Here is a 56,091-nt window from a genome sequence, read left to right as displayed (position 1 = left end):
GTGACGCCACACCGAGGAGAGACCGATGAACGCTCGAACCCGCACGTCCTACGCCGTCGCCGGTATCGCCACGCTGGCCATGCTCGGCCTCTCGGCCTGCAGCATGGACTCGTCGGGCGGAGACACCGGGTCCGAAGACACCTCCGCGTCCGAGGAGGCGACCGACTCGATGACCGAGGAGTCGCCCGCCGAGGACGACGCCATGGCCGACCCGGCCGCGAACCTCGTGGGCCCCGGCTGTGCCGACTACGCCGAGCAGGTGCCGGACGGCCCCGGCTCGGTCACCGGCATGTCCACCGACCCGGTGGCCGTGGCGGCCTCCAACAACCCGCTGCTGACGACCCTCGTCTCGGCCGTGAGCGGTGAGGTCAACCCCGACGTCGACCTCGTCGACACCCTCAACGGTGACGAGTTCACCGTGTTCGCCCCGGTCGACGACGCCTTCAAGGCGATCGACGCCGAGACCATGGACACGCTGTCCACCGACGGCGACCTGCTGACCTCGATCCTCACGTACCACGTGGTGCCCGGCCAGCTCACGCCCGACCAGGTGGTCGGCGAGCAGACCACCGTGCAGGGCGACACCCTCGAGGTGACCGGCAGCGGCGACGACCTCAAGGTCAACGACGCGAACGTGATCTGCGGTGGCGTCATGACCCAGAACGCGACCGTCTACCTCATCGACTCGGTGCTGATGCCGCCGATGTGATCCACCCGCGGTCACGAGAGAGGGCGCCCGTCCGGCTGGACGTGCGCCCTCTCTCGTTCGCGCTCGCTGGTCCGGACGGGCGCTGGTCCGGACGATCCGGGTCAGGCCCCCAGCACGACGATCGGCGCGGTCGTGGGCTCCTCGGAACCCGACTCCGGCTCCACCGATACGGCCATGCCCACGCCGTGCTGCCCCTGGACGAGCGACGTCGCCTGGCCGTCGTGCGGGGCGAGCAGACCCGCCGAGGAGACGCTGCCGTCGTCCTCCACGACCCAGAGCTGGTACGCCTGGTCCTGGTCGAGCTCCGGCAGGCCCTCCGCGTGGAAGAACATGTCGTCGCCGGAGACCAGCACGGACGCCTCGCCACCACCCTCGACGGCCCCGCGCAGGATCGCGCTGTCGGGGTCGGCCAGCATCTCCGAGACCACCTGGCCCTGCTCGCGCAGGCGGTCGCGCTCGGCGGTCACCTGCACGGCGATCGTGGTCGGCACGGCGATGGCGGCCGCCGCGGCGACCGCGGCCACCGCGGTGCCCCAGCGCCGGCGACGGCGGCGGGCGGCGAGGTCGACGACGTCGCCGGACCCCGCCGCTGGTGCGGTCGAGGCAGCCGGGGCAGCCGGAGCAGCCGGAGCAGCCGCCGTCAGGTCCCGGACCTGCGGCGTGCCCTGCACCTGCGCGAGCACCCCGGCCCGCAGCGCGGCGGGTGGTTCGGCCTCGACCACGAACGCGGCGACGACGTCGCGGTACTCGTCGAGCGCGCGACGTGCGTCGGCGTCCGACGCGAGCAGCCGCTCGACCGCCTCGCGGTCGGCGTCGTCGAGCGCGTCGAGGGCGTATCCGGGCAGCAGGTCCCAGACGTCGCCGGAGACGGCGCGCGGGCCGGTCGTCTCGTCAGCCACGACGCACCTCCAGGCAGTCCCGGAGCCGGTTGAGGCCGTCGCGGATCCGGCTCTTGACGGTCGGCAGGGCCTTGTCGAGCCGCTCGGCGACCTCGCGATAGGTCAGGCCGCCGTAGTACGCGACCACCACCGCCTCGCGCTGGGTCGGGGTGAGCCCCTCGATGCAGCGGCGCACCGCGGAACCCTCGAGGCGCCGTTCGACGTCCTCGACCACCACGTCGCGCTCGGACTCGTTGGTCCGCAGGTCCGTGTCCCGCTGGTCACGGTCCCGGTGCGCCTGCTCCGACCGCACGCGGTCGACCGCACGCCGGCGCGCCAGCGTGGCGACCCAGGTGCGGGCGGAGCCGCGCGCGGCGTCGAACCGCGAAGCCGTCTGCCACACCTCCACCATCACCTCCTGGGTCACCTCTGCCGCATGGTCGGGGTCGCGCAGGACGCCGAGCGACGCGCCGTAGGCTACCGGCCCCAGCGCGTCGTACACGGGCGTGAACGACGCCGGATCGCCCCCGGCGCACGCCGTGAGCAGTGCGTCGACGGTGTCCCGTGACGAGGTCCGGACAGGTGGTGAGGCCACCGAACCAGTCTGCCCCACAACGGCCTCCGATCGTGTCTGCACCGGTGGTTCGGCGCGGAGGCCCTCCCGGATGGGATGACGCGGGGGTGACCCGCGTCACCAGTCGTGGACGGACCCGTCCTGGAGCCGGTTGACCGGCAGGTACCCGGGCTCGTACGGGTGCGCGGCGGCGAGCTCCTCGTCCAGCTCGACGCCGATGCCGGGGGCCTCGCCCGGGTGCAGGTGGCCGTCCTCGAACGTGTACGCGTGCCGGAAGACCTCGTTGGTGAGGTCCGTGTGCCCGGAGTACTCCTGGATGCCGAAGTTGTGGATCGCCAGGTCGAGATGCAGCGCGGCGGCCATGCCCACCGGCGAGATGTCCTCGGGCCCGTGGATCGCGCTCTTGATCCCGCGCTGGCCCGCGTAGTCGAACAGCTTCTTCATCGGGCTGACGCCGCCGAAGTGCGTGACGGCGGAGCGCACGTAGTCGATCAGCCGGTCGTCGATCAGGGTCTGGTAGTCGAAGACGGTGTTGAACACCTCGCCGATCGCCAGGGGCGTGGTCGTGTGCTGCCGCACCAGGCGCAGCGCCTCCTGGTCCTCGGCGGGGGTGCAGTCCTCCAGCCAGAACAGGTCGTACGGCTCCAGGTCCTTGCCGAGCCGGGCCGCCTCGATCGGGGACAGCCGGTGGTGCGCGTCGTGCAGCAGCGGCAGGTCCGGGCCGAACTCGTTGCGCACGGCCTCGAAGACCCTCGGGATGTACCGCAGGTAGGCGGCCGTGTCCCAGTCCTCGACGGCCGGCCGGGCGAGGACGTCGGGCGCGGAGCCGTCGTCCGACGTCGTCGTATGGACGCCGTAGACCGACTTCAGGCCCGGCACGCCGCTCTGGATGCGGATGCTCTGGTAGCCGCGCTCCTGGAGCGCCCGCACCGAGTCGAAGATCTCGGGCAGGCTGGAACCGTTCGCGTGCCCGTAGGCGCGGATCCGGTCGCGGCTGGCGCCGCCGAGCAGCTGGTACAGCGGCAGGCCGGCGACCTTCGCCTTGATGTCCCACAGGGCGACGTCGACGGCGGCGATCGCCGCCATGGTCACCGGGCCGCGGCGCCAGTAGGCGCCCCGGTAGAGGTACTGCCACGTGTCCTCGATCCGGTGCGGGTCGCGCCCGATCAGCAGCGGCACAACGTGGTCGCGCAGGTAGCTGACGACGGCCAGCTCGCGGCCGTTCAGGGTGGCGTCGCCCAGGCCGGTCACCCCGTCGTCCGTGGTGATCTGGAGCGTGACGAAGTTGCGGCCGGGCGACGTGACGACGACCTTCGCGTCGACGATCTTCATGCGGAAACCTTCTGTCGGTGGTGGGGGAAGCAGGAGTGCGGGCGTCAGCCCTTGGTGGCGCCGGCGGTGAGGCCCGCCACCAGGAAACGCTGCCCGAAGATCGCGGCCAGGAGGACGGGCACGGTCATGAGGGTCGCAGCCGCCATGAGCCCGCCCCAGTCGGTGCTGGCGTAGGACATGAAGTTGAACAGCAGCACGGGCATCGTCATCGTGCGCTCGTCCGCGAGGATCAGCGCGAAGATGAAGTTGTTCCAGCTGAAGATGAACGCCAGCACCGCGGCGGACGCCGTGCCGGGCGCCGCGAGCGGCAGCGCGATCCGCAGGAACGCCCCGAAGGCGGACAGGCCGTCGGTGCGCGCGGCGTCCTCCAGCTCGACCGGCAGGCCCTCGAAGAAGCCGATCATGATCCACAGGATCAGCGGCACGGAGACGAACATGTGACTCAGGATCAGCACCAGGTGGCTGCCCACCAGGCCGAGCTGCGCGAACATGTAGTACCAGGGCACGAGCAGCGAGATGGCCGGGATGATGCGGGCCACGAGGACCGTCGAGCCGGTGCGGCGCATCCGGAACCGGCCCACCGCCCAGGCGGCGGGCACGGCGATGACCACGCTCAGCGCCGTCGAGACGACGCCGATGACCAGCGAGTTGAGCAGCGAGTGCGCGAGCTGTCCGTCGGCCAGGACGTTCCGGAAGTTGTCCCAGGTGGGCGAGAAGACCAGGCCGACCGTCGGGTCGGTGACCTGCACGTTGGTCTTGAAGGCGGCGGCGATCATCCAGATGATCGGCAGCGCGATCACCGCGCACACGACGGTGATCAGCACGCCGCGCAGGACGCGGAAGGTGGTGGTGGCGCTCACGAGGCGCTCCTCTCGGTGCGGCGCCGCAGCACGACCACGATCGCGACGATGAACAGCGTGAACAGGACCAGCACCGCGGAGGCGAGGCCGTACTCCTGGTAGTCGAAGGTCAGGCCGTACGCGTAGACGTTCAGCGTCTCGGCCTCGAAGTCCGAGCCGCCGCCCGGCCCCTTGGTCGCGTAGATCAGGTCGAACGTCTTCAGGGCGTCGACGCCGCGCAGCACCAGGGCCGTCAGGATGGTGGTGCGGAGCATCGGCAGGATGATGTGCACGAACCGCTGCCAGGCGTTGGCGCCGTCCACCCGGGCGGCCTCCTCCGGCTCCTCGGGCAGCGTGGTCAGGCCGGCCAGCAGCAGCACGGTCATCATCGGGGTCCACTGCCACACGTCGATGAGCATCAGGGTGGGCAGGGACTGCGACACCGAGCCGAGGAACTCCTGCGGCGGGATGCCCACGAAGCCGAGCAGGTGGTTGGCGATGCCGTTGGTCGGGTCGAGGATGAGCATCCACAGGATGCCGATCGCGACCGGGGTGGCCAGCAGCGGCACCATGAGGATGGTGCGCACGATCTCCATGCCGCGGAACGCCTTGCGCATGAGCATCGCCAGGGCCAGGCCGAGCACGGTCTCCAGCACCACGGCGCCGAGGGTGAACGTGACGGTGCGGCCGACGGCGGGCCAGAACCGGCGCGTGTCGGTGAGGGCGTCGGCGAAGCTCTGCAGGCCCACGTAGGAGCTGCCCGCGTTCACGGCGCCGAACGCGTCGGTGAGGCTGAGGTTGATCGTGAAGACCAGCGGGAACGCGATCATCAGACCCACGAAGCCCAGGGCGGGCGCGAGCAGCGCCCACTTGAGGCGGCGGTTCGCCTGCTCGAAGGTCACGAACGGCTTGCCCGACGGCGGCACGGGGCGCGTGCTCCTCCCGGGGCCGGCAGCGGGGCGGGTGGTGGTCGTCGTCATCAGAACTCCTGCTGACGGTTGTCACGGACGAGGAAGTCGTTGAACTCGGCGTCGGCGTCAGCGGCCACGGACGCGACGTCCTCGCCGACGATGCCGGAGACCAGCGGGCGGCCGACGATGTCGCGGGCGCGGCCCACCTGCATCACCTCGGGGCGGTCGTGCCCCACGCCGTTGGCGGCGTTGATCCGCATGGCCTCGGCGAGGTCGGCAGGGAAGGACGCGAGCGTCGCCGGGTCGTCCCAGACGGACTGGCGCGCGCCCGGGATGCCCTCGGACTGCAGCCGGGCCACCATCTCGGGGCTGGAGGCCCAGCGGAGGAACTCCCACGAGTCGTCCCGCAGCAGGGAGAACTCGTTGATCGCCAGGCTCCACGACGGGATGTTGTGCGGCACGGAACCTGCCTGACCTGCGGGGAAGGGCGCGAAGCCCACGGTGTCGGTGACGGTGGAGATCGAGGTGTCGAGGAAGTTGCTGTAGATCGCGTCGGCGTCGACGTACATCGCGGCCTTGCCCTGCGCGAAGATCGGCATCGCCTGTTCGAGGCTCATGTTGGTGGCCCCGGGCGGTCCGGCGTCGTGCAGCAGCCGCCCGTAGAACTCGTAGGCGGCGACCGCCTCGGGCGTACCGATGCCCGACCGGCCGTCGACCGTGAAGTCGCCGCCGAACGAGTAGAGGAAGCTCGACCACTGGGTGACGGCGCCGGCCCGCTGGCCACGGCCGACGAACCCGAAGAAGCCCTCGTCGCGCCGCTGGGTCTCCAGGGCGATGTCGAGCATGTCGTCGAGGGTCTCCGGCGCCCCGCCGAACTCCTCGAGCAGATCCTTGCGGTAGTACAGCGCGGGACGCTCGGTCACGACGGGGACGCTGACCGCGGCGCCCGCCGTGATCGACCGCTCGCGCGGGGCGTCCTGGAAGTCGGTCCAGCGGTAGTCGGCGTCGCCCTCGACCCGGTCGGTGAGGTCGGCGATCCAGCCGTTGCGCGCGAACATCATCTGGTCCTGCAGCGGCCGGATCGTCATGACGTCGATGTCCGTGGCCGACGCGTTGAGCTTGACGTTGAAGCTGGAGGTGAGCTGGTCGGCGGTGAGCATCCGCAGGGACACCCGGCGGCCGATCCGCTCCTCGAACTCGGGGAGGTAGCGGCTGATCGCCTGCGTCCAGACGTGGTTGATCGCGAGCACCCGCAGCGGGGCGTCCGGGCTCGCCGTCCGCGGGCTGCCCGAGCAGGCGGCCAGCACGGACGCCGCGGCGAGCACGCCGAACGACCGCCGGCTCAGCTCAAGTGCGCGCCCAGGCCTGATGGCTTGTGTCATGAGATTCCGTCACACCTCCATGTGTGCCCGGCCCGGTGAGTGCTGGGTATTTGCGCTGACAGGGGCTGAAACAGCGCAGATATCCAGCACTCAACGAGGGAAGGAGCGTCAGTGGTCCAACTGGTAGGACCAGTTGGACCGTAGCACGGCGCCTTGGGCGGTTTCAAAGGCGCTGGTGGGGTTCGGCGGCCGGTGCGGACCGAGGCCGGGTGGCGCGGTCTCAGGTGATCGACGTCGCCTTGTCGACCGACCGCGGCGGGTCCGCGTCGACCGCCGTCAAGCTGCCGTCGTCGTACTCGAGAAGCGTGACGGCGCCGAGCACGCTCTGGCCGTCCCGGATGATCCGCACCAGGTGGCGGGCGTTCGCGCGGCACGAGCTCACGGCGTCGTCGCCCCCGAAGGTGGCGTCGATGGCGCGGGGAGACACCAGGCGTCCGCCGAGCTCGTGGTCGTCCAGCCGACCGGCCCACCACCGCGCACGCGCACGTTCGTGCGCCGTCGCCCTGTCCGTCTCGACCGACACCACGAGCAGGTCCCGGCAGTCCGCCTTGGCGAGCGACAGGAGCAGGCGCTCGCCGTAGGCGGGCGTGGACATCGTCCCCTCGACCACGATGTCCAGACCCACTTCCAGGGCGCTCCGGCGCACGGAGTTGCACATCTCCGTCGACATCGTCTGCAGCAGGGGTGAAAGGTCAAGGGGCATGATGGGCCGACCGTCCGCCAACGTCTGCGAAAGGACCTCACCGTAGACCCCTTCGAGCAAGCACCACCGGGCGAGGAACTCCTTGGCGACGTCGGCATCGATCACCAACCGTGACGGGAGATCCTCCACCGCGGCCGCGAGCGTCGAGCTCTTGCCGGCGCCAGGCGGGCCGGCCGTGACGACGACGCACGTCCCGCCTCGCGACACCGCTCCGGCGTAGACGTCCAGGTACCAGTCCCGGGCGTCGCGAACGAGGCGGCGGCGGTCCCCCCTGGTCAGAACGTCGTCCAGTGCGCTCTCGCCCGAGATGGCCGCCAGCGCTGCTCCATGGACCTCGTCGCGGAGCTCACTCACGCGCGTCGAGGATCTGGTCCGCCTCGGATTCGGTGAGGAACCCGCCGTCGAGCAGGGCCTCGATGTCCTCCTCGGAAGAACCGGGGAGAACTCCGTCAACCGGGTCGACGGCGCGGGGCACCCAGCTCTCGACCCTGCGAAGCTGCTGAAGCATCTGCTCGGTGGAGAGCCTGCCCGCGTACCGCTCCAGCACGATCTCCTCGACCGACTCGCCGACCCCCAGCAGCTTCGCCCTGGCGACCAGGCGATGGACGCTGGCCTGGGAGAGGTGCACGGCGCGCGCGATGTCCCGCTGGGGCATCCCGCCCTCGGCCGCCAGGTAGATGCGCCGGGTCCGCTCGATCTCCGCCAGGCGCGCCTGCACGTACGCCATCTTCAGGTCCGACTCGCCCACGGCGGCGACGCGCTTCGACATGATGACCTCCCACCGACCAGGCTAGGTCGTGATTCACTTTGAATCAAGCCACGCGGGACCAGCCTTGCCTAGCGGTCCAGGAGGGTCTCGATGTGGCGGGACGCCATCAGGTCGAGGCCCACGTCGAGGTCCGGGCCGTAGGTGCGCAGGCCGAGCGCGAGGTGCTCGCGCATCCGCTCCCGGGCGAGCGCCACGTCGCGCGCCTGGATCGCCTCGACGATCTCGGGGTGGTGCGGCACGCCCGGCTCCCCGATCCGCGGGTCGGAGTTGGAGCGCAGCATCATCTCGAACATCATGCCGCCGATCGACGACAGCATGATGCGCAGCACCGGGTTGCCGCAGGCGGCGGCGATGGTGTCGTGGAACCGGAGGTCCTCGCGCGCCTTGTCGACGACGTCGCCGGCCGACTCGACCCGGTCGAGCGCCTGCACGATGGCGTCGACCTGCTCGTCCGTGGCCCGCTCCGTCGCCAGCCCGGCGATCTCGACCTCGAGCGGGATCCGGGCCTCGATGAGCTGCCGGACCGTCGGGCGCTCGGTGCGGTAGAGAGCGTCGTAGCCCCGCGCGTGCGCTGACGACTGCTCGGTGACGAACGACCCGCGGCCCGGCGCGACCTCGATCAGGTCGGTCGCCTCCAGGCGGCGCAGCACCTCGCGGATCACGTTCCGGCTCGCCCCGAACTGCACCGCGAGCTCGCGCTCGGACGGCAGCTTGGAGCCGACGGCCCACTCCCCCGTGCGGATCTGCTGCTCGAGCTGGCGCGCGATGTGCTCGGTGAGCAGACCCCTGCGGCCGGTCGTTCCCGCGTCACGGGGATCCGGCGGCGGCACGAGGGGGGATGTCATGCGTCGAGGATAAGCACCGGCGGGGCCAGGTCAGCACTGCTCGTAGGCGTACGCCTCGTCGTCCGGGCCCACCAGGTCGCGGTCGCGCAGGATCGCCAGCGGGGCGCGGTCCGGGTCGGCGCAGACGGCGTCGAACCCGTCCGGGAGGTTGTCGGTGTACTCGATCTGCAGCACGTTCTGGCCGTAGACGCCGGTGTAGGCCCCGCACTCGCCGTACGCCGCGCACTCCTCGGTGACGGCGAAGTCGAACCCGAGGTCGCGCCCCACCGCCGTCGCCTCCGCGGCGTTCTTCTGCCCGACGGCGAGGCCCGCCTCGTGCGCGAGGTCGAGGTACGCGCCGGCCAGGGTCAGGGCGGCGTCCTTCTCGATCCGTCCGGTGTCCGGGTCCGTGAACCGCGTCCAGGTGTCGAGGTTGTCGATCTCGACGCCGGCGAAGCCCGCGTCGGCGCACCCCGTGATGACGGGGCCGAGCACGTCGAGGATGCGGGCGCGCTTCTCGTCGGTCGACGGGTCCAGGACGTACTCGTCGGGCCAGTCCGGGTCCACGACCAGCTCACCCGCCCCGTCGTGGAGCAGCAGGTCCTCGTTGTCGCCCAGCCAGAGGTCCGCCTGGTCGGGCTGGGTCTGGAAGCCGTTGACGTAGCAGATGCCGTAGGCACCGTCCGCGGGTTCGGCGGTGGCGTCCCGCACGACGACGTCGAGGCCGCCGTCCGGCTCGTAGGCGGTGCCGAGCTGGTAGTCGAACCGGCCCGACGTCGGCGGGAGGGTCGGCGCGGCGTCGCCGGGTCCGGCTTCCGTGTCGGCGCCGGCTCGGGCGTCGTCCGAGGCCGGAGCGCTGCCGGAGCCTTCCTCCGGAGCGGCCGTCGGGCTGCCGCAGGCCGTGAGCACGAGGGCGACGAGGACGGCGACGATCAGCTGCGGCATCCGCCGATCGTAACGAGCGCCGCCGTCGGTGCAGGGTCGGCCGGAGCGCCACGTCGTCGTCCGCCCCTCCCCTTTGAGGCCCGGGTTTCTTCGCTTTGCGAGGCCGCAAAGCGAAGAAACCCGGGCCTCAAAGGGGAGTTCTGGAGCCCACCTCAGCCCACCTCAGCCCAGGCCAGGCCAGGCCCGTCCACGTCAGCCCATCTCAGCCCGCGGCGATCGCCTCCGCGATCGGTGTGCCGCCGTTGCCGAACGCGATGGTGCGCCCCACGGTGCCGTCGTCGAGCAGGACGGCGGCGATCACCCCGGCGACGTCGGCGCGCGCGACGCGGCCGTCACCCGGCTCGGCCACCTCGATGAGCCCCGTCGGCTCCTCCAGCGTGAGCGGTCCGGGCTGGAGGATCGTGTAGTCCAGTCCGGTGCCGCGCAGGTGCTCGTCGGCCTCCGCCTTCGACTCCGCGTAGGCGAAGAACGAGTTGTCCTCGGGCACGCCGTGGTCGGGACCGGCACCCAGGTAGGACACCATCACGTAGCGCGCGACGCCCGCCGCCTTCGCGGCGTCCATCGACCGGATCGCGGCGTCGCGGTCGACGGCGTAGGTGCGCGCCGGGTTCCCGCCACCGGCACCCGCCGACCAGACGACGGCGTCCTGCCCGCGCACCAGGTCCGTGAGGCCCTCGGTGTCGAGCTGCTCGACGTCGGCGACGAGCGGCGTCGCCCCCGTGGCCGCGACCTCCTCCTGATGGTCCGGGTTGCGGAAGACACTGGTGACCTCGTCACCCCGCTCGACGAGCAGGGGCGCGAGCCGCAGCGCGATCTTTCCGTGGCCGCCGATGATGAGAACGCGGGACATGGTGCTTCCTTCCGTCAGGGTCCGCTCCAGGCTATGCCGGAACCCTCACGACAGGTGCGGCCGCAGCGCCCCGAAGGCGAAGTCCATGAGCGAACGCCCGAGCCGGGCGTCCCGGGCCTGGGCGCTGGGCTCGACCAGCTCGCCGTCGTCGAAGTAGTCGCCCGCGCGGACGGGCCCGGTGACCGCGGCCAGGACGTTGTCGGCCCCGTGCCGCACCGACACCCCGCCGACACTGAACATCGCGTGCAGCAGCGGCGTGCTGATCACGCCGGGGCTCAGGCTCACGGGGGTGACGCCGCGGCCGGCCAGCCGGTCCGCGAGCCACCGGGTGTACAGGATGATCGCGAGCTTGGAGCGGGCGTAGGCCCGGACGGCGTCGTAGCCGCGCTCCAGCTCGATGTCGGCCAGGTCGAGCTCGGTCATCTCGTGCGTGGCCGACGCGAGGTTGACCACGCGGGCGTCGTCCGCGAGCGCCGGCAGCAGCCGCTCGGTGAGGAGCACCATCGCGAGGAAGTTCACCTGGAGGGTGCGTTCGTGCTCGTCCTTCGTGACGTGGCGGGTGGTCGCGCCGGGGACGCCGGCGTTGTTGACGACGGCGTCGATCGGCCCCGCGGCCAGGGCGGCCATGGTGTCGGCGGCGGCGGCGACGTCCGCGAGCGACTCGAAGTCGCACTGGACGTAGCGGACCTCCGCGGCCCCCTCGGTGAGCACGTGGAGCGCCGGGCGCACCATGGTCTCCGGCTCGGGGCCCTGGACGATCACCTGCCGGACGCGGCCGACGAGCTCACGGGCGGTCTGGAGCCCGATGCCGCCGGTCGCACCGGTGACGATCACTGTCGATTTCTCGGAGATCATGCCGCTCCTCATGGCTCACCTGCGACGAGCGTAAGCAGGCGAACGCCCGGTGGTAACCCCCGTTTAGCCGGTTTCACCCGGTGCGTCCGGACGTTGCCGGGATGCACCACCTCACGTGGCGGCCGGGTCACGCGCCCTGGCGTTCGGCCTGCCTCCGGAGCAGCTCCTCGACGGCGGACGGCAGGGTCGTCTCGAAGTCGATCAGCTTCGCCCAGGTCGGGGTCACCACGACCCGGACCATGCCGTCGTAGAGCGCGCGCACGCCGACCTCCCACTCGGCGCGCTGCTCCGGCGTCATCTCGTAGCTGGTGTTCGCCTCCAGGTACTCGTCCGGGATGCCGTCGACGACGTCCAGCTCGGCCCGGCCGCGGACCAGCAGGATCGTGGGCGGGTGCACCTCGGTGTCGATCGTCAGGGCGACCGCCGGGTTCGCCCGCAGGTGCGCGAGCTTGGGCGCGTTCGTCGGGGTGCACATGACGATCTCGGTGCCGTTCCAGGAGAACCCGATCGGCACGGTGCGGGGCGTGCCGTCCGTGGCGACGTAGGCCAGGCGCGTGATGTCACGGGCCAGCAGCTCCTGACTGAGCGGCCGGTTCAGGATCTCGGTGACCTCGTTCGGTTCCATCGGTATCACTCCAAGCATTCGCGCTGCCCGTGTGGCTGCTGATATCCCTGGGACGGAGTCGCCGCCACGTTCTCGACATCGAGGGAATCTGATGAACGCACCTGGCCTGCCCGACGCCGAGACGATCGAGACCGTCCTCGCGTCCCGGGAGGGCGCCTGGGGTACCGGGGCGCGCGTCCTGTCAGTGCGCGACCTGTCGCAGGGCCTGAGCCGGGCCGCGGTGCTCCGGGTCTGCGTCGCGGTTCCGCACGCGGAGCCGTCCGCCTGGATCGTCAAGGTCCCGGGCTGGGGCCAGCCCTCGCTGCTCGACTCGCGCGACGGCGACCTGGACCACCGTGAGGCCCGCTTCTTCCGGAGCGGCGCACCCGCCCTCCTTCCCCGCGGTACGACGACGCCGCCCCACGTCACCGTGGTCGAGCACAACGGGCTCGACTGGATCGTCATGCGCGACGTCGACGCGGTACTGCAGCAGAGCTGGACGCCCGCCGCCGCGGCTGTCGCGGCCGAGCGGGCCGCGCTGCTGCACGTGCCCGGCGACCTGGAGCCCGGCCTGCTCGGCGCGCCCTGGCTGGAGACCGCGGGCTACGCCGCCTACGCCCACCACGTGCCGGACGGGCACGACAACCTCGACGCCCTGCCCGGCGACCCGCGGCTCCGAAACCTCTTCACCCCCGAGCAGGTCGACGCGCTGCACGCCGGCCTGGACGCCGCGGACGAGCTCGCCGCGCGCGCCGCGGAGCTGCCGACCACGCTCGTCCACGGCGACCTCACGCCCCGCAACGCCGGCCTGACCGCCGACGGCGCCCTGGTGCTCATCGACTGGGAGCACGTCGGCGTGGGGCCCGTGGGCTACGACCTCGGCACGTTCGTCTCCATGTACCGGGCCTTCGGCGGCCACGGCGAGCTGGACGAGCCGGCCGTCCTCGACGTCTACGCCGAGGCCGTCAGCGCCCTGGCGGGCACCAACCTGCGCCCGGCGGCCGCCCTCGGCTTCGCCGTCGCCCACCTCACGTGGGGGCTGCACCTGCGGCTCGGCCCGGGGCTGACCGCCGTCCGCCGGGGCCTGAACAGCCACGCCCCGGCGCGGCTCGCCGCGCACCTCGACGACATCCGTTCGGGGTGCCTGCGCGCGCTGTCCTGGGAGCCGGTGACCCAGGCCGTCACCGCGGGCCGCTGAGCCGCGCGCCGCGCGACCGCCCGGGGCGCAAGTTGACGGGGGGTTCAAGTTAGACCTACCGTCCTTGACCATGAAGACAGGTGACGCGGTCGTGCAGGCCGCCCCCGTGGTCGAGACCGTGGTCGACGCCGTGGCCCAGGCCCCGGCAGAGGCGGCCCCCGACGCCGCCCCGGCCGCCCCCTCCCCGTTCGAGCTCCTGCCCGTGGGCGATGCGTTCGGCGTCTGCTCCGTGGACGGGGTGTGCTCCTGATGGCGGGTGCGTTCGGCCGCGCCGCCGACAAGCTCGTCATCGACGTGTGGAGCGACGTGATGTGCCCGTTCTGCTACATGGGCGACGCGCTCCTGGAGCAGGCCCTGGAGCAGTTCCCGCACTCCGCCCAGGTCGAGGTGCGGTACCACAGCTTCCTGCTGATGCCGGAGCTCACCGAGGACGCGCCCGTCGACCTCCTGGAGCTGCTGTCGGCCACCAAGGGCTTCCCGCGCGAGCAGGCGGCGGCCATGCACGAGCAGATCTCGGAGCGCGGCCGGCAGCTGGGGCTGGACTACCGCTTCGAGCAGGCGAAGGCCGTGGGCACGCGCACCGCGCACCAGCTCAGCCACTTCGCGGCCGGGCACGGCAGGCAGCACGAGATGGTCCAGCGGCTGTTCCGGGCCTACTTCACGGACGGCCTGAATGTCGCGGACCACCAGGTCCTGGCCGACCTGGCCGCCGAGGTCGGCCTGGACCGCGACGCCGCCCTCGCGGCCCTCGCCTCGGAGGACTTCGCCGACGCCGTGGAGGCCGACATCCGGCAGGCGCGGCAGTACGGCATCCAGGGCGTGCCGTTCTTCGTGTTCGCCGGCAAGTACGCGGTCTCCGGCGCGCAGCCGGTGGAGTCGTTCCTGCGGACGCTGGAGACGAGCTGGAACGAGACGGTGGGCTCCCCCGCCGCCACCGGGGCCGGGATCGGTCGATGACCTCGGACCCGCCGCGGCTCCGCGCCGACGCGCGGCGCAACGTCGAGGGCATCCGGCTCGCCGCCCTCGACGTGTTCCGCGCGGGCGGGCTGAACAGCCCGCTGGACGAGGTGGCGCGAGCCGCGGGGGTCAGCAAGGGCACGATCTACCACCGCTTCGGGGGCCGGCAGGGCCTGATCGACGCGGTGGTCGAGGAGCTGTTCGCCGAGCGCATCGCCGGGATCATCACCGAGGTCCGCGCCGTCGAGGACCCCGTCGAGCGGTTCGAGGGCTACCTGCGCCGGATCTGGCTGGTCGCGTTCGACGAGCCCGCCGCCAACGACGTGCTGCTGCGCGCCCAGCCCGGGTCCGGCACGCTGACGGCGCTGTGCGAGCACGCCAGCGCGGTCGCCGCGGGATTCCTCGCCGACGCCCAGGCGACCGGCGCGATCCGGGCCGACCTCACGCCGGACGACGTCTACGTGCTGATCTGGGAGCGCGGCATCATCGCCCGCGCCAGCGAGCCGCAGCACCGGGAGGGCTTCGTCCGCAGCTTCGAGCACACCCTGCGAGGCCTGCGCACCACGCCGTGAGCCCGGTCCGGCGGTCCGGATTTCGACGTCGGCGGCTAGCGTGGAGCCCATGCAGCCTGCGGAGATGCGGACAGCCCGGCCGACCGTCGTCCTCGACGTGCTCGGCACCCTCGTGGACCAGGCCGGAAGCCTGCGACGGCAGGTCGCCGAGGCGGCGGGCATCGACGCCGACGCTGCGGCAGACGTCGCCGCGCGCTGGCTCGACCACGTCGCGACGCAGGAGCAGGCGATCGTCGGACGACGTCGCCCCTTCGCCCCGAGCCACGTCCTGGACCGCGAGGCGCTGGACGCGCTGGCCCAGCAGGGCCTGCTGTCGCCCGACGCCGCTACCACCCTGGCAGACGCCGGCGAGCGGCTGGAGCCCTGGCCCGACACGGTCGACGGCCTCGACCGGCTCGCCGCCGACGTCACCGTGCTCGGCCTCTCGAACGCGAGCCGCCGCGCCCTGACGGAACTGAGCGCGGGCGCCGGGCTGCGCTGGCACCAGGTGCTCTCCGCCGAGGACGCGGGCACGTACAAGCCGGCCCCGGGGATCTACGAGCTCGCCCTGAGCACCGCGCCCGCGTCGTCCGGCGCTCCGTTCATGGTGGCCGCACACGCCTGGGACCTGCGCGGTGCGGCGGCGGCCGGCCTGCGGACGGCGTACGTGCCCCGGCCCGACGGCGACGCGCCCGGCCCGGACGACACGTTCGACCTGTACGCGTCGGACCTCCGGGACCTGCACGCCCAGCTCCTCGCCCTGCCCGGGGACGCCGCGTGATCGTGACCGAGCTCGACGGCCTGCCCGTACGCCTGCGGACGCCGCACGACCTGTCCTTCACGGCCCGCTGGGGCACGGTGTTCGCCGTGCTGGACGACCAGGACTCGGGCAACCTCTGCCTCGGCGTCGAGGGGCCGGCGGGCCGGGTGTTCGTCAAGTACGCGGGCGCCCCCACCCTCCGGTACGACGGCGACGTCGCGGAGGCCGTCGCCCGCGCCCGCCGGGCCGCCGCGGTCTACCGGGCGCTCGCCCACCCGACGCTCGTGACCCTGCGCGAGGCCGTCGACGTCGGTACCGGCCACGCCCTGGTGTTCGACTGGACCGACGCGACGCCGGTCGGCCGGCAGTTCGAGCAGTCGCACGTGGTGCGGTCCCTGGACCTGGCCGCCCGGGTCGACGCGGTGCGGCAGGTCTACGAGTTCCACGCGCACGCGGCCGCGCTCGGCTGGGTCGCCGTCGACCTGTACGACGGCTCGGTGATGATCGAGCCGGCGAGCGGACGCGTCGTCCTGTGCGACCTCGACCTCTACGAGCCCGCGCCGACGGTCAACCGGATGGGGCGGATGTGGGGCTCGTCGCGGTTCATGTCGCCCGAGGAGTACGTGCTCGGCGCGCCGATCGACGAGGTCACGAACGTCGTCGCGCTCGGGACGCTCGCGCACACCTTCCTGGGGGACGACGCGACGCGGTCGCCCGCGGCCTGGTCCGGCTCGGCCGCGCAGCTCGCCGTCGCCGACCGCGCGGTGCACCCCGACCGGGAGGCGCGCTGGCCGTCGGTCGCCGCGCTGGCCGAGGCCTGGCGGGCCGCGTTGTAATCTTCCGGCATGCCGGACAGCACGAGCAGCAGCGCGAGCAGCGGACACCCCGACCGGACCGCCCCGTCGGCCTACGGCGCGCCCGTCTCGCCGCAGGGCGTGGACGCCCCGCTGCGCCGGTCGGCCGTCTTCCTCACGCTGGTCGTGGCCGACGGCGACGAGGCGCTGAGCACCGTCCGGGAGGTGCTCGCCGACCTCGGCGGGCTGGTCAAGACCGTCGGGTTCCGGGACCTGGCGAACCCGGTCTCGTGCACCGTCGGCATCGGCAGCCGGATCTGGACGGGCCTGACCGGGCGGGAGCGGCCGGCCGAGCTCCACCCCTTCCGGGAGATCGCCGGCGCCGCGCACACGGCGGTCTCCACCCCGGGTGACCTGCTGTTCCACATCTGGTCGGACCGTCAGGACCTCTGCTTCGAGCTGGAGCGCCTGCTGCTCGCCGCGCTCGGCACAGCGGTCACCACCGCCGACGAGGTGTCGGGGTTCCGCTACTTCGACACCCGCGACCTGCTCGGCTTCGTCGACGGCACGGCCAACCCGGTCGGCGCGGAGCTGCCGGAGTCCACCCTGGTGGGCGACGAGGACCCGGAGTTCGCGGGCGGAAGCTACGTCGTCGTGCAGAAGTACCTGCACACGCTCGCCGCCTGGCAGGCGCTGCCGACCGAGCAGCAGGAGCGGATCATCGGCCGCACCAAGGCGGACGGCGTCGAGCTCGACGACACGGTCGCGGGGCAGAAGTCCCACAAGACCCTCGCGACGATCACCGACGAGGACGGCGAGCACGACATCCTGCGCGACAACATGCCGTTCGGCCGCCCCGGCCACGGCGAGTTCGGCACCTACTTCATCGGCTACGCCCGGCACCTGTGGGTCATCGAGCGGATGCTGGAGCGCATGTTCGTGGGCGACCCGCCCGGCCTGCACGACCGGATCCTCGACTTCTCGACCCCGCAGACCGGCACCACGTTCTTCGTGCCGCCCACGTCGGTCCTCGACGCGCTGGCCTGACGAACTCACCTTTTTTGTGGGAAGGCGCGGCGACGCCGCCGTCCTAGCGTGCGAAGGGCCCCTCACCGCGACGAAGCGGAGCCCCCATGCGTCCCGACACGCACGCCCGCACGATGCTCCCCATCCCGGACCGGCCGCCGACGGGCCTGACGACGTACGACGCGAAGGACCCCGGCACGTCGTACCCCCCGATCGAACCGCTGCTGCCGCCGCACGGCGCACCCAACGTGCTGGTGATCCTGCTCGACGACGTGGGGTTCGGTGCCGCGAGCGCCTTCGGCGGCCCGTGCGCGACGCCGACGGCCGAACGGCTCGCCGCGGGCGGCCTGCGGTTCAACCGGTTCCACACCACGGCGCTGTGCGCGCCGACGCGGCAGGCGCTGCTGACGGGCCGCAACCACCACTCGGTGGGCATGGGCAGCATCACCGAGACGGCGACGTCGGCACCCGGGAACAGCTCGCTGCGCCCCAACACGAAGGCGCCGCTGGCGGAGACGCTGCGCCTGAACGGGTACTCGACGGCGCAGTTCGGCAAGTGCCACGAGGTGCCCGTGTGGCAGTCCTCGCCGATGGGCCCGTTCGACGCGTGGCCGACCGGCGGCGGGGGCTTCGAGACCTTCTACGGCTTCATCGGCGGCGAGAACAACCAGTGGGCACCCGCCCTGTACAGCGGGACGACGCCGGTCGAGCCCCCGGCGTCCGCCGAGGAGGGGTACCACCTCACCGAGGACCTCGTGGACCACGCGTGCACCTGGGTACGGCAGCAGAAAGCCCTGATGCCCGACCGGCCGTTCTTCGTCTACCTCGCCCCGGGTGCGACGCACGCGCCGCACCACGTGCCGCGGGAGTGGATCGAGAAGTACCGCGGCCGGTTCGACGACGGCTGGGACGTGCAGCGCGAGCGGACGTTCGCCCGGCAGAAGGAGCTGGGCGTCGTCCCGCCCGAGGCGGACCTGACCCGGCGGCACGACGAGATCCCCGCCTGGGACGACATGCCGGACGACCTCAAGCCGGTGCTGGCGCGCGAGATGGAGGCGTACGCCGGCTTCCTGGAGCACACCGACGTCCAGGTGGGCCGGGTGATCGACACGCTCGAGGACCTGGGCGTCCTCGACGACACGATCGTCTACTACATCATCGGCGACAACGGGGCCTCGGCCGAGGGCACCGTCAACGGGGCCTTCAACGAGATGGCGAACTTCAACGGCATGGCCGCCCTGGAGACGCCCGAGTTCATGCGCTCCAGGATGGACGAGTTCGGCTCGCCCAGCTCGTACAACCACTACGCCGTGGGCTGGGCCTGGGCCATGGACACCCCGTACCAGTGGACCAAGCAGGTCGCGTCGCACTGGGGCGGCACCCGCAACGGCACGATCGTGCACTGGCCGGCCCGGATCGCCGAGCCCGGCGGCCTCCGCTCGCAGTTCACGCATGTCATCGACGTGGCGCCGACCATCCTGGAGGCGGGCGGGATACCCGAGCCGGCCATGGTGAACGGCGTGCAGCAGGCACCGATCGAGGGCACGTCGATGCTGTACGCGTTCGACGACGGCACGGCCGCCGAACGGCACGACCTCCAGTACTTCGAGATGTTCGCCAACCGCGGGATCTACGACCGCGGGTGGAGCGCGGTCACCAAGCACCGCACCCCGTGGGCGCTCACCGGGACACAGCCGCCCGCGTTCGACGACGACGTCTGGGAGCTGTACGACGGCAGCACCGACTTCACCCAGGCGCACGACCTCGCCGCCGAGCGCCCGGAGATGCTCGCCCGCCTCCAGCGGCTCTGGCTCATCGAGGCGACCAAGTACGGCGTGCTGCCCATGGACGACCGCACCGCCGAGCGGCTCGCCCCCGAGCTCGCCGGTCGGCCCACTCTCATCCGCGGCGACTCCCAGCTCTTCTTCCCCGGGATGGGCCGGCTGTCGGAGAACAGCGTGGTCAACGTCAAGAACAAGTCGTTCTCCGTGACCGCCGAGGTCGACGTCGCCCCGGGCGCCGCCGCCGGCGTGCTCGTCGCACAGGGCGGACGATTCGGCGGCTGGTCGGTGCACACCACGGGCGGCCGGCTGACGTTCACCTACAACGTGCTCGGCATCCGTACGTACGTCGTCGCCGCCGACGAACCCGTGCCGTCCGGCAAGCACCAGCTCCGCGCGGAGTTCGCCTACGACGGCGGCGGGCTGGGCAAGGGCGGCGACGTCACCCTGTTCCACGACGGGACGCCCGTGGGGCGGGGCCGGGTCGAGGCGACGCAGCCGCTGGTGTTCTCGGCCGACGAGACCACCGACATCGGCTACGAGTCCGGGACGAGCGTCTCCGGTGCCTACGAGCCCGGGACGAGCCGGTTCACCGGCCGCATCGAGTGGGTGCAGATCGACCTCGGCAGCGACGACCACGACCACTACATCAGCCCCGAAGAGCGGCTCCGCGTCGCCATGGCCAAGCAGTAGACGGGGACGCCGTGCGCACCGACGAGCCGGACCCCCGCCCCAGCCCGCGGCACGCCAGGCCAGACAGCGCGAGCGGCGCGAGCGAGCCCGGCGAGCCCGGCGAGACGCTCAAGGAGCGCGCGTCCTACCTGTACGGGCTGATCATCACCGGTTCGGTGCTTGCCTCCGCCCCCGCCGACCTCGGGCTGGTGCGCGTCGCGGGACTGCTGGGCGGCACGCTGCTCGTCTACTGGTGCGCCGAGTCGTACGCGCACCTCATCGCCGCGCGCACCCTCGCGCGCCGTCCGCTCGACACCGCCGAACGCCGCCATGTGCTCGGCGAGGGACTGCCGCTCGTCGCGGCCTGCACGGTGCCCGTCGTGGTCCTGCTGATGGAGGCGGTGCTGCGGGTGCCGGCCGACGTCGCCGTCGACATCGCCCTCCTGGTCAACCTCGTGCTGCTCCTGGTCGTGGGCTGGCGCATGAGCAGCGTCAGCGGGCTGACGGGCGTCAGACACCTGGGCGCCACGGCGGTCGCTGGCCTGCTGGGCGTCGCCATGATCGGCCTCAAGCTGGCGCTGCACTAGCTGTCGCGGGGCGCGGCTCCCGGGCCGTCCGGCGGGTCGGCGGGCCCGGTGTGCAGCACCTCGCGGGCCTGCTCGGCGGCGCGCATGATGCTCTCGCTGATGAAGTCGAGGAACCGGGCGATGTTCTCCAGGCGCGCCGCGGCGGGGGTGTTCGCCCCGAGCACGACGACGCCCTGCCGGGCCGTCTCGGCGAGCTGGTCGTTGGCCCGCGCGCTGGCGATGGTCGACTGGTACCAGACGTCGTTGTCCGCGACGTAGCGCTCCCGCCGACCCTCGTCCCGCTCCCGCCGCACGAGGCCCTGGCCCTCCAGGAACGTGATGGCCTTGGAGACGGACGCCGGGCTGACCTGGAGGCGCCGCACGAGGTCCGCGGCGGTGACGCTGCCCGCGTCCGTGGTGAACACGCAGGTCAGCACCCGGGCGGTCATCCTGGTCAGGCCCGAGGCCATGAGCACGCCGGTGAGTGTCTCCTCGAAGTCCGCCACGGCTGCGGCGTCGCGCCCGTGGGCCTGCGGTGCCGCCTCCGCGGCGCGCGGCGCGGCCTGCCGGCTGCGGTGGGCGCGGCGCTCCGTCGCACGGTGCGCCAGATCGGCGCGGTAGCCGCCGGGCCCGCCGTTGCGCATCACCTCGCGCGTGACCGTGGACGTCGGCCGGTCCAGCCGGCGCGCGATCTCGGCGTACGACAGGTCGTCGGCCAGACCGAGCGCGATCTGCTGGCGTTCCTGCTTGGTGAGTCGGCCTCCCGGCATCGCGATCTCCTCCGTGCTCCCGCGTGGTGGTCCCCTGCGCACCCACCATAGCGTTCACCTCCACGTCATTGCAATGCGACGACGGTCCGCGTTGCATTACTCTCACGACCGTTGCAACAGTTTTGTCGCTCTGACCTGCGTAAATGCAGACACAACGCAACAAGTATGTTGCCTGGTTCTGGAAAGCAACGTAGCGTTTGCGATGTCAGAAACACCGGGAAGCCACCAGCACAGGAGCCGATCATCATGCAGAACTTCGCCACCCCCGCCCCGATCTCCGCCGTCGTCGAGATCCCCGCCGGCCGGGTCCAGCTCATCGCCGCGGACCGCGCCGACACCACCGTCGAGGTCCGGCCCACCAACCCCGCCAAGAGCCGCGACGTCCAGACCGCCGAGCAGACCACCGTCACCTACACCGACGGCGTGCTGACGGTCCGGACCGCCGAGCCCCACAACAAGCTCGTCGGCCACGCCGGTTCCATCGAGGTCACCGTCCAGCTCCCCGCGGGTTCGGGGCTCGAGGGCACGTCGGAGGCCGCCGAGCTGCGCGCCGTCGGCCGCCTCGGTGCCGTTGTCTTCGACGGCGCGTACCAGCAGATCAAGATCGACGAGGCGGCGAGCCTGCGCCTCACCGCGATCGACGGCGACGTCGAGGTGGGCCGGCTCACCGGTCCCGCGGAGATCAGCACCGCCCGCGGTGACATCCGGATCGCCGAGGCCACGAGCGGTTCGGTCGTGCTCAACACCCAGTCCGGTGACATCACGGTCGCCGCGAGCGCCGGCGTCTCGGCCACCCTCGACGCCGGGACGACCCTCGGCCGCATCAGCAACACCCTCAAGAACGACGGCGCCGCCGTGCTCGACCTCCGCGCGACGACCGCCTATGGCGACATCTCCGCCAGCAGCCTCTGAGCGGGGCGGTGCCGGCCCGGGCCGACCGGGCCGGCACCACACAGCACGACCGCACCACAGCACGCCCGCACCACGCGACAACGCACCGTGCACCGCGCACCGCGCACCGCGCACCGACCAGCACCACTCCCGCACCACGAACCGACAGGTGGAGAACATGACGAACGACAGCGCTTCCTCGACCAGCACCGCGTGGTCCGGCCTGGTGCCGGTCGACGACACGGCCCTCGCCGTGACCGACACGGGCGGCACGGGCCTCCCGATCGTCTACCTGAACGGCCAGTTCGCCACCCAGGGCTACTGGCGCAGGACGATCGCCGACCTGGGCACCGGCTACCGGCACATCACGTTCGACGAGCGCGCCCGCGGCAAGAAGTCCGGGACGTCCGCGGACTACTCGTTCGAGGCGGCCGTGCGGGACGTCGACGCCGTCCTCGCCGCCCGCGGCGTGGAGAAGGCGCTGGTGATCGGCTGGTCCTACGGGGCGGTCGTCGCAGCGCACTGGGCGCAGCGCAATCCGGGACGCACGGTGGGCGCGGTCCTGGTCGACGGCGCCTTCCCGCACGACTGGCTCGACGACGCGATGGAGGTCCGCATCCGCAAGCTGTTCCGCCGGATGAGCTGGTTCACGATCCCGCTCCGGATCACGGGCATCACGCCGCGGATGTCCGCGGCGGAGCAGGCCGAGAGCAACATCGAGCTCGGCAAGCTGTCCCGCGAGAGCGCCCTGGCGCCCGTGCTGAACGACATCACCGTGCCGGTGCGGTACGTGGTGGCCTCGGGGACGTCGCTCGGCAGCAAGGGTGACGAGCAGGAGCAGATCCGGGCCGGCCTGGCGGCGGCGACCGCGGGCAACCCGAACATCGAGATCAGCGCCAAGGTGCCCAGCAACCACGGCGCCATCCTCAACAAGGACTTCCGCGCCGTCGCCGACGCCGTGCGGGAGGTCGCCGCCCTCGGGAGCTGAGGACGCCGACGACGGACACAGGGGGCCGGGGCATCGCGCGAGCGATGCCCCGGCCCCCTCCGTCGTGTCCCGACCGGCACCCGTGCCGGCCGCGCCGCGCGGGATCAGCCGATCGGGCGCAGGTGGACGTCGTCCGGCACCGGGATGCCGAAGCCCGGGGCGTCACCCAGCCGCAGCACGCCGTCCGCCGGCGTGAGCAGCGCGGGGTCGACGCCGGCCACGGTGCCCGGCACCCCCTCCACCACCTCGACGTTGCCGAGGCCGGCCGCGAGGTGCGCGGCGTACCGGGTCTTGAGCGGCCGGCCCCAGGCGTGGGGCGAGCCGTGGACGCCGTCCGCCACGAGCCGGGGCATGAGCTCGCGCCACGCGGTCAGGCCGTACGACATGACGTCCATGAGCAGCACGTCGATCGAGCCCGCGGCGGCCACGGGCAGCAGCGCGGCGACGTCGGGCGACGTCTCCCCCTCCGCGATCCGGGTGTCCGGCGAGTGCGCGTCGAGCCAGGTGCGGAGCGCCTTGAGGTCGTCGGCGTCGTCCAGGAACGGCTCCTCGACCCAGTACAGCCCCACGTCGGCGACGGCCTCCAGGTAGGCGACGAACCCGTCGCGGTCGTAGCCGTCGTTGGCGTCCACCAGGATGCGGGCGTCCGGGAACGCCTCCCGGACGGCGCGGGTCACCTCGATGTCGCGCGCGTCGCCGGCATCCCGGGAGAGCCACTTGTTACCCCGGCCGATCTTGAGCTTGAAGTCCCGGTAGCCCAGCGCGGCGTCCGCGCGGCACTCCTCGACCAGCACGCCGGCGCCGCGCGGCGCGTCGTCCGGGTCGAGGTCGTCGAAGTAGATCGCGCCGTCGTAGACGGCCACGTCCGTCGTGCCCCGGCCGCCGAGCAGGGCGTGCACCGGGGCGTCGAGCACCACGCCGAGCAGGTCGTGCAGGGCGATGTCGAGCCAGTGCTCCGCGGCGTCGCGGATCCCCGTGGCGGGGTCGATCAGCTCCGAGAGCAGGCGCCCCTCGACCCGGGAGACGTCGCCCGGCGGCCCCTCGAACAGTCCCCAGCCGGTCCGGCCGTCGTCGGTGACGAGCGCCGCGACGTCCGAGTCGGGTCCGGCGCCGTGGCTGCCGAGCCGGGCGTTGCGGCCCACGGTCCGGGGGTAGCGCGTCTCCAGCGAGGCGAGCCGGACGGAACGGATGCGGGGGTCTGCGGAGGCCATGAGGTCCAATCAGGTCAGGTCGGGCGGGGCGCCGCGCCGAGCGCGACGGAGAGGCGGGCGGCGGTGCGACGCACGGCCGCCACGATCGAGGGCTGGGCCGCGACGATGCGGTCCCGGGGTCCGGCCGCGCTGATCGCGGCGACCGGGAGCTCGCCCGCGCCGAGGATCGGCGCGGCGACGCAGCGCACGCCGGGCTCCCGCTCGGCGTCGTCGAGGGCCCAGCCGCGGTCCCGGATGCGGTCGAGCTCCTCGTGCAGCGCGGGCGCGCTGGTCAGGGTGGTCGAGGTGTAGCCGGTCAGCGGGATGCGGTCGACGATCGCCCGGGCCTCGGCCGCCGGGAGCGCCGACAGGTAGGCCTTGCCGAGCGCCGACGCGTGCAGCGGGGCGCGGCTGCCCAGCTTGGAGACCACCTTCACCACCTGCGGTCCCTCCTGCTGCATCACGTAGCACATCTGGTCGTCGTCGAAGATGGCGATGAACGCCGTCTCCTCGGTCTCGGCGACGAGCTCACGCAGGTGGTCGGGCCCCACGGCGTGGACGTCCAGGCCGTCCAGCGCCTGCAGCCCCAGGCGCATCACCACGGGGCCGAGCCGCAGCTCGGTCTCGCCCACCACGTAGCCGCGCTCCCGCAGCGTGCCCACGATGCGGTAGGCGGCGCTGCGGCTGAGCCCGAGGTCCGCGGCCAGCCGCTGGACGGTCAGGCCCGGCGTCGCCGCGATCCGTTCGACGAGGTCCAGGCCGCGTGCGAGGGTGCCGGCGGCCCCGCCGTCGGCGGTGGTCCGGTTGCTCGTGTCATTCACGCTGCCATTCTGCACGGCACCGGCTCACCCCTTGAGACCGGAGCGGGCGACGCCGGCGATCACGTAGCGCTGCACGAACGCGAACAGGATCAGCACCGGGACGCTCGCGATCGCCGCTCCCGCCATGACCGCCGGGAAGTCGGTGGCGTAGGCGCCGCGCAGCGTCGCCAGGCCGGCGGGGAGCGTGAGCTGCTCCGGGTTGAACAGGACGTACAGGGGCCACAGGAAGTCGTTCCAGCTCCCGAGGAACGACAGCAGGCCGAGCGTCGCGAGCGGTGCCTTGGACAGGGGCAGCACCACGCGGACGAAGATCTGCCAGCGGTTGGCGCCGTCGATCAGCGCCGCCTCCTCCAGCTCCGCCGGGAGGCTCTGGAAGAACTGGACCAGGAAGAACACGCCGAACGCGCTCGCCGCGCCCGGCACCACCAGCGCCCAGACGCTGTCGAGCCAGCCCAGCCCGTCCACGATCAGGTAGTTCGGCATGAGGAAGACGAAGCCGGGGACGAACAGCGTGGCGATGATCAGCGCGAAGATCAGCCGCCGCCCGGGGAACCGCATCCGGGCCAGCGGGTACGCGGCCGCCGACGCCGTGGCGAGCACCAGCACCGTGTGCAGCACACCGACGAGCACGGAGTTGCCGAGCCAGCGCAGCAGCGGGGCCTGCGCGTCGGCGAACAGCCGGGTGTAGCCCTCGACGCTCGGCGTGGGCGGGATCCACTGCGGCGGCAGGGCCGTGGCGTCGCCCGTCGTCTTGAACGACGTCGAGAGCATCCACAGCAGCGGGGCCAGGATCAGCACGGACAGGATGAGCAGCATCGCGTACAGGAGCAGCGTGCCGACGACGCCGCGGCCGGTCGCCTCGTCGCGCCGGCGCCGGGGCGCGGGCTGCCGTGTCGTGGGCGGGCGGGTGGTGCTGCCGGGGGGAACGACGGTGGTCGCCACGTCAGCTCTCCTTCTGTCGCAGGAACAGGAAGTTCAGGGCGCTGACGGCGATCAGGAGCAGGGCCAGGAGGTAGCTCATCGCGGCGGCGAGGCCCATGCGGAACTGCTCCAGGCCCACCTCGGCGATGAACATGATGGCCGTGCGCGTCTCGTTCGACGGGTTGCCCGCGGTGAGCAGGTAGGACTGGCCGAACATGTTCGCCGAGGCCAGCACCGTCATCGTCAGGACGAAGAGGATGACGGGGCGCAGCTGCGGGATCGTCACGTGCACGAACTGCTGCCAGCGGCCCGCGCCGTCGACCTTGGCGGCGTCGTAGAGGGCGTCGTCCACGTTCTGCAGGCCCGCGAGGTAGACCACTGAGTTGAACCCCATGGTCCACCAGATCGTGACGCCCACCAGCGAGACCCAGACCCACGGCGTCGCCGTCAGCCAGGGCACCGGCTCGGTGACGCCGAGCTCCGCGAGGTACCCGTTGATCAGGCCGGTGTTGCCGTTCAGCAGGTACTGCCAGAGCAGGCCGACCACGCTGACGCCCAGCACGTACGGCGCGAAGAAGACCGCGCGGAAGAAGGTCCGCCCGCGGAACCGCTGGTTGAGCAGCAGCGCGAGGCCGAGCGGGATGGCCATGAGCAGCGGCACCGAGAGCACCACGAACAGGCCCGTGGCCCGCATGCTCTCCCAGAACTGCTGCGCCACCAGCGCATCCGGGGTGAACAGGTCCACGTAGTTCTGCAGGCCGACGAACGGCCGGTCGGGCAGGAAGAAGTCCCAGTTGTGCAGGCTCATCCAGAGCCCCGACACGGCGGGGACCAGCACGAACGTGCCGAAGATCAGCAGGAACGGCGCGAGGAAGAGGTAGGGCGTCCAGGGCCGCGGCCGGCTGGGCGAGACGACGGTGGCGGCGGTGGTGGCGGCCCGGGGGGTCGCGCGGACGGCGGTGGCGGTCATGTCAGGCCCTCCCGTACTTCTCGGCGTTCTCCTGGAGCAGGAAGGACGCCTGGGTCGTCGCGGTCCCGAGGGCCGCTGCCGGGTCGCCGAGCGAGAGCAGGGCGTCGCCGATCGCGGGGTACAGGATGGTGGTCTGCACCTCCGCGATCCCCGGCACCAGCGGGTAGAACCGGATGTGCTCCACCCCCTCGGCCACGTGTGACTGCGCTGTCAGCTCAGCCAGCTCGGGCGAGTCCAGGATCGGCAGGCGGGCGGGAACGGGCCCCGCGGTGGCCCAGCCGATCGAGTTCGCGAGGATCCACCCGAGGAATGTCACGACGGCGGCGAGGCGGTCGGCGTCGAACCGCGGCTGGCGCGCGACCACGAACTGGTGCGAGCCGGAGAACGCCGCCCGACCGCTGCCGATCTGCGGCAGCGGCGCGACGTCCCAGTCGAGCCCGTCGACCGAGCCGAGGTCGTTGATCAGGGCGCCGGGGCCCCCCCAGAGGAACGCGTTCTGGTCGTTCTTGAACGCCATCGAGGCGTCCGAGCCGCTCACGTTCCGCGGGCTCCAGCCGGCCCGGATGAGGGACTGCTGCCAGGTGAGGGCGTCCACGCCGGCCTGCGCGCCGAACGTCGCGGCGCGCCCGGCGGCGTCGTAGTGCTCGCCGCCGAACTGCCAGAGCAGGGAGTCGAAGCCGCGCCCGACCCCCTGCGGGTCGACGGCGGGCAGCCAGTGACCCTGGACCCCGGACGACGCCAGCGCGTCGAGCGCGTGCTCGTACGCGGCGCGGTCGGTCGGCGGCGCGTCCGGGTCCAGCCCGGCCTGCTCCAGCACCCGGCGGTTGTAGAACAGCGAGTCGGGCCACATGTCCAGCGGCAGCGACCAGCGCTGGTCGCGGTAGACGCCGGAGCCCCAGACGACCGGGAGGTAGTCGGACTCGACGAGGCCGACCGTCTCCAGGACGTCGTCGACCGGCATGATCACCTTCCGGGCGGCGTTGGTCGCCACCTGGAAGTTGTGCATGAGGGCGAAGTCCGGCGCGAGGCCGCTCGTCACCGCGGCGGGGAACTTCTGGTAGAAGTCGCCCCACGGCAAGGCGTACATGTCGATGCCGATGTGCGGGTGCTCCCGCGTGAACTCCTCGATCAGGGTCCGCATGACCGGCCCGTCGCCGCCGGTGAGACCGTTCCAGAACTTCAGCGTGACCGGCGGCCCGTCGTAGGCCGCGGGGACCCGCGGCAGCCGCGCCGTCCCGATCGTCGGCGCGCAGCCTGTGATCGTCGCCGCGACGCCGGCGAGCCCGGCCGCACCGATCGCCCGCAGGACCGCGCGGCGCGTGAGCGTACTCATCTCCACGTCCCCACCTCATTGTGTGCCGTCCCGATGATCGGGACCGCTGTGTCGATGAGCGGGACACTATCGAAAGGCATGGAACGAGCGCAAGAGTCCGGGCGCGGAAAGGTGTGTGCGCATGCTCTCGAGGTCGAGAGCATGCGCACGCACCGTCCGGGAGCGGACGCCGGACGGTCAGTGGGCGGCGGCCTCCGCGTAACGCTGGAGGAAGCGGGCCGTGCCGCGCGCCATGTTCGCGATCTCGGTGGGGTCCACGCTCTCGTTCGGCGCGTGGATGGCGGCGAGCGGTTCCTCGACGCCGACCAGCAGGATCTCCGCCCCGGGGTAGGTGTCCGCGAAGACGTTGCAGAGCGGGATCGACCCGCCCTGCCCGAGCTGGGCCATCGGCCTGCCGTAGGTCTCCTCGAGGGCGCCGGCCAGCGCGTGGAACGCGGGGCCGTCGACCGCGGCGAGGAAGGGTTCGCCCTCCGCCTCGACCGTGACCTGGACGGCGACCCCCCAGGGCGCCGCCGCGCGGAGCTGCCGCTCGAGCGCCGTCCGGGCCTGGTCCGCCGTGGTGCCGGGCGGGATACGCAGGTTCAGCCGGGCGGAGGCCCGGGGCGTGATCGCCGAGGCCGAACCCACCACCGGCGGGCAGTCGATGCCCAGGATCGTCAGCGCGGGCCGCGCCCAGAGCAGGTCCGCGACGCTGCCGTCGCCCAGCAGGGAGACGCCCTCCAGCACGGTAGCGTCCCACCGGAACCGGTCGGCGGGGTACCCCTCGCCCGGCCACGTCCCGTGGTGGTCGAGGCCGGCGACCGTGGTGTCCCCGTTGCCGTCGCGCAGGGTGCTCAGCACCGCGACGAGGGCCGCCAGCGCGTCGGGGGCGGCGCCCCCGAACATGCCGGAGTGCACCTCCGACCCGAGCGCCTGGAGCGTGAGCACCACGTTGACCATCCCGCGCAGGCTGACGGTCGCCGCGGGCTGTCCGACGGCGGCGTTGCCGGTGTCGCACACCAGGATGGCGTCGGCGCGCAGCAGGTCGGCGTGCTCGGGCACGAACGCCTCCAGGCCGCCCGTGCCCTGCTCCTCCGAGCCCTCGACCACCAGCTTGAGGTGCACCGGCGGCTCGCCGAGCGCCCGCAGGGCGGCCAGGAGCATGACGATGTTGCCCTTGCAGTCGGCGCTGCCGCGGCCGTACCACCTGCCGTCGGCGTCGGTGAGCTCGAAGGGCGGCGTGCGCCAGGCGGACTCGTCGAGCGGGGGCTGCACGTCGTAGTGCGCGTAGAGCAGCACGGTGGGCGCGGCCGGGTCGGCGCAGGGCCGCGAGCCGACCACCGCCATGCTCCCGTCCGCTGTCCGCTCCAGGTGCGCGTCCTGGAAGCCGACGTCGGCGAACCGGCCGAGCACCCACTGCGCGGCCCGGTCGCACTCCTGGGGCGGGAACTGCCGGGGGTCCGCGACCGACCGGATGGCGACCAGCTCGGCGAGCTCGTCCCGGACCCGCGACATCTCGTCGGTGACCCGGGCGTCGAGGTCCGTGGCCGTGGTCACGAGCCCACCACGTCGTCGGTCGCGAGGTCGTCCACGTACTGCTGGAACTCCTCGAGCTCGTCCGGGCAGTAGATCTGGATGATCAGCGTCTGCCCGCGCAGGATCTTGCGGTCGGTGATCACGGGGCGCGCGCCGGGACCGGTGGCGCCGTTGGCGAGCTGCGCCTGGAGCGTCGCGCGGTTCAGCGCGTCGTTCGGGTTCGCGCAGACCGCCCCGCCGTCGTCCCCGAGCACCGTGACGATCTGGTCCTTCGACGGCGTGACCGTGGCCCCCGCCTCGTCGAGCGCCTGGATCAGCTCGTCGGCCTTCGCCTCGGCGTCGCGGGTCTCGTCGGCCGCGCGGTAGAGGACCAGGGCGAGGGCGATGAGGACTCCGACCACGACACCCACCGCCACGTAGAGGATCGTGCGCTCGCGCGGGGACTGGGTCTCGACGTGCGTGCTCATTCCGGGCTCACCTCCTCCGTCGACTCCTCCAGCTTCCACGAGGGCTTGCGGGCCCGGTAGAAGAGGTACGGGACCAGCAGGCCGAGGCCCAGCGCGCCCACGACGACGATGACGACGTACACGGCCGGGTTGCCGCCGCCGAACTGGGACGGCGGCACGAACCCGACCAGCAGGGCCGCGAGCGACGCCCCGAAGCCCACGCCGCAGAGCGACTTGAGCATCGGGCTGCGGAAGCCACGCGGATGGTCGGGGTACTTGCGGCGCAGCCCGATGGCCGCGACGAACATGAGCAGGTACATGATCAGGTACACCTGCGTGGTGATCACCGAGAAGATCCAGTACGCGCTGGAGACGTTCGGGATCAGTGCGTACATCAGGCCGATCGCCGTGGTGACGATGCCCTGGACCACCAGGATGTTCTGCTGCACGCCGTTCTTGTTGAGCCGCTGCAGGAACGGGGGCAGGTAGCCCTCCTGCCGGGAGATCAGGAGCAGGCCCTTGGACGGGCCGGCCAGCCAGGTGAGCATCCCGCCGAGCGAGGCCGTGACGAGCATGATGCCGACGATCGGCGTGAGCCACTGCGTGCCGAAGTTGGCGAACACCGCGTCGAAGGCCTGCATCACGCCCGCGGTGAGCGAGAGCTCCTCGGCGGGCACCACCCAGCTGATCGCGAGGGCCGGGAGGATGAAGATCAGCAGCACCATGCCCATCGCCAGGAACATCGACTTCGGGAACTCCTTCGCGGGGTTCCGCAGCGACGACACGTGCACGGCGTTCATCTCCATGCCGGAGTAGGAGAGGAAGTTGTTCACGATGAGCACGAGGCTGGCGAGCCCGGCCCACGCGGGGAAGATGTTGTCGGCGGTCATCGGCGCGGCCGACTCGTTGCCCTGGCCGAGGAACACCATGCCGAGCACCACGAGCACCACGCCGGGGATCAGCGTGCCGATGATGAGGCCGCCGCTCGCGAGCCCCGCCACGCCCTTGGTGCCGCGCGAGGAGACCCAGACGCCGCTCCAGTAGACGACGATGATGACGCACGCCGTCCAGACGCCGCTGCTCGCGAGCGCCGGGTTGAAGACGTAGGCCAGCGTGCTCGCGACGAACCCCAGCAGGCTGGGGTAGTAGAAGATCGTCATCGCGAACTGGCACCACACCGCGAGGAACCCCATGGGCTTGGAGATGCCGCGGGCCACCCAGTTGTAGACGCCGCCCTTCCAGCCGGAGGCGAGCTCCGCGGAGACGAGCGACGTCGGCAGCAGGAAGACCACGGCGGGCAGCAGGTAGAGGAAGACGCACGCCAGCCCGTAGACCGCCATCGTGGGCGCGGCCCGGAGGCTCGCGACCGAGCTGGTGGTCATCATGGCCAGCGCGACCCAGGAGATCCATGCCGTCGCGGGCACCTTGGCGCGGACTGCGGCGGCGGATTCGGCGGGCGGCTCGGCGGCGTGCCGTGCCGTTGGTCCCTGCGTAGGTTCGTGCGGAGCGTCCATGGCGCTCATGACCTGCCTCCGTCCGTTCGGGACGTCACAGCGGGGAGATGCCTCAGCCGGCGAGGAGCCTGGCCTTCTGGGCGCTGAACTCGGCGTCGGTGAGCACGCCCTCGTCGCGCAGCTTGCCGAGCCGTTCGAGCTGCGCGATCACGTCCTCCGACGCCGGCGCCGCGGCCGGGGCAGGCGGCGGGGGCGCCACATAGACCTGCTGCGGAGCCTGCTGCGGCGGTTCCGCGTAGGACTCCTGTGCCGCCCAGCGGTTCGCCTGACGCCGCGAGACCCGGTTGGACACCGCGGTCGCGGTGCCGGCTACGACGGCGGTCCGTGCCACCCCTCTGAGAAGTCCCATCAGAGCTCTCCTTCTCGTGTCTGCGCCGACGTCGTGCCCGGGGAGCTCTGCTCTGCCTCCAGCGCGTCGAGCGCCGCGACGACGTCCTCGACCGGGATGCGACCGGTGGCGATCACCTGCGCACCGGCTTCCCGCATGGCCGTCACGAACGGGCCGGCCCAGGTGTTCTCGTACACGATGAGGCCGACGGCGTCGCCGGGGGCCACCAGCGCGACGCTCTGCGCCAGGTCCTCGTCGTCGAGCAGTCCGGAGCCCACGCCCTCGAACACGGCGAGGTCGAGGCTGCCGTCGTGGTCCAGGTCGGTGAGCGCGACGGCGACGATGTCGCCCTCGACGGTGCGCCGGGCGACCCGGAGGTCGAGGATCCGGATGATCCCGCGTTCGACGAGGTCCAGCAGCGCGGCCAGGCCCTTGCCCTGCAGCCTGCCGCCGGGGAACTCCACGGCGAGGTAGTCGATCGGTCCGACGTCCAGCTCGGTCATCTCCGGACCTCCTGCGTTGGCGGACGGGTACAGCGCTTCCGTCACGACACTGGCATCACCCGGGGTGGTAGCGGCCCACCCGCACCGGGGTGGACCTGCGCCACCCGGGTGCGCGCCATGATCGCGGGACAGACCCCCGGAGGCCCCCATGTCCGCCATCCCCACCTACGACGCCGAGCAGCTCGCCGGCATGCTCGTGCTCCTGCCCGACGTCGACTCGGTCGAGCTCAAGCTCACCGTCCCCGACGACTTCCAGCGCTCCGCGGTGCGGATCCTGGGCATCGACCCGCTCGACGCGGTCCTGCGTCAGGTCGCTTTCGTCGACACCCCCGACCTGCGGCTCTCGGACGCCGGCGTGGTGCTGCGCGCCCGGCGGACCCAGCGCAAGCCCGGCGACCTGACCGTCAAGCTCCGGCCCGCCGTACCGCACGACGTGCCCGAGAGCTACCGCGGGCACGACGGGTTCAAGGTCGAGCTGGACGCGTCGCCGGCCGGCTTCACCTGCTCGTGCTCGCTCACCGTCGAGGCGCCCGACCGGCGCGTCCGCAAGATGATGACCGGCGACCGCGGCATCCACGGCATGCTTGACGACGACCAGCGGGCCCTGCTGCACGAGCGCATGCCGCACGACGTCGCGCCGGACGACCTCGTGCTGCTCGGCCCGATCAACCTGATCAAGTGCCGGTTCCGCGCCAAGGGGTACCCGCGGCGCATGGTCGCCGAGCTGTGGGGGCTGCCCGACGGCTCCCGGATCCTGGAGCTGTCCACCAAGGCCCCGCCTGCCGAGGCCTTCCAGGCCGCCGCCGAGACGAAGGCCATCCTCGCCGGCAAGGGGATCGACCTGAGCGCCCCGCAGGAGACCAAGACCAAGGCGGCACTCGCCGCCCTGACGGCGCCCGGGTCGGAGTGAGCCGCGGTCAGCGCCGCCAGGCACCCGCAGGCTGACCTCGCCGGGGCCGGTTCATCAGCGCCCGGGCCAGGTCGGCCGCCTCGGCGCGGGACCCGCAGCCGAGCTTGCGGTAGATCACCTTGAGATGGAACTTGAGCGTGTTCACCGAGATGAACAGCTCGTCCGCGATCTCCCGCAGGCTGAGCCGGCTCGGGAGCATCCGCAGGATCCCGAGCTGCCGGTCGGTCAGGTCCTCGACGAGCTCGACCACCGCCGTCCCGGGCGGCGACGCCCCGGAGAGCGGGACGCGGCGCAGCCGGTCCAGCCAGGGGCGCGGCACCTGCCAGGCCAGCCGCTCGATCGCCTCGACGACCTCCGTGCCCTCGGACGCGACCGTCTGCACGAGGCCGTGCGCGGCGGCGAGCCGCACCGCGCGCGACAGGGCGGCCTCGGCCTCGTCCGCGTCGCGGGTGGTGCGGCTCAGCAGCAGGTCGAGAAGCACGTGGTGCCGCACGCAGCGCGGTGCCGCCGCACGCAGCGCCGGGTCCGCCGCCCCGACGTCGCCCTCCGCGATGAGCACGCGCGCCGTCTCGACGCCGCCCCAGAAGGGGTCGTCGACCTCGGCGGCCCAGCGCGCGGCGTCGTCGAGCCGGCTCTCGGCCAGGGCCAGCAGGGTGCCCGTGCGGGCCAGGAGCGTGCGGCTGCCCGGGCCCGTGAGCTCCGTGTCGACCAGCTCCGTGGCGTCGCCGAAGGCCCGCTCCGCCGCCGCGCCGTCCCCGGAGTCGACCGCCGTCCGCGCCAGCTCCAGGGACGCCAGCAGCCGGCAGTGCGGCACCGGGTCGCACGGGGTCTCGACCAGGCGCGACAGCACCGGCAGCGCGGCCGACTGCTCCCCGATCTCCCGGTTGGCCAGCGCCTCGGCGACCATCAGCTCGGTCTGCGCCGTCGTCAGGTTCGCCGCCTCGGACATGTCCCGCGTGCCGTAGACCAGGCGCAGCGCCTCGACCGGGCGCCCGGCGAGCGCCGCCCCCAGGGCCCGGGTGGCCTCGAAGGCGATCCGCCGTCCGGATACGGGGTTGAGGGTGCGGGCCACGTGGCGCACCTCCGCGCCTGCGTCGTCCCACCGCTCCGTCAGGGCGATCTCCCGGGCCAGCAGGTTCCAGCCGAACGTGCACAGCGGGTCGGCCTGCCAGCGCTCCCCGATCGTCGCGAGGGCCCACCGGGCGGACGCCGCCCCCGTGCTCCAGTCGCCCGAGACCGCCGCCGACGCCGCGCGGAGCATCTCCAGCCGCGCGAGCAGCACGGGTTCGATCGCGCTGTCCCCGTCGGCCTGGGCGAGCACGGTGTGCACGGCCTGCACGAACGCGTTCCGGTCGGCGAAGAGCTGGCACCAGGCGAGGTCGACGGCCGCTGCCGTGTCGACCGCGGCGCCCGCCGGGATCGCCGCGAGCATGCGCCGCACGGTGACCTCACGCCCGCTGTCGTAGAGCTGGGGCACGCAGGATGCCAGCAGCCGGAGCGCCGCACGGTCCTGGCCGGCGCGCAGCAGGTGCTCGAGCGCGGCCACCGACCGCCCGCCGTCCTCGAACCACCGCGCGGCGCGGCGGTGCAGCTCGGCCAGGCGCTCGGGGTCGCGCCTGCGGAGCTCGACCAGGAGGGCGTCCCGGACCAGGGCGTGCGTCTCGTACGCCCCCGAGGGCTCGATCCGCGCGGCGAACAGCCCCCGCTCCTCCGCCCGCTCCAGCAGCTCGGGAGCGTCGGGCCGGCCGGCGAGCACCCGGGCGAGACCGGGCTCCACCCGGTCCACCACGGACACCGCCATCAGCACGTCGACGACGTCGGCGGGCTCGCCGCTGAGCACCTCGTGCCAGACGTAGTCGCCGACGTAGCGTTCGACGTCGTCCTGCCGCGGCGCGTCCGGAGCCGCGCGGGCGTCCGCCGTCCGGGCGGCCAGCGCGGCGAGCTGGATGCTGGCGGCCCAGCCGCCGGCGTGCCGCGCGGCCCGGGCCACGCGCTGCGGCGGCAGGGTCGGGGCCAGCCGGGCCAGCATCTCGGTCGCCTCGTCGAACGAGAACCGCAGCTCGGGGAACCGGACCTCGCCGAGCAGCCCCCGCGCCCGCAGCCGGTCCACCGGGAGGGGCGGGACGTGCCGGCTGACCAGCACCACGCGCAGCCACCGCGGCAGGTGCTGGACGAACATCGTCAGCGACCCGCCCGCCACCGCCTCGTCCACGACCTCCAGGTCGTCGATCACCAGCACGCGCGGGCCGTACCGCCGCGACTCCAGGTCGTCAAGGAGCGTCCCCACGGCGTCCAGCAGCGCGTGCCGGCGCCGTATGAGGTCGGCGGCGGGCTCCGCGCAGCCCGGGGCGATCCCGTCGAGCGCGGCGAGGATGCTCAGCCAGAGCTGCGCGGGGTCCCGGTCCGACTCGTCGACGGACAGCCAGGCGTGCGGCAGGTCGGTCCAGCCCACCCAGTCGCGCAGCAGGGAGGTCTTGCCCGAGCCCGCCGGAGCCACGACCAGCGTGAGCGGCGACTCGACCGCGGTGTCGAGCAGCTCGATGAGCCGGGGCCGCCGCACGAGGTACTCGGGGTTCACGGCCGGCCGCAGCTTCGCCTGGTAGACGAGCACGTTCCCGCCGAACGAGTCGCTCATGTCCGACTCTCCTTGGTACGCCTGACCGCCGCGTGGGCACGACACCACGCAGTCGATCATTCCGGCGTCCGGGAGTGATCACCCGGTTCGGGGGAAGTCCCGGGGCGGACGGCGGACGGCGCCACCGGGCTCCCGCGCACCCGGGCGCTCCGTCAGGACGTTGCGCGCAGGCTCTCCCGCGCCGTGCGGACGGCCTCGTAGCGGTCCAGGGCCTCCGCGCGCTCGGCCTTGTGGTCGACGACGGGCGCGGGGTAGCCGGCCGGCGGACCGTCCGGCAGCTTCCAGGGCTGGTGCGCGGCCTTGCCCGGCACGTCCGCGAGCTCGGGGACGTACCGGCGCACGTACTCGCCGTCCGGGTCGAACCGCTCGCCCTGCAGCACCGGGTTGAACACCCGGAAGTACGGCGCGGCGTCGGTGCCGCTGCCGGCCACCCACTGCCAGCCGTGCTGGTTGGAGGCGAGGTCGCCGTCGACGAGCCGGCTCATGAAGTGCCTGGCGCCCCACCACCACGGCAGGTGCAGGTCCTTGACGAGGAACGACGCCGTGATCATGCGCACCCGGTTGTGCATCCACCCCTCGGCCAGGAGCTGGCGCATCCCGGCGTCGACGATGGGAAAGCCGGTGCGACCCTCCTGCCAGGCGGCGAACAGTTCGTCGGCCGCCGGCCCGCTGTCGGTGACCAGCGCGTCGAACGAGCGGTCGTAGTTGCGGTGGGCGGAGTCGGGGCGCTGGTCGAGCACGTCGGCGTAGAAGTCGCGCCACGCGAGCTCGTTGCGGAACGACTGGGCTCCGTTCGAACGCTTGGCCGCGAGGTCGGCGAGCAGGCTGCGCGGGTGCACGCAGCCGTACTTGAGGTAGACCGACATGCGCGAGGTGCCGGGCCGGTCGGGCCGGTCCCGGCCGTCGGCGTACCCCTGGAGGTGGTCGCGCACGAACTCGTCCCACCGCTCGTGCGCCGCCGCCTCCCCGGGCTCGGGCAGGTCGGCGTCGACGGCGGGAGGGTCGGGGATCGCCGTCGCTCGCACGTCGACGGTCGCGGGGTCGATCCAGTCCAGGGAGCCGGCGTCGGTGTCCGCCGGGGCGCGCCACCCGTGGTCGGCCCAGGCCCGGCTGAACGGCGTGAACACGCGGTAGCGACCGCCGTCCCCGGACCGGACCCGGCCGGGCGCCACGGCGTACGGGGAGCCCGTGCGCACCAGCTCGCGGCCCTGCGCGGCGAGCGCGTGCTCGACGTCGTTGTCGCGGGCCTGCCCGTAGGGCCCGAAGTCGGCGGCGATGTGGACGGCGCCCGCACCGACCGCCTCGGCCACCCGGGGCACGACGTCGACCGGGTCGCCCTTCGCGACCAGGAGCCGCCCGCCGAGGCTCTCGTTCAGGTCCCGCAGGCAGCCGTAGAGGAACCACTGCCGAGGGGTGCCGGAGGGCTTGAGCAGGCGCGGGTCGAGCACGAACAGGGCCAGCGCGCGGGCGTCCTGACCTGCGGCGAGAAAGGTCGGCTGGTCGGCGACGCGCAGGTCGCGACGGAACCAGATCAGCGCCGGGGCATCGGTCATGCCGCCCACCGTACGGGGGCGCGGCCCGGCTCGCGCCCGGGCGGGACCGCAGCCCCGCGGCTGCCCTAGGGTCCACCTGTGCACAACCACGAGCCCGCGGACTACGACTGCCCGTTCTGCGACTTCGCGGCGGAGCGCGAGACCGACGTCGTCCACCGCGACGAGCGGGTCTTCGCGATCATCGCGCCCCGCTGGTGGCCGCGGAACGCGGGCCACGTGCTGATCATCCCGGTCGCCCACCACGAGAACCTCTACGACCTCCCGGCGGCCGACGGCCACGCGGTCTTCGACGTCACCCAGCGGCTCGCCCGCGCGATGCGGACTGCCTACGGCTGCGCGGGTGTCTCGACCCGCCAGCACAACGAGCCCGCCGGCAACCAGGACGTGTGGCACTTCCACCAGCACCTGTTCCCCCGCTACCCCGGGGACGACCTCTACGGCACGCTCCCGGATCCGGAGTGGCTCCCGGCCGACCGCCGCCGCGCCTACGCGGAGCGCCTACGGGCAGCGCTCGCGCAGGAATGAGCGGTTCTTGGATCAACCGACCAACTACCCGACCCGGGCGCGTGTCACGGCACGACGAACGTCACCGTCCGTACCGGGTTGTCGAACTCCGTCGTGCGCAGCGACACCTGCACCTCCCACTCCCCCGTGGTCGGCAGCACCAGGTCGCCCGCGTAGACGCCCGGGCCGAGCGAGCTGAGCGTCACCTCGCCGAGCTCCACCTCGTCCGAGGCCAGGGCGAGCCGCGGCGCCTCGTAGCCCTCGACGGGCTCGCCGGCGGCGTCGGTCATCTCGATGGTGAGGGTGGCGGGGCCGACGGCAAGGGGGTCCAGGGTGATCCGCGCCAAGATGTCGTCCAGCCGCACCGACTCCTCGGCAGTCGGGCCCCGCTCCTCGCCGGCGGAGACGGCCGTGTCGGACTCGGGGCTCCGGTCCACCAGGAAGCCCGTGACGACCAGGACCACCACCAGCACGGCCGCCTCCGCGAGCGCCGTCCGGACCAGCAGCGCGGCGGGTGCCGCACGACCCTTGCGCGGTGCGGTCCGCAGGCGCGGCAGCAGGGCGAACCGGTTCCACGCGGCGATCCCGATGGCGACCAGCGCGGCGAGCACCTTGACCAGCAGCAGCGTCCCGTAGCCGGAGTCGACGAGCGCACCCCAGCTCCCGGCGACGCGCCAGGCCAGCACCGCCCCGGCGACCACGAGCACCGCCAGTAGCACCGAGGCCCAGGTGGAGAACCGGCCGAGCACGACGGCGCCGGCGTCGCCGCGGGCAAGGTCCCCGAGCACGAGCGCGACCGCCACGAGGCCGCCGAGCCACAGGGCTCCCGCGGCGAGGTGCAGCACGTCCACGCCGATCACGAGCGCCTCGGGCGTCGCGGCACGCGTGTGCCCGGTGAACGCGGGCGCGGCCAGCGCGAGCGCGCAGCCGGCCAGCACCATGACGACCCTCCTCCGGTCGGGCGCCGTACCCGCCGGGAGCGCCCACGCGGCGAGGGCGAGCCCCGCGACCACGGCGGCGGGGACGGCGTACTCGGCGGGCGCGAGCGCCGACCAGGTCGAGCCGTCGGTGATCGCCGACGCCGGCAGGCCGAGCTGGTAGAGCGCGACCAGCGGAACGGCCAGTCCCCAGCCGAGCGCGGCGACGCCGGCCCCCACCCGGGCGACGGGACGGAGCCGACCGCGCGACCGGTCGGCCGCGCGGTCGCGCGGGAGGATCAGGACCACGAAGGCCGCCACCCCGGCGGCCCCCAGCAGGCCCACGTAGCCCACCCCGCGGACGACGCCGAGCAGCACGGGCGCGTCGGTGCCGGCGTCCGCGCCCGTCGGTACGTCCACGACGTCGCTGGGCGCCCCGACCGAGAAGCTCAGCGAGCCGCCGATCGGGTGCCCGTCCTCCGACACGAGCCGCCACACCACCACGAGCGTGCCGTCCGGGACCTGCTCGTCGAGGTCGACGAGGAGCCGCGACGTGCGGACCGTGGCCGTGGAGGCCACCTCCTCGCCGGTCGCGTCGAACACCTTGATGCCCGCCGGGACACCGATCACCGACTCGTTGAAGGTGAAGGTGACCCGCTCGGGGGCGGCGTCGAGCACCGCGCCCTGCGCGGGGTCGGTGCTGATGAGGGTCGCGTGGGCCGCGGCGGGGGTCGCCGACCCGAGCAGGAGCGCCCAGGCGACGGCGAGCAGGAGCAGCCAGCCAGCGGCGCGCCGGCCCGCGGTGCGGCGGGTCATCCGCGTCGGCGCTGCCGCAGCAGCACCGCCCCGCCCACCAGGACGCCCGCGACCAGGAGGCCGGCCGCTCCGTAGGTGACCAGCGAGCTCTGGGCCTCGGCGGCGGCCGGCTCCGCGACGGGTTCGGCGACCGGCTCCGCGTTCGGCCCTGCAGAAGCTTCGGCGGCAGGCTCGGCGGTCGCGGTCTCGGTCTCGGTCGCCTCGGCATCCGGCTCGGCGTCGGGCCCGGCGCCACCAGCCGTCACCACGAGGACGGGCGCCGGCCGTTCGAGCGCGTCGTGCCCCTCCCCGTGCTCAGCGACCTCGGTCCAGGCCGCCTCCCCCACCTCGCACTGCTGGACGACCGGGAAGACGAGGGTCGCACCGGCGTCGGCGGGCAGACGCACGGAGAACTCGACCTCGGCGTGCTCCCCGTCCGGGAGCGGCTCGTCGGTCGACCAGGTCACGCCGTCCGCGCTCTGCTCGACCGCCCAGCGGTCCGTGCCGGAGGCGGTCACGTCGGTGGCCTCCGCGGGGACCCGGACGGAGATCGCGGTCGTCGCCGAGTCCTCGCAGCCGTGCGGGATCTCGACGCGGAGCACGGCCGTGGCACCCGCGGCAGTGGTGGAGGGCGTGATGGTCACGTGGGCCGACGCCGTCGTCGTCCCGAAAGCCACGAGGCCCACGGCGGCAAGGCCGGTGAGGGCCGCGCGACGGATCGTTGTCGTGCGATTCATGGTGACTCCTGGGGAGTGGAGCTGGCCCGCACACCAAACCAGCCTGTCGAACTAGTGTCAAGAATGTGAACTGATGCGCCCGCGACCATGGATTTCGGGGTGCGCTACGCGTACGGTGGTTCACGTCACTGAATCAAGGTCGCAGCCGTGAACCGCGGAGCGGCCGCCACCGGAGGGAAGACATGCCCAACATCACCGTCGAGCTGCTGCGCGGCCGCACTATCGAGCAGCGTCGCGACTTCGCCAAGGCCGTGGCCGACAGCGCCGTCGAGATCCTGGGTGCCCGCCGCCAGGACGTCCGCATGGTGTTCAGCGAGATCACCCCTGACATCGTCGCCAACGGCGGTGTGCTCGCCAGCGAGGACGAGAGCCGATCGAGCGTCGTCGCCACGTTCGCCGACGACTGACATCTCTTCGAAGCAGGCCGGGCCCGGAGGACACGTCCTCCGGGCCCGGCCTTTCTCACTTCACCTTGACGGTCACCCTGGTCTCCGCCGCGAGCGCCAGCTCGCTGCCGAGGTAGGACGCCGTCAGCGTCAGGTCCTTCCCCTTGGGCTGGGCCACCTCGAACCGGGCACGCCCGTCCTGGATGTCCCCGAGGAGGGTCTGACCGTCCTTCACCGCGAGGCGTACCTGCCCGGTGACCGGGACCTCGTTCGGGGCGGTGAAGGAGACCTCGACGGCCACCTTCTTGCCCGACTTCTTCGCGGTGATCTCCATGGTGGGCACCACCTTGTCGACCACGACCCGGACCTTGGACGTCGCGGCCTTGTGGTCGGCGTCGCCCGCGTAGCGCAGGGTCAGGTCGTACACCCCTGGCTTCAGGCCCTTGGCCGGCAGGACGAGGGTTCCTCGCCCGTCCGCGATCGTGGCCGTCGCGAGGGTGGTGTCACCGTCGCGCAGCTCGACCGCACCGGTGGCCGTGTCCGGTGAGACCGCCACCGAGACCGTGCCCGCCGTGCCGTAGGTGATGGGCAGGGCCACACCGGCCACCGCCGTCACCGTCGGCGACTTCACCGTGATGGTCACCGTGGCCGCGGCGGACGTCGCCGGGCCGTCGGAGGCCTTGTAGGTGAACACGTCCTTGCCGGAGAACCCGTCGTCGGAGGTGTAGGTGAAGGACCCGTCCGCCTCCAGGGTGACCCGGCCGTTGGCCGGCTGGGTCACCGCGGTCGCGGTCAGGACGTTCCCGTCGGCGTCGGTGTCGTTGGCCAGCACACCCGGCGCCGGAAGGGTCAGCGGCTGACCGCTCACGGCCGAGTACGCGTCGTTGCCCGCGACCGGAGCCGTGTTGACGGGCGGCTGCTCGCCCTCCTCCACCGTGATGGTCACCGTCGTCGCCGCGGACGTCGCCGCGCCGTCGGAGGCCTGGTAGGTGAACGTGTCCGTCCCGAAGTACCCGCCGTCGGGCGTGTAGGTGAAGGACCCGTCCGCCTGCAGGACGACGTCGCCGTGGGCCGGCTGGGTGAGCCCGGTCGCCGTCAGGTCGTCGCCGTCGATGTCGGTGTCGTTCGCCAGGAGACCCGGCGCCGCCACCTCCAGCGGCTTGTCCTCGACGGTGCCGTAGGCGTCGGCGGCACCCACCGGGGCCGTGTTCGACGCCGTCCCGGCGTGGAGGTCGCCCACCTGCTCGGCGGTCAGCTCGTAGCCGAACATCCGGAAGTCGTCGACCAGGCCGTCCCAGCGGCCGTCCGGCCAGCTGGTCCCGCCGATGAGGTTGGTCGTCGTCTGGCCGCCCACCCCGACGTCACCGATGGTGACGGTGAAGTCGTCGCGCGTGGCCTGGAGCTCGCCGTCGAAGTAGATCTTCCCGACCGAGCCGCTCTGGGTGAACACGACGTGCGTCCACTCGTTCAGCGGCAGGTCGTTGCCCTGGCCCAGGACCAGACGCTCCTGGGCGCTGCCCGGTGTGCCGGGCGCCTTGAACGTCGCCGCGAAGCCGGTGGCCCCGCTGGTCTGGGTGTTGGACTGGAGCAGGAAGAACGTGTCGGTGCTGCTGCCGATCTGCAGCAGCGGCACCCACGTGGGCAGGGCGTCCGGACGAGCCCAGATCGAGACGCTGAACTCGTCCTCCATCCCGGCCTCGATGTTGTCCGGCAGCTCGACCTGGTTGCCCGTGCCCGACGCACCGCCGGGCAGGTTGACCGCCCCGCCGAACTTCCCGGCACCGGACCAGCCGGTCGACCCGGTGAGCGTCGCCGCCCCGACCGAGCTGTCCAGCCCGGTGTTGGCCGCCGTCGAACCCTGACCCTCGTCGAAGGTGTAGTGGATCGGCGTGCCCTCGCCGGGCGGCGGCCGCTCGACCGTGTGCTCCACGGTCTGCGCGGAGTCCCGCCACCCGTCGTCGGCGAGGAAGCGGATCTGCACGTCGTGGTCGCCCGGGGAGAGCGCCACGTCGGTGAACTCCACCGCGCCGGCGACGACGTCGACCTGCCCGCCCACCCGGGCGCCGTCGACCCACAGCTCGGCGACGCCCGTGGGGGCCCCGCCGCTCGCGGCCGCGAAGGCACCCGAGACGGTGACCGGTGCGCCGAACGGCGACGGGGAGCCCGGCTCGACCGTGACCGTGGTGGTCGTGGCGAGCGCGCTGCCGTCGGCGTACAGGGCCGCCACGGCGTCGTCACCGAGCGCCGAGGTGTAGACCCGGACGTCGTCCATGAGGCCGTCGTAGGCCGGGTCCGGGAAGCCGTTGCGCCCCAGCCAGTTGTTGGCCGTCGGCCCGACGTCGGTCATGTCGATCGTCAGGTCGTCGCGGGACGCGACGGGCTCGCCGTTGAGGTAGAGCGTGCCGGTCGCACCCTGCCGGGTGAACGCGACGTGGTTCCACTCGTTCGCCACCACGTCACGGGTCGGCGTGGCGTAGACCCGCTCCTCCAGGGCTGCGCCCTTGGCCTTGAACGTCGCCGCGAGACCCGTGCCGCCGGGCGCGGCGTCGGTCTGCATCTGGATCTGGAAGAAGCTGCCCGCTCCCGCCAGCCCGTCGCCGAGGTGGAACAGGCCGGTCCAGCCCGTCCTGGTGTCGGGCCGCACCCAGAACGAGGTGGTGAAGGCCTCCTCGCCCTGGAGCAGGTTGTCCGGCAGGTCCACCGCGTTGGCGTTGCTGCCGCCGCTGAGGTCGAGGGCGTCGCCGAACACGCCGTCCTCGCTCCAGCCGGTGGTCCCCGTGAGCGTCGCTGCGCCCACGGACCCGTCCGTGCCGGTGTTGGCGGCCCGGGTACCGGAGCCCTCCTCGAACGCGTAGTGCACCGGGACGTCGGAGGCGCCCGTGTCGGAGCCCACGATCACCAGGTCGTCGATCATGACGCCCGCGCCGGAGTCCCCGGCGGACAGGGTCAGGTCCTGCGACCGTGCCCCCGCCACGAAGGTGCCGACGTATGTGCCGAACGCCGTCTGCGACGACAGGTTGGTCCCCGCCGACAGGGTCGTCGACAGGTCACCGACGGAGAGGTCGGCGGTGCCGGGTGCCGTGCCGGCGGACCGGCTGTCGCGGGCGTAGCGCAGCGAGACCCGGTACTCGCGGCCCGGGTCGAGACCCTTGACCGTGCGGGTCAGGCTGCCCTCGCTGCCCACGGCGAGGTGGTAGCCGGTCAGGCCGAGGCCGCCCTGGCTGGGCGCGGCAGCGCGGACGAGCTGGACCTCGCTGTCGACCTCCCAGGGAGACATCCGGCCGTTGCCCGGCTCGACGTCCACGACGGCGGGCGGGTTGGCGGAACGCCACTCCGCGGGCAGGCGCGGGTACTCGAGCTGGTCGACCAGGTGCGGGGCCGGGGAGTCCATCTCGACCTCGGGGTCGATCTGGAAGATGTCGGCCACCGACGGCGTGCCGTCCTCGTCGAAGACGAAGAGCATGTACGCACCGGGCGGGGCATACGTGCCGTCGACCGGGCTCTCGACGGTGAGGGTGTCACCGTTCTGGGCGAACGCCAGGTCCTGGAAGTTCTGGTCGTTGTTGAACCCGTGCGTCACCGAGCCGTTGCGGACCAGGGTGACCCGCGAGACGTCGACGTCGGCCTGCACGTCGAACGTGCCGTCGTAGCCGACCTTCTCCGGCACGCCCGTGACCTCCGGACGCACCGCCGGCTCGTCGCCGTCGAACAGGTACGACGGCGAGTAGAACTCGACGTCCGTGTAGTTGCGCGGGCCCGGCGTACCGCCGCCGCCCACCATCAGGCGGCCGTCCGGCAGGAGCAGGGCGGTCGAGTGGTACAGCCGGGCGTGCTCGTACGGCACGTCGATCGTGGTCCACTCGCCCGTCTCCGGGTCCCAGATCTCGGCGGTGGTGACGTAGCCACCGTTGCCGTTGTTGTCGCGCGAGCCGCCGGTGACGATCACGTCGCCGTCGGGCAGCACCGTGGACGTGGCCCAGTGCCGGGCGTACTGCATCGGCTCGGTCGCCTCGACCACGGGCGCGTCGGTGCCGCCGGTGATGTCGACGGTGAAGCCGGCGCGGGCGCCGTCCGGACCGCCGCCGTTGGCCCACCAGCCGCCGCCCACCTGCAGGATCTTGCCGGGGCGGTACATCGTCGCGGTGGACGTGGCGCCGACCGGGTTGCCGAGGCCGCCCTGGTTGGCTACGTCTGCGGGCAGGGTGCCCCGGAGCGTCACCTCACCGTCGCCCGAGGGGTCGAGCTCGTACATCTGGGTGCCGGTGATGTTGAAGACGTTGCCGTTGCCCGGCGCGACGAACGCGCGCGGGTACCACCAGCGGTTCTCGTCGGGCCCGTTGCCGTTCCCGCCGTCGCCGTAGGCCGCCGCACTCGTGGCGCCCTCCAGCAGCTTCCAGGAGCTGCCCTCGTCCGGGGTGTAGATCTCCGGCGTGAGCACGCCGGGACCGCCCGGGCCGCCCTTGAGGCTGCCGCCCTGCACCACGACGGAGCCGTCCGGCAGGGTGGTGCCCGTGGGGTACCAGCGCGGGTAGTTCATCGGGGCCTCGTTGCGCAGCCCCTGGTTGGTCGTGTAGCTGGTGACGCCGATCGCGGCGTCGTTGGGCGCGTTGCCGCCCAGCCCGTCGTCACCGCCGACCGTCATCGTGGCCCGCCGGTGCGGCATCTGGACCTGCATCGAGCAGAACAGGTCGGTGTACGTGGAGTTCGTGACGATGCCGTCGTTCACGTTGGCGGTCGTGCGCTCCTCGTCCGGGTCCCAGACGTCGATCTCCATCTGGCCGCCCTGCGTGACGCACGAGTTGCCGTAGAAGTCGTAGGGCGTGTTGTCGGTGCAGCCCGACGAGACGCTGCCGAACGACTGGACCTTGCCGTCGGACGTCAGCGCCGCGTTGATCGGCACCAGCGGCCAGGGCGTGACGCCGCTCCAGGCGCCCTGCTCGGCCTTGTTCGGCGCCGAGCAGTCGGCCGGGAGCAGGCCGGCGGTGTAGGCCAGGCCGTTCTTGATCTGGGTGCGGATCGGGGCCTCGGCGTACGCCGTGCCCTCGTGCCCCATCCCCGAGTACCACGAGCGGCCGGAGTCGATCTCCTGGCACCACGTGATCGGGTGGTTCGTGCCGTTGTTGCCCCCGCCGTACGACGACTCGTCGGCGTTGAGCAGCGTGCGCACGTTGGGCGCCGGGTTGACCAGCCAGTCGTACCACTCGTCGCTGCGCGTGAACTCGGCCGGCAGGCCCTGGGTCAGCGGGTGCGAGGTGTCCTTGACCACCACGCGGCCCGGGCGCACCGCCGGGTTCTCCGGGTGGCCCTCGGACGCCGCGCCCACGAGCCGGGCGTAGAACGGGTTCACGTCGTGCTCGCTCTGGCCGACCGACCAGCCCGCGTAGTGCAGGCCCAGGTAGCCGCCGCCGCCACGGATGTAGGCCTCCAGCGCGGCACGCTGGTCCACGTTGAACAGCACGCCACCGGTCTGGGCGAACGCGATCGTGTCCTTGGTCGCGAGGTTCGCCGTGGTGAACGCCGCCGGGTCGTCGGTCTCCTGGATCTCGACCGGCTGGTCGTACTCCACGCCCAGGTCCGCGACCAGGTCGCGGATCGCCTGGCGGGCCTGGACGTGCGAGGCGTGGAAGTTGGACTTGTAGAACAGCAGGACGCGCAGCACGCCGTCGTCGACGGAGCCCGGCGCGGCCTGCGCGGGGGCGGTCGCCACGGGGGCGGCCTGGGCGACGCCGCCCAGGAAGGGCACGACCGCCAAGGAGGCGGCGAGCACGGCCGCGAGGCGTGCCCGACGGGAGCGACGCGCGTGGTGGCGCCGGTCAGGTCTGCGTAACAGGTTCATCGTTGATCCCTTTTCGCACGTGATTGATGGACATGAGGGCAGGCCGGGGCGGCCGAACCCCGCACGGGGTCGGCCGCCCGGAGCTGCTCTCCGGTGGTGCGTCTTGCGTTCGGTGCCCCCTGGGACTCAGCGCCCGGTCAGCGCAGCTCGGCGATGACCGTCTTGAGCTCCGTGTAGTCGTCCAGCCCGAACGAGCCCAGCTCGCGGCCCCAGCCGGACTGCTTGAAGCCGCCCCGCGGGAGGGTGACGTCGTCCGCGTGCCAGGTGTTGAGCCAGACCGTGCCGGCCCGGAGCCTGCCGCCGACCCGGTGGGCCGTGCTCAGGTCGCGCGACCACACGCCCGCGGCCAGGCCGTAGACCGTGTTGTTGGCCGCCGCGACGACCTCGTCCTCGGTGTCGAACGGGATGGCGGTGATGACGGGCCCGAAGATCTCGTCCGTCTGCACGGCCATCTGCTCGGTGACGTCGGTGATGAGGGTCGGGGAGAAGAAGTAGCCGCGGTCGGCGGCCGGGTCGGGGCTGCCCGCGGCGATCGTGGCGCCGTCGGCCACCGCGCCCCGCACGTAGCCCATGACCTTCTCGTGCTGCTCCTGCGAGACCAGCGGCCCCATCGTGGTCGCCGGGTCGAACGCGTCGCCCACCCGGATGGCCTTGGCGGCCGCAGCCACACCCTCGATGACCTGGTCGAACACCTCGCGCTGGACGTACAGGCGCGAGCCGTTGACGCAGCACTGGCCCTCGTTGAAGTACCCCGCCAAGGCGGCGCCGGCGATCGCGGCGTCGAGGTCGGCGTCGGCGAAGATGATGTTGGGCGCCTTGCCGCCCAGCTCCAGCGACACCTTCTTGAGGTTCTTCGAGGCGCCCGCGGCGATCTTCTTGCCCACCTCGGTGCTGCCGGTGAAGGCGACCTTGTCCACGCCGGCGTGGTCCACCAGCGCGGCGCCCGCGTCGCCGAACCCGGGCAGCACGTTGACGACGCCGGCCGGGAGGCCGGCCTCCAGCAGCAGCTCGCCGAGCCGCAGCGCGGTGAGCGGCGTCTGCTCGGCCGGCTTGAGCACCACGGTGTTGCCCGCGGTGATCGACGGGATGATCTTGAAGGCGGCCATCGTCAGCGGGAAGTTCCACGGCACGATGCCGGCGACGACGCCGATCGCCTCGCGGCGCGTGTAGGCGTGGAAGTCCCGGCCGGGCACCGACATCGGGATGGTCGTGCCCTCCATCTTGGTGGCCCAGCCCGCGAAGTACCGGAACAGCTCGGCGGCCACGCCGACGTCACCCCGTGCGGACGCGAGGCTCTTTCCGTTGTCGAGCGACTCCAGCTGGGCGAATTCCTCGGTGCGCTCCTCGATCATGTCGCCGATGCGCCACAACAGGTGCGAGCGGTCGCGCGGCGTCATCCGCGACCACGGGGAGCCCGACTCGAACGCGTTGCGGGCGGCGGTGACCGCCCGGTCGGCGTCGACCGCGGACGCCTGGGCCACCTGGACCAGGACCTCCTCGGTCGCGGGATTCACCGTCGCGAACGACTTGCCGTCCTTGGAGTCCACCCACTCGCCGTCGATCAGCAGCTGCTTGGGCGAGGAGAGGAACGAGGAGACGGCGGGCAGGAGAGGGGAGTTCTCGGACATGGGGAGCCTTCCGGGGTGTCGGGTTCTCAGGAGTGGTTCGGGGCGAGGTCGGCCGCGGCTACTTGATGATCAGCACCTTCGACCGGTCGAGGGTGAGCGCGACGGCGGCGACGATGATCGCGCCGTACAGGATCTGCTCGTAGGCCGACGGCACGCCGACGATCGGCAGCCCCACGCGCAGCAGCGTCACCACGAGCGCCCCGGCGAGGCTGCGCCAGAGCGAGCCGTGGCCGCCCGTGATGGCGGTGCCGCCCACCACGATGGCGGCCACCGCAGGCAGCAGCAGATTGTCCGCCATGGTCGGGCTGCCGCTGAAGTTGCGGGAGACCAGCATGACGGCGGCCAGGCCCGCGCAGGCGCCGGAGACGGTGAACGCGGCGACCTTGACCAGGTCGACCGGCGCGCCGCCCAGACGGGCCGCCGACTCGGAGTAGCCGGTCGCGCGGACCCAGGCGTCGAGCGGGGTGAACCGGAGCACCAGGGAGACCACCACGACGACGAGCAGCGCGACGAAGAAGGACATCGGCACCACGCCGGCCACGTAGAGCGTGAGCCAGTGGGTGGCGTCCCGGTCGACCACCCGGATCGGGCCGGCGTCCGAGATCACGAGGGCGATCGCGGTGAAGATGCTCATGCCGCCGAGCGTGACGATGAACGACGGGATGCGCAGCAGCACGTGGGCGACGCCCTGGAGCGCGCCGATCGCGCCGGTGGCCGCGATGATCGCCAGGGTGGTGAGCCCGCCGAGGTCGGGCAGCCACAGCGCGAAGAAGACCGTCGCCAGGGAGCACAGCGCGGCGATCGACAGGTCGATGCCACCGCACAGGACCACCAGGGTGGCGCCGGCCGCGAGCACGACGAGCGGCGCCGAGGTGCGCACCGCGGCCGTGAGGCTGCTGGCGGTCAGGAAGCTCGGGTCGGCGATGGTGAGCGCCGCCAGGAGCACGACGAGCGCGATCACCGGCATGAACGACGTGAGCCGCTGGGCCGTGGTCGGCCGGCCCTTGACGGCGGGCTCGGAGGCAGGCCCGGGGGCCGGCTGGGTGAGGACGGGCGTGGACATGCTCAGACCATCTCCTTGACGAGGTCGAGCGGAGTCGGCTTGCTCCCCGCGGGAGCGGCGACCTCCGTGGTCGCGCGGCCATCGCTCATCACGATGATCCGGTCGGACATGCCGATCGCCTCCTCGAGGCTGTCGGCGAGCAGCACGGTGGCCACGCCGCTGTTGGCGAGCTCACGCATGAGCCGGTACACCTCCGAGCGCGCCCCGACGTCGAGGCCGCGCGTGGGGTGGTCGAGCAGCAGCAGCCGGACGTCGCCGGCCACCAGCCAGCGGGCCAGGACGACCTTCTGCTGGTTGCCGCCCGACAGGCGCTGGATCGCGGTGCCCCGGTGCGGCGTGCGGATCGAGAGCCGCTCGATCCACGTGTCCACCAGCGTCGCCTGCTTGCGCGGCCGGACGACGGGCCCGGTGCAGCGCGCCTGCTGCTTGGTGAGCGTCATGTTGTCGGCCACCGACATCGGCCCGACCATGCCCTCGGTCTTGCGCTCGGCCGGGACGTACCCGATGCCCGCGGCACAGGCCGCGCGGGTGCCGGACAGGTCGAGCCGCTTGCCGTCGAGCACCACCTCGCCGGCGGTGGTGGGCTCGGCGCCGAACAGCGCACGGCACACGTCCTCGCGGCCGGAGCCGTGCACACCGACGATGCCGACGATCTCGCCGGCGTGGACGTCGAGGTCCACGCCGCTGAACGTCCGGCCGGACAGGCCGCGCACCTCGAGCCGGGGCCGGCGGGGCTCCTCGGACCGCTCGGCGGCGCCGTCGTGGTAGTGGTCGTCGGACCCGGTCGAGCCGATCATCATGCGGTGCAGCTCGGCCGGGACCGCGCCCTCGGCGGGCACCTCGCCCACCGACTGGCCGCCGCGCAGCACGGCGACCCGGTCGCACACGTCGAGCACCTCGTCGAGCCGGTGCGAGACGAAGACGACGGACGCGAACTCGCGCAGCCGTCGCACCTGGGTGAAGAGGGTCTCGATCTCCTTGGCCTCCAGCACGGAGGTGGGCTCGTCGAGGATGATCACCGGCGGGTGCGAGGTGCGCTCCTCGATGCGGAGCACCTTGGCGATCTCGACCATCTGCCGGTCGGCGAAGCTCAGGGTGTCAGTGCGCGCGAGGGGGTCGATGTGCGAGCCGATCTTGTCGAGCTGCTCCTGCGCGAGCCGGCGCATCGTGCCCCAGCGGTAGATGCCGCGGCGCACGCCGGGGCCCTCGCTGCCGAGCACGATGTTCTCGGCTGCGGTCAGGTTGGGCACCAGCGACTGCTCCTGGAACACCATGCCGATGCCGTGGTCCGCGGCGTCGACGACGCTCCGCAGGCGCACCTTCTCGCCGCGCACCCAGATCTCGCCGTCGTCCGGCCGGACGAGCCCGACCAGCGCCTTGAGCAGCGTGGACTTGCCCGCGCCGTTCTCGCCGGCCAGGCCGAGCACCTCGTTCTGGCGCACCACGAGGTCCACGCCGTCGAGCGCCTTGACGCCCGGGTAGTGCTTGACGAGCCCGCGCACCTCGAGGGCGTGCCGGGGTTCCGGCACGCGGGGCGCGGACTCTGTCCGCAGGTTCGTTGTCACTTGGTCACCTGGTTCCTACGACGCTGTGGGATGACGGCGGCCGCGACGGCCGCGACGACGATGAGGCCCTGGACACCGCCCTGCCAGTACGGGCTGACCCCGACCTGGACGAGGCCGTTGGTCAGGACGGTCACCAGCAGCACGCCGACCGTGGAGTGGAGGATGCCGCCACGGCCGCCGGTGAGCAGGGTGCCGCCGACGACGGCGGCCGTGATGGCCGAGAAGTCGTAGCCCTTGCCCGCCTGGACCAGGCCGGCGCCGAGCTGGCTGGTGACCAGCACGCCGGCCAGGCCGTAGAACGCGCCCGCCATGGTGAAGACCGCCACCTTGAACGGCGCGACCCGCACGCCGGAGAGCGACAGCACCTCCTCGGCGCCGCCGATCGCGAAGGCGTACCGGCCCAGGCGCGAGTAGCGCTGCACCAGGGCACCCAGCACCACGCAGGCCAGCGCGATCCAGGTCAGGTGGGCCAGGCCGAGGAACCGGTCGACGGCCCAGCCTTCCAGCATCGGGTCGGTGACGTTGGGCTGGACACCCGCGAACAGGAGGGTCGCTACGCCCAGGCCGACGGCGGAGACGCCGAGGGTGGCCATGAACGACGGCACCTTGAGCACGACCAGGGCGAGCCCGCTGAGGCAGCCGAGCGCGGCGGCCAGCAGGACCGCCACGGCGACCCCGAGGAGCCCCCAGTCGTTGTCGTTGCGGTTGTTGGCGACCAGGAGGGCGACCGTGATGGCGGACGCGCCCATGATCCCGGGGGCGGACAGGTCGATCGAACCCATCATCAGCACGAAGCTGATGCCGATGGTGACGACCGCGAGGACCGCCGAGGCGTCCAGCACGTTCTGCACGTTGGAGAGCGTGCGGAACCCGGGGCTGAGCACCGCGAAGATCGCGAAGATGACGAGGAGCGCCACGGGCGGTCCCGCGTCCCGCAGGGACACCCCCCGCCGAGGCCGGGGGCGTTGCGCGTGCACGACGTCGGTGTCGGCTTCGGCGGGGGGTGCCATGGTCACGAGATCGCGCCCTGCGACCGGCTGAAGAGGTTGTCGCAGGCGAAGTCGGCCTCGTCGGTCTCCGGGGAGACGAAGTCGGCGACGTTGTCCTGCTGGATGAGGAACTGCTCGGCGAACCAGGCGCGGTCCTCGTCGGCGATGTCCTCGACGGCGAGCTCGCCGGTGGCCACGCAGTAGCCGATGGCCAGGCCGATGCCGCCCTGCCAGGGGCCGTCGCTGGAGACGGTCGCCGTCATGGTGCCGTCCTCGATCGCCGTCAGCGCGTCCGGCACGGCGTCGATGCCGACCACGGCCACGTCGTCCCGGCCGGCCTGCTGCAGCGCCTCGAGCGCGCCGAGCGCCATGTCGTCGTTGGCGGCCCAGATGCCCTTGATGTCGTCGCCGTGCTTGGTCAGCAGGGTCTTGGTGACCTCCAGCGCCTCCGCGCGGGAGAAGTTGGCGGTCTGGTCGTCGAGCAGCTCGACGTCCGGGTTGGCCGCCAGCGACTCCTCGAGCCCGGCGAACCGGTCCTTGGCGGCACCGGTGTCCAGGATGCCCTGGAGGGCGACGATGCCGCCCGAGCCGCCGATGGCCTCGGCCAGCGCGTCGCCGATCTGCTTGCCGGACTCCACGCCGTTGTAGGTGATGTGCGAGAGCCACTGGTCGTAGTCGGTGACGTTCAGGTCGGCCGGCTTGTTCCACTGGGTGACCAGGTAGGCGCCCGCCTCCTCGGCACCCTCGACGACCGGCGGGGTGTCGGAGTCGCCGTTGGGCAGGATGTTCATGACGAGGCACTCGGTGTCGCCGGCGAGGAGCTGGCTGATCTGCTCCTGCTGACGCGTCGAGTCGCCGTCGTACGTGAGCCGCTCCTGCGTGAGGCCGATCTGCTCGGCGAAGGCGTCGCCGCCGTCGAGCCACGAGGCCTCGTAGGGGTTGGACTCGTTGCGCACCTGGCCCACCAGGGTGACGTCGGCCGGGTCGCAGGCGGCGCCGCCCTCGGCGGTGCCACCGCCCCCGGCGGCCGTCTCGGTGCAGCCCGTGAGCGTGGCGGCCGCGAGGGCGACGCCGAAGACGGCGGCCGTGCCTCGGGCGGCTGTGTGTCGAGAGGTGAACTTCATTGTCGTTTCCTCGATTTCGTTCGGTGCCGGTGTCCGGCGGTGAAACTGGTGTGGGAGGGACGGGCTCAGCGGGCCAGCCAGCCTCCGTCCACGGCCAGGACGTGGCCGTTGACGTAGTCGGCAGCGGGCGAGCTGAGGAAGACAGCCGCTCCGGCGACGTCCTCGGCGGTGCCCCAGCGGCCAGCCGGGATCCGTTCGAGGATGGAGCGTGAGCGGTCCGCGTCGTCGCGGAGCGCGGTGGTGTTGTCGGTGACCATGTAGCCCGGCGCGATCGCGTTGACCTGGACGCCGTGCGGCCCCCACTCGTTGGCCAGCGCCTTGGTCAGCCCGGCGACGGCGTGCTTGCTCGCGGCGTACGACACCACCCGCAGGCCGCCCTGGAAGGACAGCAGGCTGGCGATGCTGACGATCTTGCCGTGGCCCCGCTCGACCATGGGCCGGCCGAGCTGCTGGGTCAGGAAGAAGAGCCCGTTGAGGTTGACGTCGAGCACGCGCTGCCAGGAGTCGCGGCTGACGGCGACGGAGTCCTCGCGGTCGATGATCCCGGCGTTGTTGACCACGATGTCGATCTGCCGCGACCCGGTCAGCTCGGCGCCGACCCGCTCGACCGCGTCGAGGTCGCTCACGTCGAGGTCCACGACGTCGGCCTTCGCGCCGAGCGCGAGGACCTGGTCGCGGGTCTCGTCCTGGTTGCCCGGGCGGCCCAGCAGCACGACGTCGGCCCCCGCGCGAGCGAGGCCCAGCGCGACCGCGCGGCCGAGGCCGCGCCCCGCACCGGTCACCGCGGCGCACCTGCCGTGCAGGTCGAACGGTGAGCGGGCCGGGCTGGCGGCGGCCACGTCGGTCGTCACAGGTCCTCCAGCGCCACGGGGCTCAGGTCGGTGTAGACGTTGTTCTCGCCGGCCATCGCCCAGATGAAGGCGTACGACCCGGTGCCCGCCCCGGCGTGGACCGACCACGGCGGGGAGATGACGGCCTCGCGGTTGCGGAGCACGAGGTGGCGGGTGGCGCCGGGCTTGCCCATGAAGTGGAAGACGCGGTCGGACTCGTCGAGGTCGACGTAGCAGTAGATCTCCGTGCGGCGGTCGTGCAGGTGCGGCGGGAACGTGTTCCAGACCGAACCGCTGGCGATGACGGTCACCCCGAACTGGAGCTGCGAGGTCTTGACGTCCTGGCCCCAGACGTAGCGGAAGAGGTTGCGCTCGTTGGCGGCCTCGGCCGAGCCCAGCGCCACCGGCTCCACCTCGCTGTGGCTGAGCGCCGTGGTCGGGTAGGTCGCGTGCGCCGGGGCGGACACGAAGTAGAAGGCGGCGTCGGCGCCGCCGAAGGACACCTCGCTCCCCCGGCCCACGAAGAGGCCGTCGAGGTGCTCGAGCTCGTACTTCTCGTCGTCGACGACGACGTGCCCGGCGGCCCCGACGTTGATGATGCCCAGCTCCCGGCCCTCGAGGTGGGACTCGGTGCCCAGCACGTCGGACCAGGCCGGCAGGGCGAGCTCGGTGGTGTCGGGCACGGCGCCGCCGATGACCAGCCGGTCGTCGTGGGTGTAGGTGCCGTGGACCTCGCCGCTCACGAAGAGGTCGGGGACGAGGAAGTTCTCCCGCAGGTCCGCTGTGGTGGCCGTCTCCGCGCTGGACGGAGATGTCGAGTATCGAACCTGGATCACGTAGCTGCCCCTCGGTCGGTCTGCGAATCGCGTTCGTCTGTGAACTGCGTTCGTCTATGTGAACTGGTCTGAAGATAGACGTGATCCGGCTCACGGGTCAAGGGGCGGAAACCTGTCCATGTATGCGAACTCGCGGTAGCGTTGTATTCACCCCCGGGGAGGGCCCGGTGCACCGTGGTAGGACCAGAGGAGAGTTCATGCAGCTTCAGAAGGAGTTCAAGAGGGAGACGAACGGCGCCGCCGACGCGGGGCCGGTGAAGTCGGCCGCCCGCGCCCTGGACCTGCTGGACGACATCGCCGCCCACGGCCCCGGAACTCAGCTGCAGCTCTCGAACCGGCTCAACATCCCCAAGAGCAGCCTCCACGCGCTGCTGCGGACCATGACCGACCGCGGCTGGCTGCAGACCGACCCGACGGGGAGCGTCTACCAGCTCGGCATCCACTCCCTGGTCGTCAGCTCGGCCTACCTGGACGGCGACCCCGTGCTGGCCCGCGCCCAGTCCGTGCTCGACGAGGTGGCCGCCGCCACCCAGGAGACGGTCCACCTGGGCCGCCTCGACGGTGCCGACGTCATCTACACGGCCAAGCGCGAGTCGGTGCACCCACTGCGCATGCACTCCGCCGTCGGACGCCGGCTCCCGGCGTACGCGACCTCGCTGGGGCGCGCCCTGCTCGCCGAGATGCCGGCCGAGTCCCGCCGCGACCTGGTGCCCGAGTCGATCGCCGCGATCACGCCGAACACGACCACCGAGAAGGAGGCCGTGCTGGAGATCATCGACCGCGCGGCCTACCAGGGCTACGCGACCGAGAGCGAGGAGTCGTGCATGGGCGTGCGCTGCTTCGGCGTCGCACTCCCCTTCGGCCACCACGCCGTGGACGCGATGAGCGTCGCGGTGCCGATCAGCCGGCTCGGCGACGGGCGCGAGGATCTCATCATCGAGACCCTGCTCAGCGTGCGGTCACGCCTCGCGGCCGTGCACGAGAACAGCATGGTCCGCTGAGCGGGGCGGTGCCGCCCGGCCGGGGGGGGCGGCAGGGCGGGGGGGGAAGGAAAGGGGTGGGGGAACCCGCAGGGAGCCCGTGGGTGGTTCGCTGTTTTCCCCGAAGGTCCGG

General features: G+C 72.5%; 52 protein-coding genes. 16 read left to right on the top strand and 36 right to left on the bottom strand.

Annotated elements, in window-relative coordinates; translation table 11 throughout:
• Positions 1-25: 25 nt before the first annotated feature.
• Entirely contained in the window at positions 26-709 is a 684-nt protein-coding gene (locus ACZ7LE_RS23705; RefSeq protein ID WP_470405673.1) for a fasciclin domain-containing protein, read from the top strand.
• 101 nt (positions 710-810) lie between these two features.
• Here ACZ7LE_RS23705 and ACZ7LE_RS23700 read toward each other — a convergent pair whose 3' ends face one another.
• From ACZ7LE_RS23700 to ACZ7LE_RS23640, 13 genes are all read right to left on the bottom strand, one after another.
• Positions 811-1,608 (bottom strand): anti-sigma factor, encoded by a 798-nt coding sequence (locus ACZ7LE_RS23700; RefSeq protein ID WP_470405672.1) that lies wholly within the window; start codon positions 1,606-1,608, stop codon positions 811-813.
• Positions 1,601-2,182 (bottom strand): ECF RNA polymerase sigma factor SigK, encoded by a 582-nt coding sequence (gene sigK / locus ACZ7LE_RS23695; RefSeq protein WP_397398258.1) that lies wholly within the window; start codon positions 2,180-2,182, stop codon positions 1,601-1,603. The genes ACZ7LE_RS23700 and sigK overlap by 8 nt, the downstream gene beginning before the upstream one ends.
• Positions 2,183-2,278: 96 nt before the next feature.
• Positions 2,279-3,493: a D-mannonate dehydratase ManD gene (gene manD / locus ACZ7LE_RS23690; protein ID WP_470405671.1), complete on the bottom strand. Its 1,215-nt coding sequence runs from the start codon at positions 3,491-3,493 to the stop codon at positions 2,279-2,281.
• Between the two features lie 44 nt (positions 3,494-3,537).
• Positions 3,538-4,353 (bottom strand): carbohydrate ABC transporter permease, encoded by an 816-nt coding sequence (locus ACZ7LE_RS23685; RefSeq protein ID WP_470405670.1) that lies wholly within the window; start codon positions 4,351-4,353, stop codon positions 3,538-3,540.
• A complete protein-coding gene (locus ACZ7LE_RS23680) occupies positions 4,350-5,312 on the bottom strand; it encodes a carbohydrate ABC transporter permease (protein WP_470405669.1) in 963 nt (320 codons plus the stop codon). The genes ACZ7LE_RS23685 and ACZ7LE_RS23680 overlap by 4 nt, the downstream gene beginning before the upstream one ends.
• Positions 5,312-6,625, bottom strand: coding sequence for an extracellular solute-binding protein (locus tag ACZ7LE_RS23675; RefSeq protein ID WP_470405668.1), 1,314 nt, complete (start codon positions 6,623-6,625; stop codon positions 5,312-5,314). The genes ACZ7LE_RS23680 and ACZ7LE_RS23675 overlap by 1 nt, the downstream gene beginning before the upstream one ends.
• Before the next feature lie 220 nt (positions 6,626-6,845).
• Positions 6,846-7,682, bottom strand: a complete 837-nt coding sequence (locus ACZ7LE_RS23670; RefSeq protein WP_470405667.1) for a zeta toxin family protein — start codon at positions 7,680-7,682, stop codon at positions 6,846-6,848.
• Entirely contained in the window at positions 7,675-8,097 is a 423-nt protein-coding gene (locus ACZ7LE_RS23665; protein WP_470405666.1) for a winged helix-turn-helix transcriptional regulator, read from the bottom strand. The genes ACZ7LE_RS23670 and ACZ7LE_RS23665 overlap by 8 nt, the downstream gene beginning before the upstream one ends.
• Positions 8,098-8,165: 68 nt before the next feature.
• Positions 8,166-8,942 (bottom strand): FadR/GntR family transcriptional regulator, encoded by a 777-nt coding sequence (locus tag ACZ7LE_RS23660; RefSeq protein ID WP_470405665.1) that lies wholly within the window; start codon positions 8,940-8,942, stop codon positions 8,166-8,168.
• Positions 8,943-8,972: 30 nt separating this feature from the next.
• The gene (locus ACZ7LE_RS23655; protein WP_470405664.1) at positions 8,973-9,866 is read right to left on the bottom strand and encodes an endo alpha-1,4 polygalactosaminidase; all 894 of its coding nucleotides are present in this window, start codon (positions 9,864-9,866) and stop codon (positions 8,973-8,975) included.
• Between the two features lie 202 nt (positions 9,867-10,068).
• Positions 10,069-10,716, bottom strand: a complete 648-nt coding sequence (locus ACZ7LE_RS23650) for an SDR family oxidoreductase (protein ID WP_470405663.1) — start codon at positions 10,714-10,716, stop codon at positions 10,069-10,071.
• Between the two features lie 45 nt (positions 10,717-10,761).
• Positions 10,762-11,571, bottom strand: coding sequence for an SDR family NAD(P)-dependent oxidoreductase (locus tag ACZ7LE_RS23645; protein WP_470405662.1), 810 nt, complete (start codon positions 11,569-11,571; stop codon positions 10,762-10,764).
• 127 nt (positions 11,572-11,698) lie between these two features.
• Positions 11,699-12,196: a pyridoxamine 5'-phosphate oxidase family protein gene (locus tag ACZ7LE_RS23640; RefSeq protein ID WP_470405661.1), complete on the bottom strand. Its 498-nt coding sequence runs from the start codon at positions 12,194-12,196 to the stop codon at positions 11,699-11,701.
• 91 nt (positions 12,197-12,287) lie between these two features.
• Here ACZ7LE_RS23640 and ACZ7LE_RS23635 point away from each other — a divergent pair, with 91 nt between their 5' ends.
• The 9 genes from ACZ7LE_RS23635 to ACZ7LE_RS23595 all read left to right on the top strand — a co-directional run bounded on the left by ACZ7LE_RS23635 (position 12,288) and on the right by ACZ7LE_RS23595 (position 20,501).
• Positions 12,288-13,373, top strand: coding sequence for a phosphotransferase family protein (locus ACZ7LE_RS23635; protein ID WP_470405660.1), 1,086 nt, complete (start codon positions 12,288-12,290; stop codon positions 13,371-13,373).
• A gap of 70 nt (positions 13,374-13,443) precedes the next feature.
• Positions 13,444-13,623, top strand: coding sequence for a hypothetical protein (locus tag ACZ7LE_RS23630; protein WP_470405659.1), 180 nt, complete (start codon positions 13,444-13,446; stop codon positions 13,621-13,623).
• Positions 13,623-14,330: a DsbA family oxidoreductase gene (locus ACZ7LE_RS23625; RefSeq protein ID WP_470405658.1), complete on the top strand. Its 708-nt coding sequence runs from the start codon at positions 13,623-13,625 to the stop codon at positions 14,328-14,330. Before ACZ7LE_RS23630 ends, ACZ7LE_RS23625 begins: the two co-directional genes overlap by 1 nt.
• Positions 14,327-14,902, top strand: coding sequence for a TetR/AcrR family transcriptional regulator (locus ACZ7LE_RS23620; protein ID WP_470405657.1), 576 nt, complete (start codon positions 14,327-14,329; stop codon positions 14,900-14,902). The genes ACZ7LE_RS23625 and ACZ7LE_RS23620 overlap by 4 nt, the downstream gene beginning before the upstream one ends.
• Before the next feature lie 49 nt (positions 14,903-14,951).
• A complete protein-coding gene (locus ACZ7LE_RS23615; RefSeq protein ID WP_470405656.1) occupies positions 14,952-15,662 on the top strand; it encodes a haloacid dehalogenase type II in 711 nt (236 codons plus the stop codon).
• Complete coding sequence (locus tag ACZ7LE_RS23610; protein ID WP_470405655.1) at positions 15,659-16,477, top strand: hypothetical protein; 819 nt, start codon at positions 15,659-15,661, stop codon at positions 16,475-16,477. The genes ACZ7LE_RS23615 and ACZ7LE_RS23610 overlap by 4 nt, the downstream gene beginning before the upstream one ends.
• 9 nt (positions 16,478-16,486) lie before the next feature.
• Positions 16,487-17,482, top strand: a complete 996-nt coding sequence (locus ACZ7LE_RS23605) for a Dyp-type peroxidase (RefSeq protein WP_470405654.1) — start codon at positions 16,487-16,489, stop codon at positions 17,480-17,482.
• 86 nt (positions 17,483-17,568) lie between these two features.
• Positions 17,569-19,935, top strand: coding sequence for an arylsulfatase (locus ACZ7LE_RS23600; protein ID WP_470405653.1), 2,367 nt, complete (start codon positions 17,569-17,571; stop codon positions 19,933-19,935).
• Positions 19,936-19,946: 11 nt separating this feature from the next.
• Positions 19,947-20,501 (top strand): hypothetical protein, encoded by a 555-nt coding sequence (locus tag ACZ7LE_RS23595; RefSeq protein WP_470405652.1) that lies wholly within the window; start codon positions 19,947-19,949, stop codon positions 20,499-20,501.
• Here the strand turns inward: ACZ7LE_RS23595 and ACZ7LE_RS23590 are convergent.
• Positions 20,498-21,250 carry a helix-turn-helix domain-containing protein gene (locus ACZ7LE_RS23590; RefSeq protein WP_470405651.1) on the bottom strand — a complete coding sequence of 251 codons (753 nt, stop codon included), beginning with the start codon at positions 21,248-21,250 and terminating at the stop codon, positions 20,498-20,500. The two genes, ACZ7LE_RS23595 and ACZ7LE_RS23590, sit on opposite strands and share 4 nt — an antisense overlap.
• Positions 21,251-21,496: 246 nt before the next feature.
• Between ACZ7LE_RS23590 and ACZ7LE_RS23585 the strand changes: the two genes are divergently transcribed.
• Positions 21,497-22,162 (top strand): DUF4097 family beta strand repeat-containing protein, encoded by a 666-nt coding sequence (locus ACZ7LE_RS23585; protein ID WP_470405650.1) that lies wholly within the window; start codon positions 21,497-21,499, stop codon positions 22,160-22,162.
• Between the two features lie 157 nt (positions 22,163-22,319).
• The gene (locus ACZ7LE_RS23580) at positions 22,320-23,129 is read left to right on the top strand and encodes an alpha/beta fold hydrolase (RefSeq protein WP_470405649.1); all 810 of its coding nucleotides are present in this window, start codon (positions 22,320-22,322) and stop codon (positions 23,127-23,129) included.
• 104 nt (positions 23,130-23,233) lie between these two features.
• On the opposite strand, the gene ACZ7LE_RS23575 is transcribed toward ACZ7LE_RS23580, so the two are convergent.
• The 10 genes from ACZ7LE_RS23575 to ACZ7LE_RS23530 form a co-directional block, all read right to left on the bottom strand.
• Positions 23,234-24,340: an enolase C-terminal domain-like protein gene (locus ACZ7LE_RS23575; RefSeq protein ID WP_470405648.1), complete on the bottom strand. Its 1,107-nt coding sequence runs from the start codon at positions 24,338-24,340 to the stop codon at positions 23,234-23,236.
• 14 nt (positions 24,341-24,354) lie between these two features.
• On the bottom strand, positions 24,355-25,140 hold the full coding sequence (locus ACZ7LE_RS23570; protein ID WP_470405647.1) for an IclR family transcriptional regulator: 786 nt from the start codon (positions 25,138-25,140) through the stop codon (positions 24,355-24,357).
• Between the two features lie 24 nt (positions 25,141-25,164).
• Positions 25,165-26,082: a carbohydrate ABC transporter permease gene (locus ACZ7LE_RS23565; protein WP_470405646.1), complete on the bottom strand. Its 918-nt coding sequence runs from the start codon at positions 26,080-26,082 to the stop codon at positions 25,165-25,167.
• Position 26,083: 1 nt separating this feature from the next.
• Positions 26,084-27,031 carry a carbohydrate ABC transporter permease gene (locus ACZ7LE_RS23560; RefSeq protein WP_470405645.1) on the bottom strand — a complete coding sequence of 316 codons (948 nt, stop codon included), beginning with the start codon at positions 27,029-27,031 and terminating at the stop codon, positions 26,084-26,086.
• Position 27,032: 1 nt separating this feature from the next.
• Positions 27,033-28,364: an ABC transporter substrate-binding protein gene (locus ACZ7LE_RS23555; protein WP_470405644.1), complete on the bottom strand. Its 1,332-nt coding sequence runs from the start codon at positions 28,362-28,364 to the stop codon at positions 27,033-27,035.
• A gap of 177 nt (positions 28,365-28,541) precedes the next feature.
• Positions 28,542-29,900 carry a M20/M25/M40 family metallo-hydrolase gene (locus ACZ7LE_RS23550; protein ID WP_470405643.1) on the bottom strand — a complete coding sequence of 453 codons (1,359 nt, stop codon included), beginning with the start codon at positions 29,898-29,900 and terminating at the stop codon, positions 28,542-28,544.
• Positions 29,897-30,346, bottom strand: a complete 450-nt coding sequence (locus ACZ7LE_RS23545; protein WP_470405642.1) for a hypothetical protein — start codon at positions 30,344-30,346, stop codon at positions 29,897-29,899. Before ACZ7LE_RS23545 ends, ACZ7LE_RS23550 begins: the two co-directional genes overlap by 4 nt.
• Positions 30,343-31,848 (bottom strand): APC family permease, encoded by a 1,506-nt coding sequence (locus tag ACZ7LE_RS23540; RefSeq protein ID WP_470405641.1) that lies wholly within the window; start codon positions 31,846-31,848, stop codon positions 30,343-30,345. The genes ACZ7LE_RS23545 and ACZ7LE_RS23540 overlap by 4 nt, the downstream gene beginning before the upstream one ends.
• A gap of 43 nt (positions 31,849-31,891) precedes the next feature.
• Positions 31,892-32,188: an SHOCT domain-containing protein gene (locus ACZ7LE_RS23535; RefSeq protein ID WP_470405640.1), complete on the bottom strand. Its 297-nt coding sequence runs from the start codon at positions 32,186-32,188 to the stop codon at positions 31,892-31,894.
• Complete coding sequence (locus ACZ7LE_RS23530; RefSeq protein WP_470405639.1) at positions 32,188-32,670, bottom strand: DUF6325 family protein; 483 nt, start codon at positions 32,668-32,670, stop codon at positions 32,188-32,190. The genes ACZ7LE_RS23535 and ACZ7LE_RS23530 overlap by 1 nt, the downstream gene beginning before the upstream one ends.
• A gap of 148 nt (positions 32,671-32,818) precedes the next feature.
• On the opposite strand from ACZ7LE_RS23530, the gene ACZ7LE_RS23525 reads away from it, so the two are divergent.
• Positions 32,819-33,580, top strand: a complete 762-nt coding sequence (locus ACZ7LE_RS23525) for a hypothetical protein (RefSeq protein WP_470405638.1) — start codon at positions 32,819-32,821, stop codon at positions 33,578-33,580.
• 7 nt (positions 33,581-33,587) lie between these two features.
• Here ACZ7LE_RS23525 and ACZ7LE_RS23520 read toward each other — a convergent pair whose 3' ends face one another.
• Both ACZ7LE_RS23520 and ACZ7LE_RS23515 read right to left on the bottom strand, forming a co-directional pair.
• Entirely contained in the window at positions 33,588-36,215 is a 2,628-nt protein-coding gene (locus ACZ7LE_RS23520; protein WP_470405637.1) for a winged helix-turn-helix domain-containing protein, read from the bottom strand.
• Between the two features lie 152 nt (positions 36,216-36,367).
• On the bottom strand, positions 36,368-37,768 hold the full coding sequence (locus ACZ7LE_RS23515; protein ID WP_470405636.1) for a cryptochrome/photolyase family protein: 1,401 nt from the start codon (positions 37,766-37,768) through the stop codon (positions 36,368-36,370).
• 78 nt (positions 37,769-37,846) lie between these two features.
• On the opposite strand from ACZ7LE_RS23515, the gene ACZ7LE_RS23510 reads away from it, so the two are divergent.
• Complete coding sequence (locus ACZ7LE_RS23510) at positions 37,847-38,293, top strand: HIT family protein (protein WP_470405635.1); 447 nt, start codon at positions 37,847-37,849, stop codon at positions 38,291-38,293.
• A 44-nt stretch (positions 38,294-38,337) separates the two neighbouring features.
• Here ACZ7LE_RS23510 and ACZ7LE_RS23505 read toward each other — a convergent pair whose 3' ends face one another.
• Positions 38,338-40,005 (bottom strand): copper resistance CopC/CopD family protein, encoded by a 1,668-nt coding sequence (locus ACZ7LE_RS23505; RefSeq protein ID WP_470405634.1) that lies wholly within the window; start codon positions 40,003-40,005, stop codon positions 38,338-38,340.
• Entirely contained in the window at positions 40,002-40,721 is a 720-nt protein-coding gene (locus tag ACZ7LE_RS23500) for a YcnI family copper-binding membrane protein (RefSeq protein ID WP_470405633.1), read from the bottom strand. The genes ACZ7LE_RS23505 and ACZ7LE_RS23500 overlap by 4 nt, the downstream gene beginning before the upstream one ends.
• 182 nt (positions 40,722-40,903) lie before the next feature.
• Here ACZ7LE_RS23500 and ACZ7LE_RS23495 point away from each other — a divergent pair, with 182 nt between their 5' ends.
• Positions 40,904-41,128: a tautomerase family protein gene (locus ACZ7LE_RS23495; protein WP_470405632.1), complete on the top strand. Its 225-nt coding sequence runs from the start codon at positions 40,904-40,906 to the stop codon at positions 41,126-41,128.
• Between the two features lie 55 nt (positions 41,129-41,183).
• Here ACZ7LE_RS23495 and ACZ7LE_RS23490 read toward each other — a convergent pair whose 3' ends face one another.
• The 8 genes from ACZ7LE_RS23490 to kduI all read right to left on the bottom strand — a co-directional run bounded on the left by ACZ7LE_RS23490 (position 41,184) and on the right by kduI (position 54,978).
• Positions 41,184-46,943: a LamG-like jellyroll fold domain-containing protein gene (locus tag ACZ7LE_RS23490; RefSeq protein ID WP_470405631.1), complete on the bottom strand. Its 5,760-nt coding sequence runs from the start codon at positions 46,941-46,943 to the stop codon at positions 41,184-41,186.
• A gap of 137 nt (positions 46,944-47,080) precedes the next feature.
• Entirely contained in the window at positions 47,081-48,571 is a 1,491-nt protein-coding gene (locus ACZ7LE_RS23485) for an aldehyde dehydrogenase family protein (RefSeq protein WP_470405630.1), read from the bottom strand.
• Positions 48,572-48,629: 58 nt separating this feature from the next.
• Positions 48,630-49,634, bottom strand: a complete 1,005-nt coding sequence (locus tag ACZ7LE_RS23480; RefSeq protein ID WP_470405629.1) for an ABC transporter permease — start codon at positions 49,632-49,634, stop codon at positions 48,630-48,632.
• A 2-nt stretch (positions 49,635-49,636) separates the two neighbouring features.
• Positions 49,637-51,199 carry a sugar ABC transporter ATP-binding protein gene (locus ACZ7LE_RS23475; RefSeq protein ID WP_470405628.1) on the bottom strand — a complete coding sequence of 521 codons (1,563 nt, stop codon included), beginning with the start codon at positions 51,197-51,199 and terminating at the stop codon, positions 49,637-49,639.
• Positions 51,196-52,209, bottom strand: a complete 1,014-nt coding sequence (locus tag ACZ7LE_RS23470; protein ID WP_470405730.1) for an ABC transporter permease — start codon at positions 52,207-52,209, stop codon at positions 51,196-51,198. The genes ACZ7LE_RS23475 and ACZ7LE_RS23470 overlap by 4 nt, the downstream gene beginning before the upstream one ends.
• A gap of 2 nt (positions 52,210-52,211) precedes the next feature.
• Entirely contained in the window at positions 52,212-53,312 is a 1,101-nt protein-coding gene (locus ACZ7LE_RS23465; RefSeq protein ID WP_470405627.1) for a sugar ABC transporter substrate-binding protein, read from the bottom strand.
• A 65-nt stretch (positions 53,313-53,377) separates the two neighbouring features.
• On the bottom strand, positions 53,378-54,163 hold the full coding sequence (gene kduD / locus ACZ7LE_RS23460; RefSeq protein WP_470405626.1) for a 2-dehydro-3-deoxy-D-gluconate 5-dehydrogenase KduD: 786 nt from the start codon (positions 54,161-54,163) through the stop codon (positions 53,378-53,380).
• Complete coding sequence (gene kduI, locus ACZ7LE_RS23455; protein WP_470405625.1) at positions 54,160-54,978, bottom strand: 5-dehydro-4-deoxy-D-glucuronate isomerase; 819 nt, start codon at positions 54,976-54,978, stop codon at positions 54,160-54,162. The genes kduD and kduI overlap by 4 nt, the downstream gene beginning before the upstream one ends.
• Before the next feature lie 197 nt (positions 54,979-55,175).
• Here kduI and ACZ7LE_RS23450 point away from each other — a divergent pair, with 197 nt between their 5' ends.
• Positions 55,176-55,979 carry an IclR family transcriptional regulator gene (locus ACZ7LE_RS23450; protein WP_470405624.1) on the top strand — a complete coding sequence of 268 codons (804 nt, stop codon included), beginning with the start codon at positions 55,176-55,178 and terminating at the stop codon, positions 55,977-55,979.
• Positions 55,980-56,091 lie beyond the last annotated feature (112 nt).

It is taken from the genome of Promicromonospora sp. NPDC110617 (genome assembly GCF_055598465.1).
The sequence above is the reverse complement of the archived record's forward strand: the minus strand, read 5'-3'. Positions and strand labels throughout refer to the sequence as shown.

Excerpts from the sequence above, each read along its gene's own strand:
- ACZ7LE_RS23480 (WP_470405629.1), bottom strand. The coding sequence starts at position 49,634 with ATGTCCACGCCCGTCCTCACCCAGCCGGCCCCCGGGCCTGCCTCCGAG.
- ACZ7LE_RS23490 (WP_470405631.1), bottom strand. The coding sequence starts at position 46,943 with ATGAACCTGTTACGCAGACCTGACCGGCGCCACCACGCGCGTCGCTCC.
- ACZ7LE_RS23600 (WP_470405653.1), top strand. The coding sequence starts at position 17,569 with ATGCGTCCCGACACGCACGCCCGCACGATGCTCCCCATCCCGGACCGG.
- ACZ7LE_RS23585 (WP_470405650.1), top strand. The coding sequence starts at position 21,497 with ATGCAGAACTTCGCCACCCCCGCCCCGATCTCCGCCGTCGTCGAGATC.
- ACZ7LE_RS23500 (WP_470405633.1), bottom strand. The coding sequence starts at position 40,721 with ATGAATCGCACGACAACGATCCGTCGCGCGGCCCTCACCGGCCTTGCC.
- ACZ7LE_RS23525 (WP_470405638.1), top strand. The coding sequence starts at position 32,819 with ATGTCCGCCATCCCCACCTACGACGCCGAGCAGCTCGCCGGCATGCTC.
- manD (WP_470405671.1), bottom strand. The coding sequence starts at position 3,493 with ATGAAGATCGTCGACGCGAAGGTCGTCGTCACGTCGCCCGGCCGCAAC.
- ACZ7LE_RS23470 (WP_470405730.1), bottom strand. The coding sequence starts at position 52,209 with ATGGCACCCCCCGCCGAAGCCGACACCGACGTCGTGCACGCGCAACGC.
- ACZ7LE_RS23555 (WP_470405644.1), bottom strand. The coding sequence starts at position 28,364 with ATGAGTACGCTCACGCGCCGCGCGGTCCTGCGGGCGATCGGTGCGGCC.
- ACZ7LE_RS23520 (WP_470405637.1), bottom strand. The coding sequence starts at position 36,215 with ATGAGCGACTCGTTCGGCGGGAACGTGCTCGTCTACCAGGCGAAGCTG.
- ACZ7LE_RS23615 (WP_470405656.1), top strand. The coding sequence starts at position 14,952 with ATGCAGCCTGCGGAGATGCGGACAGCCCGGCCGACCGTCGTCCTCGAC.
- ACZ7LE_RS23575 (WP_470405648.1), bottom strand. The coding sequence starts at position 24,340 with ATGGCCTCCGCAGACCCCCGCATCCGTTCCGTCCGGCTCGCCTCGCTG.
- ACZ7LE_RS23660 (WP_470405665.1), bottom strand. The coding sequence starts at position 8,942 with ATGACATCCCCCCTCGTGCCGCCGCCGGATCCCCGTGACGCGGGAACG.
- ACZ7LE_RS23665 (WP_470405666.1), bottom strand. The coding sequence starts at position 8,097 with ATGTCGAAGCGCGTCGCCGCCGTGGGCGAGTCGGACCTGAAGATGGCG.
- ACZ7LE_RS23605 (WP_470405654.1), top strand. The coding sequence starts at position 16,487 with ATGCCGGACAGCACGAGCAGCAGCGCGAGCAGCGGACACCCCGACCGG.
- ACZ7LE_RS23645 (WP_470405662.1), bottom strand. The coding sequence starts at position 11,571 with ATGATCTCCGAGAAATCGACAGTGATCGTCACCGGTGCGACCGGCGGC.
- ACZ7LE_RS23535 (WP_470405640.1), bottom strand. The coding sequence starts at position 32,188 with ATGGGACTTCTCAGAGGGGTGGCACGGACCGCCGTCGTAGCCGGCACC.
- ACZ7LE_RS23675 (WP_470405668.1), bottom strand. The coding sequence starts at position 6,625 with ATGACACAAGCCATCAGGCCTGGGCGCGCACTTGAGCTGAGCCGGCGG.
- ACZ7LE_RS23705 (WP_470405673.1), top strand. The coding sequence starts at position 26 with ATGAACGCTCGAACCCGCACGTCCTACGCCGTCGCCGGTATCGCCACG.
- ACZ7LE_RS23465 (WP_470405627.1), bottom strand. The coding sequence starts at position 53,312 with ATGAAGTTCACCTCTCGACACACAGCCGCCCGAGGCACGGCCGCCGTC.
- ACZ7LE_RS23650 (WP_470405663.1), bottom strand. The coding sequence starts at position 10,716 with ATGTCCCGCGTTCTCATCATCGGCGGCCACGGAAAGATCGCGCTGCGG.
- ACZ7LE_RS23515 (WP_470405636.1), bottom strand. The coding sequence starts at position 37,768 with ATGACCGATGCCCCGGCGCTGATCTGGTTCCGTCGCGACCTGCGCGTC.
- ACZ7LE_RS23495 (WP_470405632.1), top strand. The coding sequence starts at position 40,904 with ATGCCCAACATCACCGTCGAGCTGCTGCGCGGCCGCACTATCGAGCAG.
- ACZ7LE_RS23505 (WP_470405634.1), bottom strand. The coding sequence starts at position 40,005 with ATGACCCGCCGCACCGCGGGCCGGCGCGCCGCTGGCTGGCTGCTCCTG.
- ACZ7LE_RS23630 (WP_470405659.1), top strand. The coding sequence starts at position 13,444 with ATGAAGACAGGTGACGCGGTCGTGCAGGCCGCCCCCGTGGTCGAGACC.
- ACZ7LE_RS23635 (WP_470405660.1), top strand. The coding sequence starts at position 12,288 with ATGAACGCACCTGGCCTGCCCGACGCCGAGACGATCGAGACCGTCCTC.
- ACZ7LE_RS23680 (WP_470405669.1), bottom strand. The coding sequence starts at position 5,312 with ATGACGACGACCACCACCCGCCCCGCTGCCGGCCCCGGGAGGAGCACG.
- ACZ7LE_RS23560 (WP_470405645.1), bottom strand. The coding sequence starts at position 27,031 with ATGACCGCCACCGCCGTCCGCGCGACCCCCCGGGCCGCCACCACCGCC.
- ACZ7LE_RS23540 (WP_470405641.1), bottom strand. The coding sequence starts at position 31,848 with ATGAGCGCCATGGACGCTCCGCACGAACCTACGCAGGGACCAACGGCA.
- ACZ7LE_RS23620 (WP_470405657.1), top strand. The coding sequence starts at position 14,327 with ATGACCTCGGACCCGCCGCGGCTCCGCGCCGACGCGCGGCGCAACGTC.
- ACZ7LE_RS23640 (WP_470405661.1), bottom strand. The coding sequence starts at position 12,196 with ATGGAACCGAACGAGGTCACCGAGATCCTGAACCGGCCGCTCAGTCAG.
- ACZ7LE_RS23545 (WP_470405642.1), bottom strand. The coding sequence starts at position 30,346 with ATGAGCACGCACGTCGAGACCCAGTCCCCGCGCGAGCGCACGATCCTC.
- ACZ7LE_RS23450 (WP_470405624.1), top strand. The coding sequence starts at position 55,176 with ATGCAGCTTCAGAAGGAGTTCAAGAGGGAGACGAACGGCGCCGCCGAC.
- ACZ7LE_RS23485 (WP_470405630.1), bottom strand. The coding sequence starts at position 48,571 with ATGTCCGAGAACTCCCCTCTCCTGCCCGCCGTCTCCTCGTTCCTCTCC.
- ACZ7LE_RS23530 (WP_470405639.1), bottom strand. The coding sequence starts at position 32,670 with ATGACCGAGCTGGACGTCGGACCGATCGACTACCTCGCCGTGGAGTTC.
- ACZ7LE_RS23625 (WP_470405658.1), top strand. The coding sequence starts at position 13,623 with ATGGCGGGTGCGTTCGGCCGCGCCGCCGACAAGCTCGTCATCGACGTG.
- ACZ7LE_RS23580 (WP_470405649.1), top strand. The coding sequence starts at position 22,320 with ATGACGAACGACAGCGCTTCCTCGACCAGCACCGCGTGGTCCGGCCTG.
- ACZ7LE_RS23655 (WP_470405664.1), bottom strand. The coding sequence starts at position 9,866 with ATGCCGCAGCTGATCGTCGCCGTCCTCGTCGCCCTCGTGCTCACGGCC.
- ACZ7LE_RS23590 (WP_470405651.1), bottom strand. The coding sequence starts at position 21,250 with ATGCCGGGAGGCCGACTCACCAAGCAGGAACGCCAGCAGATCGCGCTC.